This is a genomic window from Bacillus bingmayongensis (genome assembly GCF_000299035.1).
Classification (GTDB): Bacteria; Bacillota; Bacilli; order Bacillales; family Bacillaceae_G; genus Bacillus_A; species Bacillus_A bingmayongensis.
Genome location: NZ_JH921521.1, coordinates 5,001 through 62,671, shown reverse-complemented (window position 1 = coordinate 62,671; position 57,671 = coordinate 5,001). Strand labels below are relative to the sequence as shown.

The following is a 57,671-nucleotide window of genomic DNA, read 5'->3' as shown; positions in this document are numbered from 1 at the left end:
GCGATTTCAAACGATGGAGATACAAACTGGTTTGAAGGAGGAACATTATTAGCTGCCTATTTCATTATGGGGATTGGCTTTTACTTATTATAAAAAAATGGGATAACAATATCACAGGGAGAAAATAATAGAGAGAGTACAATAGCTGTTTAATCATTTATACATCCTCATATAGGAAGGAGTCAGACAGGTGAAACGAGTATATAGCATATGTCTTTCAACTATGGTCTCGTTTATTTTATTATTTCCTTGCAGCGGTTTTGCAAAGACAACAGTAAATATAAAGGTGCCTTCATCTGTTTTGAATATTTCAAAAGGAAATACGTATCCAAATACGGCACAAGATTTGCCGCATTTGCAGCCAAGTAAACTTGCAAAAGAATTACTGAAAACATCCGATATTCGTATTGAAAATCCACATTTAATTCGAATGTTTAATGAAACCTCGATTTCAAACGCCCCTCTTGCAGTGGGGTATAGGGCGAAAATTTATTTGGGACAATGGCCTTTAAGTTACGAGTCAACAGATACGACAATGAATTGGGAATATAAGCAAGTGAATCGTAACGTATATGACAATCGTGGTGTAGAGAAGTTGTACCCACTTCGATACAAGCAAGAATCACAAAAAACTATAGAAGGTGGTTTAACAGGATACATTAAAGATGCGGAAGATGTGAAAAAGATGATACTTTTAAAGGCAATGGAAAAAGTACAACTACCTCTTTCTTTTAAAACAACCATTGGCTATGGTACGGGGAATGAACGTGTATACAATGTTAGTCCAAAGCAACTTGGGTATTTATATGCGTATGCACCAGCGGTAAACGAAAAAGGAAAAGTTACATTTGGAGAAGTGTATCTTGTGTTAAAAGGAAATCAAAAGAGGATTGTAATTAAAAATATTACGTCACAAGGAATTGGGGCTGCTATTCCAATTCAAGATCATTTGTCTTTTAAATTTATTTCTTCAACTCATCCACAATAATGGGATAAGAACAAAAACGTCAGCGTAATTTGCTGACGTTTTTGTATTAAAGTGTAATATTTGTTTCTTTTGTTAAAAAGTCTTCAGTTGGATAATAGCTGTTTTTCACAAGAATATTTGGTCCAAGACATTTTACAGCGGGGCAGTGGCAGCTTAATGATTTTGCTGTTTTTGAGTTGCACCATTTGTCATATGCTTCTTGTAATGTGTTTGTTTGAACGTTACCAAGCAGTGGAATATCACCAAAGTCTGTTACGATAATGTTGCCATCAAAAATATTTACATTTAAGCGAGAACGTCCGTCTGGATCGTTACGAACTGTTACGTTTTTGCTCTCATGTAATTTTCTTAATGTCGCTAAATCACGTTCATCATTACTACATGCGTAGAAAGGTAGTGTGCCAAATAACATCCATACATTTTCATTACGAATATCTAATAAATGCTCGATTGCACTTCGAATTTCATCTTTTGTTAAAATCTCAAGGTTACTAGCAAAATCACTTGGGTACATAGGGTGTACTTCATGGCGCTTACAGCCCATTTCTTCGACGATTTGACGGTGAATGTGTTCAATATGTGGCAGGGTACGTTTATTTAACATTGTTTCTGCCGACACCAGAACACCTGCATCGGATAAAGCTTTACTATTTGTAATCATTCGTTCAAATAGTTTAGCACGTTGTTCATAAGTAGGTTTGCGCTCCATCATTGCAAATCCACCTTCAACGAAATCATCAATTGTTCCCCAGTTATGTGAAATATGCAACACATCTAAATAAGGAATAATTTGTTCGTAACGGGCTAAATCTATAGTTAAGTTTGAATTGATTTGAGTGCGAACGCCTCGTTCATGGGCATATTTTAAGAGTGGTGTTACATAGTTGTCGACGGATTTTTTTGAGAGCATTGGCTCTCCGCCTGTAATACTTAAAGAACGTAAATGAGGAATCTCATCTAATCGTTTTAATAAAAGTTCCATTGGAAGCGGATTTGGATCTTTTGGCTGTAATGTATAACCAACAGCACAATGCTCACAGCGCATATTGCATAACGTTGTCGTTGTAAACTCAACGTTTGTTAATAGTAATTTGCCGTACTCTTCAAGGTCCATATACGCTTCCCATGGATCGTAAGAAGGAGTAATCGGCTTCATTGTTTGTGATATACTCATCTGAAATATACTCCTTTGACTATTGAAATAACAATTTGTCCATCCTCTATAATAGAAGAATATAGGCTTTTTATAAAGTGAAACTTTTTGTAACAAGGATTTCCCTATCTATAGAATGTCATAGAGAATGTAGTAGGAAGCATTGATTGATTCAGCATAAAGGATGTTAAAAAATTGCTGAAAATTCATGTTCGTGATGATCATTTTTGCGGTATAATAAAAGCAACTCGAATAAAAAGGAGAGTGCCTTCGTGGGAAAAGCAATTCAAGATAAAGATTCACAATTAGTATATTTGAAAGAACGTTTAAATATGTTCATCGAAGTAATCGATACAATTGAACCAGAAGAAGTGGAATTAGAAGATGTAGATCGTCTTCTTGCAATGTTAGATGAATTAGAACTGAAATGTGAGCAATTTAAAAAAGATGAATAATATATTTTTAAAGCGGCTGCCAATCATGTCTTGGTAGCCGCTTTTTATATGGCGAAGCTGTCCCAAAAAGGCGTTAAAAACGACCTTTTGGGACAACCTCCAAGAAAATCTGTTTTAGTTTTCTATTTTACAGTATAAATAGGCAGAAAATATAGTTTATAATATGAAGGTAGAGAGGAGGAATTATATGGAATATCATTTGGTGAAACCTGTATTACAAGGAAAACAAGCAAGAGAAACAAAAACGTACAACATTTATAATTTTTTTATTATCGGACTTATTTTTGGAATTATTCCAGTTATGATTTTGGGAACTTGCAATGCGATTTGGTTAAAAGAATCTAAGAAGAAAATATACGGGCTCTTTATATTAGGAATAATGACTTTATTAGCAATGTTCATCTGTGCTGCCTTAATTGGTAATACAGATGTGCTGAAAATTGTTTCTCGGATAGCTGCTGCAGTCGTAGCAGGTGCATATATATATGCAATGCGAGAGCGATTTCGAATTCATAGTTTAGTAAATGAGAGAGTAAAGTCATTACGATGGATCGGACTTATTATTGGAATAGTTGGTATCATGGTCCAAACGGCGTTGTTAGTAGGAGGGGAGATGCTGTATGTCAACTTCACAGAGTGAAACGATGTTGTTACAAGAGGCACTACATTATTACGGGATTGGTCATATTGAAACAGCACAGCAGAAATTAGAAACACTGCTTTCTTATAATCCACAGCATGCGGAAGCATTGTACAATTTAGGATGCTGCTATGCAGATTCAGAACAATATGATGAAGCAAAAGAGCTTTGCATATCAGCGTTGCAGCATGGTTATAAGCCAGAAGAAGTGTATTATACACTTGGACATATATATACATACACGAATGAACTTGAAAAAGCGGAGCAAAGCTTTTTAAATGTTCTGTATTCAAACCCTTCCCATGCGCAAGCAATGGCAAAATATGCATTTGTTTTCTTAAAAACAGGCCATATTGAAAAAGCTAAACAATTTATACAAAAAGCAGTAGAAATTGACCCGAATCATCCTACCGTTCTTCATTATCAATTTATTTTATTACTTGCAAGTGGAACGAAACAAGAAATAGAGGAATCCTTAAAAGATAATTATTATGCATCAAATAACGAAGTTCATTTTTTATTGAAGTTAGGAACCCATGCAGCAACAAGGAAGAGGTATAGGGAAGCGTACAAATATTACCGACAAGCGTTTTTGTTGACGCCTAATGATAAAGAATTACTTGAAATCTTAGAAGAAGCGGAAGAGCTGATTCATCCGATTTTCTTTCCGAATGTTCTCGTGAATAAAGTGGGTGGTCCGCTTATCTTTTGGGCAATATGTTTTGGAACATTAGGTTTATTCATTATATTAAATTGGGAAATTATGATAAGAATCGGAATTCTATTTTATATCATCATTTGTATATGGAGCTGGTTATCTACACCGATGTACAAATTGTATAAAAAAATAAAAAAATCATGATGGGGGAGAAAACGGTGAATAAAATAGATGTGTTAAAGCAAGTGTTAGCACAAGATGAAGAAAATGGATCGATTTGGTATTTAATTGGAGTCGAGTATAAAGAACAGGGTGATATAGCAAATGCGCTGCAAGCTTTATCGAAAGCCCTTCAGTATGGTGATCAAGAATGGAAGGATAAAGTTGCCGCCGAATTGGGAGCTTTATCACAGGTGCTTACAAGTCCGAAAGAAACAATAGCTGTAACAGAAGAGGGGAGCCATTTTGAAAAAAACGAGTATCACGCAATAGAGCAAGCTCCGGAAAAGGAAAAACAGTTACATACAGCTTATGTAAACGAAAATGTGGAAGAAAATGTGATTCCGATGAACGGGCTTCAAGGTGGAAGAAGCAAGCAAAAACGTGAGCAAGACCAGATTACATTTGAGGATGTCGGCGGTTTGCATGATGTGAAAAAAGCGATTCAAATGAAAATTATTAAACCGTTTACTTCACCAGGATTATTTGAACGTTTTAAGAAAAAAGTTGGCGGCGGCATTTTATTATACGGCCCTCCTGGTTGCGGCAAAACATATATTGCAAAAGCAACTGCAGGGGAGTGCAGAGCACATTTTGCGACGATGAGCATTACCGATATTCTTGATCCGTATATTGGCGTGAGTGAACAAAATGTACGGGAAATTTTTCGATATGCTCGTTCCAAAAAGCCATGTATTTTATTTTTAGATGAAATGGATGCGCTTGGATTTAACCGAAGCAAAGCGTCGGGAAATCCGACACTAAGAACAGTTATAGATCAATTGTTAACGGAGATTGAAGGTATTGATACGAATACAGACAAACTATTACTAATTGGTGCGACCAATATGCCGTGGGACATTGATCCTGCGTTTAAAAGACCAGGGCGCTTTGATAAAATGATTTTCGTTTCCCCACCTGATTTAGAAGCGCGGAGCAGTATTTTTCAAATTAAGCTGGCAGGAAAACCGATTTCAACAATAGATTACGATATGTTAGCTAAAGAAACAGAACTGTATTCCGGTGCTGACATTGAAAATGTAGTAGAGCTGGCCGTAGAAAATGTTTTAGGAGAAATTATGACAACAGGTGTGGAGCGAGCGATTACAATGAGGGACTTAACCGATGCTATAGTAGAAACGAAGCCGTCTACGTTGGAGTGGTTCCGCACGATTAAAAATTATATTAAATATGCAAATGAGAGCGGTGCATACGATGATGTACAAGCGTATTTAAAAAGATATAAAAAAATATAATCCCTTTCAGACGCTGTTGAAATAGAAGGAATAGAAAAAAAAGAGTATAATCAAATTGTGAAAAATTTCATTTGATCTTAAGAGTCATGAAATAAAAAAAGAAAAGAAAAGACTCTAGAGAATTAAGAGTGGAAATTTCATTTCGTAACGTTTTGGTAGCGTTCACAATTGAGGGGGAAGTAACAATGGAAAAGCTTCAAGAAAGTATGTATCAACTGATTGTTGAAACATCGACGAATTTACCGAAAGATGTTCGTCGTGCAATTCAACGAGCAAAAGAACGAGAAAATGCAGGGACTCGTTCAGCAATGGCACTTGGCACGATTACAAATAATATTAAAATGGCAGATGACAACATCTCGCCGATTTGCCAAGATACAGGGATGCCAACGTTTAAAATCTATACACCGGTTGGTGTGAATCAATTGAAAATGAAAGAGGCCATCTATAGTGCGCTTGAGCGGGCGACAAAGGATGGAAAACTTCGTCCAAACTCTGTTGATTCTCTTTTCGGAGACAATAGTGGTAACAACTTAGGACCAGGTACGCCTGTAATTAAGTTTGAGCAGTGGGAGAAAGATTATATTGATGCTCGTTTAATTTTAAAAGGAGGCGGCTGTGAAAATAAAAATATCCAGTACAGCTTACCTTGTGAATTAGAAGGTCTTGGACGAGCAGGCCGTGATTTAGAAGGGATTCGTAAATGCCTTCTTCATGCAGTATATCAAGCGCAAGGGCAAGGGTGTAGCGCAGGTGTAATCGGTGTTGGTATCGGGGGAGACCGCACGTCAGGTTATGAGTTAGCAAAAAATCAACTATTCCGTACATTAGATGATATGAACCCAATTCCTGAATTACAAAAGCTTGAAGAATACGTATTAGAGAATGCGAACAAGCTTGGTATTGGTACGATGGGATTTGGCGGCGAAACAACTTTACTAGGTTGTAAAATTGGTGTGTACAATCGTCTGCCAGCTAGTTTCTATGTGTCTGTTGCATATAATTGCTGGGCATATCGTCGCCTTGGTGTAACAATTCATCCTGAAACAGGTGAGATTATCGATTGGTTATATCAAGAAGGTGAAAATACACTTCAGCAAGAAGCTAGCCAAGAAAAAAGTGAACAGCGTGAAATTGTACTACAGGCACCAATTACAGAGGAGCAAATTCGTGAACTTCGCGTTGGTGATGTCGTTACTATTAACGGGATGATGTACACAGGTCGTGACGCAATTCATAAGCATTTAATGGATAACGATTGCCCGGTAGACTTAAACGGACAAATCATTTATCACTGCGGTCCAGTTGTTGTGAAAGATGAAAATGACAATTGGAAAATTAAAGCGGCAGGTCCAACAACAAGTATTCGTGAAGAGCCATACCAAGGCGATATTATGAAGAAGTTTGGCATTCGTGCTGTCATCGGTAAAGGCGGCATGGGAGCAAAAACATTGGCGGCACTAGCAGAACATGGTGGTGTATATTTAAATGCAATCGGTGGTGCTGCGCAGTATTATGCAGAATGTATTAAAGAAGTGAAAGATGTCGACTTCTTACAATTTGGTATTCCAGAAGCAATGTGGCACTTACGTATTGATGGATTTAAAGCTGTTGTAACAATGGACTCTCATGGTAATAGCCTACATGCAGATGTAGATAAAACATCACTTGAAAAATTAGCAACTTTTAAAGAACCGGTATTTAAATAAGTAAAAAAATGCATCTCGAATGATTCGAGGTGCATTTTTTGTTGGTATATATGGAAAAACATGCTCAGCATGAAAGGAATATTGAAAACAGAAACTACAGGTACGATGATATATGGAAAGGAGACTATTTATGAAGCATAAATGGTTATATATAGGTCTCATTTTTTCAATTATGATGGCACTTGTTCCAGTTTCAACACTTGCTTATACAAATACACCAAATCACTGGGGGATTCCACGAGCGAAAAATGAGACGCCACCAGATGCTGGAAAAAAATTTACTGATTTAGTCCACAATAATGGTGGTTTTTATCTGGGAGATACAAAGAAAAAGGATATATATTTAACATTCGATAACGGATATGAAAATGGATATACTGCAAAAATCTTAGATGTATTAAAAGAAAAGAAAGTACCGGCAACATTTTTTGTAACAGGTCATTATATAAAAGGGCAAAAGGATTTATTGAAACGAATGGTAAATGAAGGGCATATTGTTGGTAATCACTCACAGACTCATCCTGATTTTACAACAGTGAATGATGAAAAACTTCGTGAAGAATTGCAAAGTGTAACAGATGAAATTAAGAATGTTACTGGGCAAAAGGAAGTAAAATATTTACGGCCACCGCGCGGGATTTTTAGTGAACGCACATTAGCGCTTGCGAAGGATATGGGTTATTATAATGTATTTTGGTCACTTGCTTTTCTTGATTGGAAAGTAGATCAACAACGAGGTTGGCAATATGCTCATAATAATGTTATGAATATGATTCATCCGGGAGCGATTATTTTACTACATGCAGTGTCAAAGGATAACACAGAAGCATTAGCGAAAATCATTGATGATTTACGCGAGAAAGGGTATCATTTTAAAAGCCTAGATGATTTAGTAAAAAGCAATCAACCGTAAGCATGTATGCTTGCGGTTTTCTCATGCTATAATGATGTGTAAAAAGGATGGGGAAACGTATGTGGAGCGAACATGTTACGTTAAAGGATCCGTACCATTTTGAAGAGGTACTCAGGCGTTTGTCTTTTGACCCACTAAATGTTGTTCAATTAGAAGAGAAAATCATTTATGTCCCACTTCTCATAGATGAAGAACAAATTGTTGTCCGCGTACAAGGAATTGGTACGTTTCAAAATCCGCAATTTTGGATTTCAAGTCAAACAGGTGAACAAAAGAGAGTCATGAAACGCATCTATTCCATTTTTCAGTGGAATGAATCTTTTCAAGATATACAAAGCCATTTTTTAAACACATCATTACGGCCACTTTTTGAAACATATGCCTATACACCGCTTATTTTAGAGTTTGATTATTTTGCTTGTCTTCTTCGTTGTATTATTCATCAACAAATACATTTGAAATTTGCGACTACACTTACAGAACAATTTGTAAAACAGTATGGAACAGAAAAGAATGGTGTTTTCTTTTTCCCAACCCCAGAAAGAGTAGCAAATATTTCAATAGAAGAGCTCAGAAATCAGAAATTTAGTCAACGAAAAGCTGAATATATGATAGGACTAGCGAAACATATTGTGGAAGGTAAGCTAGATTTAGCAGCACTAGAGAAACAAACAGAAGAAGAAGTGTCAGCACAATTGTTACCAGTGCGAGGTATTGGTGCATGGACGGTGCAAAACTTTTTATTATTTGGACTCGGGCGGAAAAATATGTTTCCGAAAGCAGATATCGGGATTCAGCGTGCGCTTCAAGGTGTATTTCAATTAGAGAATAAACCAGATGATGCACTTTTAGAAGAGGTAAAACAAGAGTGTGATCCATACTGCAGCTATGCAGCGTTATATTTATGGAAAAGTATAGAGTAGAGGTGTAACAATGACACAAAAGCAACACGAGAGTAAGTTGGAAGTTGGTCAAACGTTTCCTGTGACAATTAAGCGTCTTGGGATTAACGGAGAGGGCGTTGGTTATTTTAAAAGACAAGTTGTTTTTATTCCAGGGGCATTACCAGGAGAAGAAGTCGTTGCGGAAACAACGAAAATTCAGCGTGGCTTTGCTGAAGCAAAAGTGAAAAAAGTTCGTAAAGCTTCACCGCACCGTGTGAAAGCACCGTGCCCAGTATACGATAAATGCGGTGGCTGTCAGCTTCAACATTTGGATTATCAAGAACAATTAAATCAAAAACGTGATATCGTTGTACAAGCATTCCAAAAATATATGAACAACAGTCAGGAAGAGAAAATTCGTCCAACGCTTGGTATGGAAGATCCATGGCATTATCGCAATAAAAGCCAATTACAAGTAGGGCGAAAAGATGAAAAGGTTATTACAGGATTATACGAACAAAACTCACATCGCTTAATTGATATTGCTCATTGTATGATTCAGCATAAGGCAACAAATGAAGCGACAAAAGTTGTAAAACGTATTTTAGAGAAATTAAATATTTCTATTTATAATGAGCGTAAAGGAAAAGGTCTTGTACGTACAATTGTAACGCGCGTAGCAGTGCAAACGGGAGAAGTGCAAGTTACATTAATTACAGCAAAAGACGAATTCCCAAATAAAGAGCAATTTATTACAGAGATACAAAAGCAAATGCCATCAGTAAAATCGATTATGCAAAACGTAAATGGACGTAAAACGTCTGTTATCTTTGGGGACAAAACGTTCCGATTAGCTGGAAAAGAAGTTATTCAAGAAACGCTTGGTGATTTATCATTTGAATTATCAGCACGTGCATTCTTCCAGTTGAATCCAGAACAAACTGTTGTCCTTTACAACGAAGCGAAAAAAGCTGCTGCTTTAACAGGTACAGAAAAAATTGTGGATGCCTACTGTGGTGTTGGTACGATTGGATTGTGGCTTGCAAATGATGCAGCAGAAGTGCGCGGTATGGATGTCATTCCAGAAGCGATTGAAGATGCGAGAAAAAATGCGAAGCGTCAAGGGTTTACAAATACAAAGTACGAAGCTGGAAAAGCAGAACAATGGCTACCAAAATGGGTGAAAGAAGGCTGGCGTCCAGATGTAATCGTAGTTGACCCTCCTCGTACAGGTTGTGACGATAAGTTGCTGGAAACAATTTTAAAAGTAAAACCAAAAACAATTGCATATGTCTCTTGTAATCCTTCATCATTAGCACGTGATGTAAAAGCATTAATGAAGAATTACGAAGTGGAATATGTGCAACCAGTGGATATGTTCCCGCATACGGCGCATGTTGAGAATGTAGTGAAGCTTGTTAGAAAATAAACTACAATGTGAAATGTAAGTAATAAAAAATATGATATTTTTTAGCATAAGGATATGTTCCCTCATACAGCAGTAATCTGTGTGAGGGATTGTGTTTTATTCAGTCAATGAAAGTAAGGAGCATACAATGAACAACTATAAATTGACAATTCAATATGATGGTGCACGCTATAAGGGATGGCAACGTCTTGGGAATAACGATAATACCATTCAAGGAAAAATCGAAAGTGTGTTATCAGAAATGGTTGGACAAGAAATAGAAATTATCGGATGCAGCAGAACAGATGCTGGTGTACATGCTCTTAATCAGGTAGCTAATTTCAAGGTTGAAGAAAAATTATCAGAACAGAAAGTGAAAAAGTATTTAAATCAATACTTACCAAATGATATTAGTATTACTGATGTAGAGTTAGTTCCAGAACGCTTCCATGCCCGCTATAACTCAAAAGCGAAAACGTATTTATATAAAATTTGGAATGAGGAACATACCAATCCATTTATGCGTAAATACAGTATGCACGTTCCGAAAAAGTTAAATATTGAAAGCATGAAAAAGGCAGCTCAATATTTAATCGGTTCACATGATTTCACTGCTTTCTCAAATGCAAAATCTAAGAAGAAATCTATGGTTCGAGAAGTATATATGCTCGATATCGTAGAAAGTGAAGGTTTCATCCAAATTAGAGTGAGCGGAAATGGATTTCTTCACAATATGGTGAGAAAAATCGTTGGAGCGTTAGTAGAAGTTGGCTTAGGTCAGTTAGATGCTGATGCGATCCCGCAAATTTTAGAGGCGAAACAACGAAATCAAATTAATTGTCTTGCGGATGCGAGTGGGTTGTATTTGGAGAAAGTTGATTTTTAGATAATTGGTATAGATATAGATCAAAAAAAGGAAGGGGTATTAACCCTTCCTTTTTTGATTGTCCTTATTGAAATTGCAAAGAAACCAAGGTTATAGGTTTTCTTAGCTATTTAAATTGTATTTTTTTAGTCGATATTGTAGATTTTGCCTACTTACCCCTAAAAATTTTGCAGTTTGTGAGATATTCCCCTTATTTTCTTTAAGAATTTGATTAATGTATTCCTTTTCCATTTCTTTTATTGTATGTTTTAAAGTTTTAGGGGTATCATTGGTATTTTGAGGGGGTTGAACATTCAATTTGTTTTTTGTTAGTTCATAAAAGCGTGTTGGTATATGGAACGTTGTAATGATGTCTTCATTTTCTATTAAGTTCATAGAGCCTTCAATCATGTGCTCTAATTCTCTTACATTACCAGGCCAATCGTAGTCATAAAAAAAGTCTCTTACGTTAGAATCTACCCCTTTTACTTTTAAGCCAAATTGGATATTATACTTTTCAATAAAATGATGAAGAAGAATTGATATATCTTCTTTTCTCTCTCTTAAAGGTGGAAGAAATAAAGTAACAACACTTAATCGATAATATAGGTCTTTCCTTAACCGATTGTGTGTTATGGCTTCAATGGGATCTTCATTAATAGTTGCTATGATTCGGACATCTACTTCTTTTTCTTGTGCGCCTCCGACTCTTCGTATTGTTTTATCTTGTATCGCACGCAATAGTTTAGCTTGAAGAGCTGGACTTAATGAGTTAATTTCATCTAATAATAAAGTTCCTCCATTAGCTTCTTCAAATAAACCTGGTTTATCTATTGCACCTGTAAAAGCGCCTTTGTTCGTTCCAAATAATAGGCTTTCCATTAGGGTTTCTGGTATAGCAGCACAGTTTTGTGAGATAAAAGGCTTTGCTGAACGGTGACTTTCATTATGAATGCTTTGTGCAAATAATTCCTTCCCAGTTCCCGTTTCTCCTACGATAAGTATGGAGGATGATGTACGTGTTACTTTTTTTGCTTCTGTAATGATAGATTGAGTTGCTCTAGAATTACCTATTATATGATTAAAGGTAAACTTCGTATTTTGTTTTCGAGGAAGACTTGTCTTAATCGTTTGCTTTAATTGGGTAATGTCTTTTGAAATCTCAATAGCACCTTTGATTTTTCCATTTTCTATTATGGGGAAGGTATCATTAATTGTTGTAATCTCTTTTCCTTTATTATTAAAATAAGTTTGTTTTATGTTTCTTCTTGTTTTTCCGAGTCTTAGTGCCTCTATGAGTGTACTACTTTGGTTTTCTTCAAATGCAAATACTTCTAAAGGATTTTTATGTAATACATCTTTAGGATCCATCGCTTCAATTTCCATCATTTTCCGATTGTAGATTATTGTTTTGCTTTCCTCATTAATAATGTGAATTCCAATATCAAGCTCGTTCAGCAAAGTTTCATATAGCATATTCATTTCAATTAATTTTTTGTAATTGATTTCTTCTGTAAGCATGTATCATCTTCTCCTTGTTATGCCCTATGAAGACTGATTTTTTATAATTTTATTAAAATTTCTACAAAAGAGCAAAGTTTTTTTGCGCTTTTCCTATTAAAACTTTTGAAGTGATAGAAAAAAATTTGCGTTTATTAAGGTTATTTTGCATGAATCCTTAATTTTATAGGGGAATTCAGGTTGGTATGCATTTTGCATTAATAGTAAGCGAAGTTTCTAAATTTAAAGACTAGGGGTGAGTTGAAAGTTTTATAGGGGGTATAACCTTTCAGCAGCACTTAATAAGAAAGAGGAGGTTTCAAAATGAAGGCAGTTATAGAAAACGTGTACAGTCCTTGTTATGGGAAAGTAGAAAAATTATTTATTACTGAAAGCTCCTATGTATATGAATGGGAGACATTAGCATTAATTGAAACGATAGATAAACAGAAAGTAGAAATTAAAGTGGGAATTAGTGGCTATATTGAATTGCTAGAAGTGGAGGAGGGACAAGCTATCACCAATAAAACACGATTAATAACAGTAAGGGATGACCTGTTAATAACAGGTAGTGATTAATATAAACTGTATGGATTATGAGCCGTTTTCTAGTGCGCTTTTAAATAATTGTTTTCATTTATGCTAATGTCAATTAAGTCATAAGAAGGGTTAAGAATTGATTATCGTGTTAGGGGTTATTTTCTTGGAGAGGGAGATTTCCTTTCAAAAAATCTCCCTCCTGTTGTGAGTCTTTAGTAAAAAATGCAAGCTATTATCTTTTTTATAGTTTAACTTTTTTTAAGATTTTTTTAAAGCGTTTACAATCATGAGAATTTGCAAACAAAAAGGGGGATTTATATGACAAATCAAAAACAGGAATTAAAACGGGAGTTGAAAAGTCGACATTTATTTATGATTGCACTTGGAGGAGTTATTGGTACCGGACTTTTCTTGGGATCCGGTTATACAATCCATGAAGCTGGACCTGGAGGAGCAATTGTAGCTTATCTTGTTGGAGGGTTTGTTATGTATTTAACGATGCTCTGTCTTGGAGAATTGGCAGTCGCTATGCCTGATGCAGGGTCTTATCAAACATATGCTACAAAGCATATTTCACCTGCAGTAGGTTACGTAGTGGGATGGATGTCATGGTTAAACTGGTCTGCTACGATAGGAATTGAACTGATTGCAGTTAGTATTTTAATGAAACGTTGGTTTCCGGATGTATCATCATGGATTTGGTGCGTAGTTTTTGCTGTTTTACTTTTTGCAATTAATGCATTATCCTCAAGAAGTTTTGCAGAGGTTGAGTTTTGGTTTGCAAGTATTAAAGTAATTACGATTATCGCATTTATTATTTTAGGTGGAGCAGCTATGTTTGGTTTCCTAGATATGAAAGGAAATGAATCAGCACCAATGCTTTCTAGCTTTACTGATTACGGGGGATTGTTTCCCAATGGGCTAACAGCTATTTTAATTACAATGATTGCAGTTAACTTTTCCTTTCAAGGCACAGAATTAGTTGGTATCGCGGCTGGAGAAAGCGAAAATCCAGAGAAAACAATTCCAAAAGCTATTAATAATACAGTTTGGCGCATACTAGTTTTCTTTGTACTATCCATTTTTATACTTGCTGGTTTATTCCCTTGGCAACAAGCAGGAGTGATAGAAAGTCCATTCGTAGTTGTATTTGACAAAATTGGTATTCCTTATGCAGCAGATATTATAAATTTCGTTATTATTACGGCAGTACTATCAGTGGCGAATTCTGGATTATATGCAACTTCCCGTATGTTATGGTCTATGTCTAATCAGGGAATGATTAGTCCAATTTTTGGTAAGTTATCGAAAAAGGGTGTTCCAATTTATGCATTGATTGTAAGTACCATTGTAGGGTGTCTCTCTTTATTATCAGGTATTTATGCAGAGGATACAGTTTATCTATGGCTTCTTTCTATTGCGGGATTCGGTGCAATATTGGTCTGGGCATCTATTGCTTTATCTAACCTTTTGGCTAGAAGAACATACTTAAAGCAAGGAGGAGATATTAAGGATTTGAAATTTAAAACCCCATTGTATCCGTTTGTCCCGATTCTTGCTTTGGTATTAAATTTAACGGTAATTGTTGGTATGGCGTTTATTCCAGAACAACGAATGGCACTATATTGTGGTATTCCATTTATGATTGTTTGTTTATTGTTTTACCGTGTTACAAAAAATAAGAAAAGTAAAATAGAACGTATTGAAAAGACGAATACAACAGAAGTGCAAAGTTTATGATGAAAATTTAGGCGTGATTTTTATCTCGTATTAACTGACAGTAACACTCCCACCTCAAAATTCAGTGAAAGCAAAGAAGTTAAGAGGAAGATGAACTGTCAGTAAAAGTCCGATTGGTGTGGGCTAATAATCAGTGGGGGAGGAAGAACCTCTCCTCTCCCACTGATTAAAGCTTTAACTTAGGTGATGGATTATTAGAGACTGCAAAATTGTAAACAGTCTCTTTTTTGTGAAAATAGAGCTGGAAACATACTATGTATGCAAAGGAGGGATTTGTAATGAATCAGGCAATTTCACAGCTACTAGAACAAATCGATTCACGAAAAGAAGAACTATTAGAACTTACAAAGACATTAATACGCTTTGAAACACCAGCACCACCAGCGAGAAATACAAATGAAGCGCAGCAATTTGTAGCAGATTTTTTGAAAAAACGTGATTTTACAATTGATAAATGGGATGTATATCCGAATGATCCGAATGTTGTTGGAGTGAAGAAGGGGACGGCAGGAAATTCTCATAAAAGCCTAATTATTAATGGACATATGGATGTGGCTGAAGTATCAGTAGATGAGGATTGGGAAACTGGAGCATTTGAGCCATTTATAAAAGGTGGATGGTTAGTTGGACGTGGTGCAGCTGATATGAAAGGTGGATTAGCTGGGGCCTTGTTTGCGATTCAGCTTTTACAAGAAGCTGGAATTGAATTGCCTGGAGATTTAATTTTTCAGTCCGTAATTGGAGAAGAAGTGGGAGAAGCAGGAACACTTCAATGTTGTAAACGTGGATATGATGCTGACTTTGCAGTTGTTGTGGATACAAGTGATTTACATATGCAAGGTCAAGGCGGCGTCATTACAGGATGGATTACAGTAAAAAGTCCGCAAACATTTCATGATGCAACGCGCAGACAGATGATTCATGCTGGTGGCCGTTTATTTGGGGCAAGTGCAATTGAAAAAATGATGAAAATTGTGCAAGGTTTGCAAGAGTTAGAGCGACACTGGGCAGTAATGAAAACATATGAAGGGTATCCATCAGGAACAACAACGATTAATCCAGCTGTTATTGAAGGTGGGCGTCATGCAGCATTTGTTGCAGATGAATGTAGGCTCTGGATTACAGTACACTTCTATCCGAATGAAACACATGATCAGGTCGCAAAGGAAATTGAAGAGTATATTGGCAGGGTGGCTGCGGCTGATCCATGGCTTTGTAAAAATCCACCACAGTTTGAATGGGGCGGGGAATCGATGATTGTTGATCGTGGTGAAATATTCCCTTCGCTAGAAGTAGACAGCAACCATCCTGCGGTACAACAACTTGCAGCTGTACATGAATCTACATTACACCGCAGTGCAACTCTAGATATGTCAGCAACAGTAACAGATGGTGGGTGGTTTAGTGATTTCAACATTCCAGCTGTTATTTATGGGCCTGGAACATTAGAAGAGGCACACTCTGTAAACGAGAAAGTTGAGATTAGCCAGCTAGTTGAATTTACGAAAGTTATTGCTACTTTTATATACGAATGGTGTCATACACAAAAATAAGAAAAATTTAAGGTTTTTCTAATAAAAAGGTAAGGTACATCGTGTAAGATAAAAAGTACCTGTCGTGGAATCGTACAAACTTTTATGTTTGTACGATTTTTTTGCGAGAACTATTTCAAACGCTAGTCAAACTAGAATTTTGAAATAGTTCTTTTTGTCTTCAATGAAGCCCTCTAAGTTTCTTTCTTTATTTCAGCTAACTTCTCCTTTGCTAATCCCAATGCAATTGCATCATCCAAATAGCCAATTGGAAATATATAATCTGGAATAATGTCTGTCGATAAAACAAAATACAGTAGAGCACTTCCTATAATAGCACGCTCTTTGAGCGGAGTGGACTCTTTGCAAAATTGATGATACATATCTGTTAATTGCTCAATGAAAGGACCTGTACTATCAATTTGCTCGAGTTTTGTTGAGAAACTCTCATGAATGCGTCTTTGGCCTTCAGCTGTTTGTGCGTATCGTTCATAATTTTCAAGTTCTTGTTTCACACGAGTTGTTGTGTACTCATAATCAAATAAGTTAGAGGATTGTAATGTATGTTGAATTGCGTCAAGTGATGTGTACATATCTGTTTTTTCTTTTTTGGTTTGAGAGGCATCTGGATACATTGCATCATATAACACTTGCGGTGGAACTTGCAGACACTCTGCAAACTTTTGCAGGTGTTTTTGTTTTGCTTGTTGTTTGCCAGTTATAATTCTTGAAATTGTTGAAGGATCGATGTTTGTAAGTACTCCTAATTGGCGCATAGATAAGGCACGTTCTTTTAACAATTTTTTTAATAATGCACCGAGTTTATCGTTTGGATTTTGAGTGGACATAGTTTGGGCACTCCTTTTTGTTTCTAAAGTGTTGAAAAAATGTTGAGCGTTTTATTTAAAGTATATGAAGCTGACAGGCACAGTTGCTCAACATTTGCATAATATGCAATGAAAAGTGAACAGAAGGAGTGACTGTTGATGAGTGCGGCAGGATTATTTTCGATTTTTTTAATAGGAATTGCTTCTAATTTAGATAATGCGGGTGTAGGGATTGCGTATGGAATTCGTAAGATTCGTATCTCTTGGTTTAACAATTTTATCATTGCCTTTTTTGGTTGCCTTTTTACTTTATTAGCTGGATTCTTTGGAAGCTGGATTTCACTATTTATTTCAGATTTTATGGCAAATCTCATTGGAGCAATTGTACTTAGTGTAATTGGGGTATTCATTTTATGCCAGCCATTACTAAGTAAGCAAGATGATACACATAAGAAGAGTGGAAATATGTTTATGGGGATATTACGTAATCCAGAAAGTGCTGATTTTGATAAGTCTAAAACAATTAGCTCTTCGGAAGCACTAGTACTAGGAATTTCATTATCAATTAATAATATAGCCGGAGGATTTGATGCGGGTGTAACAAATTTAAATCTTTGGTGGACTGCAATTGTTTCTGGAGTTTTTAGTTTCATTTGTATTAGTGGTTTTTCATATGTCGGGAAGAAATTTTTAGCGGAATACTTAGGGAAATGGGCAACAATTATTGCTGGCATTTTACTGATTCTTATAGGAATCGATCAATTGATGTAAGTTTAGAAAACAATATTCGAATATTTCCTTGGAAATACAACAAAGTGCTGCATATATCGACGTGTTTTTCTTCATACTAATATTGATTTCTTTTAAAGAAAGGGGAATGGATATGGGACGTGGTAAAGCTTTTGACCATAAGAAAAAAGGGCATGATCATCAGCCGCCTAAAGGAGCCTTCATTCATAAAGATGTGAATGAGCATACGTTAGAAGAGGAAGAATTACCTGTTAATATTGAAACGTATAAAAATAGTTTGAAGAAACATTAAAGCACCTATTACAGGTGCTTTTTAACAGTACTCCAACAGAAGTTCACTTCCTCAAGCACGTGCAGGGCATAGCCCAGGTGGTAGGGAGGGATCATTCACCGGATATCCTCAATTAATTGTTGTGTCTCTTCATACATCCCATATTCACCAAGAACTTGAATACAGCGCCATTTTAATTCCTCAATACTGGGTTCAAGTTCCTCGGGGAGGACGTGATGAATATCTTCAAGCCCCATGCCAAAATGAATGAGTTCTAGTACTTGATCATCAATATTTCGGTCCATTAATAATTCCAATACTTCTAAATTAAATATGTATCGATAAGCCTCATCAAGTGAAACAACTTTTAGTTTTAAGCTTTCTACAATACTGAGTATAAAAAGAAGGATGGTTTTTTCTAGGACGGGCTGTTCCTCCATTTGAAAAATAAGTTTCATTTCTTTTACACCTCCACCATATAGCGTTAGGTTGTACTATATTATTCGAGGAGGTGGAGCAAATATGCATAATAAAAAAATTCCCCTGTTTTATTTGAACAGGAGAACTTTTTTATTTGTTTGAATTGGAAATTCGTATTTTGTGCATTGCAACTGCAATCCATATAGAGAGTAGAGAGATAAGTAATGCAAATGTAGCTTGTTATATGTGAGATAACCAAATAAGATGAGTAGCATTCCAATAACGGTTAGATAAAAGAATGTATACAAATTATATAATTCCTCTCATTATATATGCTTAAAAAATACTCCAGCCTTCTTGAGCAGAGAGAAGTTCAAGAATTTTAAAACCGGCAATACTATTCCCGTTTGCATCTAGAGCTGGTCCGAAAATTCCAATTCCCATTTCTCCTTTTACGCAGCCGAAAATCCCACCAGCGACACCGCTTTTTGCGGGGATGCCAACACGAATCGCAAATTCTCCAGATTCATTGTACATGCCGCAAGTTACCATAAACGTTTTACAAATTTTTGTGATATGTTTTGGGATGATTTGTTTTTTCTTATATGGATCATAGCCATCCATTGCAAAAATTAAACCAATGCGTGCTAAATCAATGCAATTTACTTCAATTGCACATTGACGTGTGTATAAATCCATTAGTTTTTCAATATCACTATCAATGATGCCGTTTTGCTTCATATAGTAACAAAGTGAACGATTTAAGTAAGCAGTTTCTAGTTCAGAGATGGCTACTTTTGAAGAGTAATTAATTGTAGGATTGTCTGTAATATCACGTACAAAGTGGAGAATTCGTTCCATCTTTTCTTCGTTACTATCTCCTGTAAGCATGCTTGTAATAGCTAACGCACCTGCGTTAATCATTGGATTAAGAGGTTTAGAAGGGCTAGTTGTTTCTAGTTTAATAATAGAATTAAATGGGTCGCCAGTGGGCTCCATTCCAACTTTAGAGAATACATATTCTTCACCACGATCTAAAAGTGCAAGAGCAAGTGTAATTACTTTTGAAATGCTTTGAAGGGTGAAGAGTGTTTGTGAGTTACCAGCATGGACATATTCTGTCTCTTTATGGTAGATAGCAATCCCTAAATCGTCTGGATTTGCATTTCCTAGTTCGGGGATATAAGTAGCAAGCTTACCTTTTTTTGTATATGGTTTTACTTCTTCTAGCAACTGTTGTAAGTTGTTTGTTTCGATGCACTGCATGATACCAACGCTCCTGTTCTTTTTTCACTAAGTTTACGATTCCCTATAAACTTGGAAATAAATAATAACATGAAAAAGTGGAATGATAAAATGAAACTTTTATTTAAATAATAAAGCCTTTTTTGAGGTAGGAGAGAGGATCCGACCATACATAAAAGCGATCAGAGCATCTTCCTGCCTCATGCCAAGTGAAAACAAAGAGAGCAAACGAGTGAAGGTCACCTTTTGTTCTTCATAGCCGCGACTTATGTGTTGGAAGATGAAACTGGATGTATATATGTCTCGTTACCTTATTTTTAATTTTAGTTGCTAATAAAAGGAGAATCTTCCTTTTATATAACAGTTTGAAAATAGAAAAGATATCCATAAAAAGTTCAAAAATAAAAACTACACATCTATACAACTATATGTTATTATTGTTATGTAATGGAAAGCGTTTTCTAAAGCATACTTATAATGGTAACGATTTCATAAATTAAATAGGGGGGAATTACAATGTTGCAGTTTTTACAACGTATTGGTAAAGCGTTAATGCTTCCAATCGCAGTGCTACCAGCAGCAGGACTATTGCTTCGTTTAGGACAACCAGACGTGTTTGATATTCCTGTTATGGCACAGGCCGGTGCAGCGATTTTTGATAACTTAGCACTTATTTTTGCAATCGGTATTGCAATCGGTTTATCGGTTGATAGTAGCGGTGCAGCAGGTCTTGCTGGTGCGATTGGTTACCTTGTTATGAAAAATAGTATTGATGCACTTAGTAAGGGCTATTCTACTGTAGAATTACAAGATAAATTAGGGAAAGTTCAAGATTTAATTGGCACAAGTGCTAATTTGGATCCATCTAAACTTGCAGATACAATGACACAAGTATCGAAGGCTGCCGAGTTATCGACAAAAGTTGATATGAAAGTATTAGGCGGTATTATTGTAGGTATTATTGCGGGATTACTATATAATAAATTCCATAAAATTAAACTTCCAGAATGGTTAGGGTTCTTTGCTGGAAAACGTTTCGTTCCAATTATTACATCTGTTGTGATGTTAATATTAGGAATTGTATTTGCGCAAATTTGGCCAACAATTCAAAATGGTATCGATGCATTGGCTCATGGAATTGTTAACTTAGGAGCAACTGGTGCAGGTCTATTTGGATTCTTAAACCGTTTATTAATTCCAATTGGATTACATCACGTAATGAACACATATTTCTGGTTCGTATTTGGAGACTTTACAAATGCAGCAGGAAATGTGGTAAATGGAGATATCGCTCGTTTCCTTGCAGGTGATAAATCAGCGGGTATGTTTATGACTGGTTTCTTCCCAGTTATGATGTTTGGTTTACCAGCAGCATGTTTTGCAATGATTGCAGCTGCTAAACCAGAAAAACGTAAAATGGTTACAGGTATGTTAGGTGGGCTTGCATTAACTTCATTCTTAACTGGTATTACAGAACCAATTGAATTCTCATTCATGTTCTTATCACCAGTATTATATGGTATTCATGCAGTATTAACAGGTATTTCTTTATTTGTTACAACAACACTTGGCATTCATGATGGTTTCACATTTAGTGCCGGTGCAATTGATTACTTTTTAAACTTTGGTATTGCAACAAAACCGATATTACTAGCGGGTATTGGTTTAGTTTACGCAGCAGTGTACTTCTTTGTATTCTATTTCTTAATTAAGAAATTTAATTTAAAAACTCCAGGTCGTGAAGATGATGACGAGTTAGTGGAAGAAGGGGATGCACCAGTTGCAGGTTCTATTGGTGAAACTTATGTGACAGCATTAGGTGGAAAAGACAATTTAACAGTTATTGATAACTGTGCGACTCGTCTACGCCTACAAGTAAAAGATGCTGGCTTAGTAAATGAGCCAGCTTTAAAACGTGCTGGTGCAAAAGGTGTTATGAAATTAAGTAACACAAGTGTACAAGTTATCGTAGGTACAAACGTTGAGTCTGTAGCTGATGATATGAAAAAACACGTATAAATAGTTGTGAAAGAGGATGTTCAAAAAGATCGATAAAATTGATCTTTTAGAGGACATCCTTTTTTTTATAAAAATCTTATTGGGAATCTTACTTTTGAAAATTTTCTTTTTCTTTTTTTGTACATATTGGTTGGTAATATGTTTGCCACATGATAAAGTAAGGATGATATAAAATGAAATTTCCATTAGTTAGGAAAAAATAGAGGGCATATTTTTTATGAAGTGATTAAATTATTGGTGAATAAGGGGAAAAAAAGAATCATGAATGAAGAAAAGGATAGTGTCAGTATGAAAGCTCGTCGACCGATTACATATATAAAAAGAGCGGTCATTCTCATTGTATTATTTTCGCTTGTATATTTTGTGTATACAAAAATTACTTCACATAATAAGAAAGAAAACACGTTAAAAGCAACGACAGAAGCAAAGAAAGAAACGGTACAAAAACAAGTAGAACAGAAACAATCAGAACAGCCTCCAGCGAAGTCTCCAGCAGAGCCACAGCAAGCTAAGGTAACAGAACAAGTTGCCGAAGGACAACCACAAGAAGTTAATGAAAATGCTGAGTTAGACGAGTATTTAAAGAGCAAAAGTTTTAGTGGGACAGCAGTTGTCGTGAAAAACGGAAAAGTACTTTTAAATAAAGGATATGGGCTGGCAAATCGAGAAAAAAATATACCAAATAATTCTGAAACAACATTTTATATTGGCTCGATTTCAAAGGCCTTTGTAGCAACAGCAATTATGCAGCTAAAAGATCAAAATAAAATTCAAACAGAGGATACAATAGCGAAATATATTCCTGATTTTCCAAGAGGTAGTGAAGTTAAGTTAGTTCATCTATTGACACACACATCTGGAATTCCTGAATATGAGGCAGGTGCAAATGATATTTCTCATGAGGAATTGTTGAAGCGAATTGGACAACAAAAACATTTATTTAATCCAGGTGAAAAATGGAAGTATTCGGATTCGAATTACTCAATACTTGGTTACATCGTTGAGAAAGTTAGTGGACAACCGTTAGAAGAATATATTAAACAACATATTTTTGATGTTGTAGGCATGAAAAATTCAGGTTTTGGTACAGAATTAGAGAAAACAAAGTATCCTTCTACTGGTTATAAGATTGTAAATAATAATATGACAGTACCTGCTATTCCGAGCATGTCACAATTATATGGAAATGGTGATATATACACGAGTGCAAATGATTTATATTTATTTAATGAAGCGCTATTTTCTGGGAAGCTAATATCCAAAGAAAGCTACGATCAAATGTTTACAGCCTTTAAAAAAGATTATGGATTTGGTTGGTATGTAAATCCGGGAAGTTACTCTAATCACGGTGTAATGCCGGGATGGAATTGTTTAAATGGATTTAGTAGAAGTGGTAATGTGTATGTTATTTTATTATCTAATATTCAAAATAACATTAAATCATTTGGTACGGTTAATAATGATATTTATACGATGTTGCAGCATATTGAAGTGTAAGAGACTATCTTTATTGTTTCAAATTATGTATTGATCTAATCAGGGGATATATTTAGTTTATTATGAAAAGAAGTGTACCAAACAGGTACACTTCTTTCTATTCTGTTTTAAAAAAACTATAACAGAATAGGGGATAAGGGTATTACAGTTTAAAATGGGTATGACTCTTTATACTACAGAATAGGATTCGTTTATAAGGGTACCAAAAAAATACAATTAAGGAAAGAGTTAATTTAAAAGAGTTTTAATTGAAGTTAACACTATGTGTATAGTAGTTTGCTCAATATTTCACAAACATGTCACAACTATCTCGTTCGCTTTTTCAAAAAAGTAGTATTCTAAATGTGTAAGCTGTTATATAAAAAATCTTAGTCCTGTACTAATCAAAAATGGAGGAGATTAGGATGACTCAAGTATTAGAAAATGTAAAAAACGCATGGGCAAACTTTAAAGGTGAAAAATGGAAAGCAGAAATTGATGTTCGCGATTTCATTTTAAATAATGTAAACGTTTACGAAGGGGACGAATCTTTCTTAGCGGGAGCAACAGAAGCAACGAAACAACTTTGGGATCAAGTAATGGATTTAACAAAACAAGAACGTGACAATGGCGGCGTCCTTGATATGGATACAAAAATTGTTTCTTCTATTACATCGCATGGTCCAGGATACTTAAATAAAGATATTGAAAAAGTAGTTGGTTTCCAAACTGACAAACCATTTAAACGTTCTTTACAACCATTTGGTGGTATTCGTATGGCGGAACAAGCTTGTGAAGCATATGGATTTAAAATGGATGAAGAGTTAAGTCATATTTTTAGAGACTGGCGTAAAACTCATAACCAAGGTGTATTCGATGCTTATACACCAGAAATGAAAGCAGCACGTAAATCAGGTGTTATTACTGGTCTTCCAGATGCATATGGCCGTGGTCGTATTATCGGTGACTATCGTCGTGTAGCATTATACGGTGTAGATCACTTAATTGAAGCGAAAAAAACAGATTTAAATTTAACTGGAAGCATCATGAGTGAAGAAGTAATGCGTTTACGTGAAGAAATCTCTGAACAAATTCGCGCACTTCAAGAATTAAAACAAATGGCAGCTTCTCATGGCTTTGATATTTCTAAACCAGCAACAAATGCACAAGAAGCATTCCAATGGTTATACTTTGCTTATCTTGCAGCAATCAAAGAGCAAAACGGCGCAGCAATGAGTCTTGGCCGTACGTCTACATTCTTAGACATCTTCATTGAAAGAGATTTAGAGAACGGTACATTAACAGAAGAAGCAGCACAAGAGATTGTCGACCACTTTATTATGAAATTACGTCTTGTGAAATTCGCAAGAACACCTGATTATAATGAATTATTCTCTGGTGATCCAACTTGGGTAACTGAATCTATCGGTGGTATTGCACTTGATGGTCGTCCATTAGTAACGAAAAACTCATTCCGCTTCTTGCATACATTAGATAACTTAGGAGCAGCACCAGAGCCAAACTTAACAGTTCTTTGGTCTAAACAATTACCACAGAAATTTAAAAATTACTGTGCGAAAATGTCTATCAATACATCTGCAATTCAATATGAAAACGATGATATTATGCGCCCAGAGTATGGCGATGACTACGGTATTGCATGTTGTGTATCCGCAATGAGAATTGGTAAACAAATGCAATTCTTTGGAGCTCGTGCAAACTTAGCGAAAGCACTATTATATGCAATTAACGGTGGTAAAGACGAGAAAACAAAAGCGCAAGTTGGACCTGAATATGCACCAATTACTGCTGAAGTATTAGATTATGAAGAAGTAATGCATAAATTTGATATGACAATGGAATGGTTAGCAGATTTATACTTAAATACATTAAATGTAATTCACTATATGCACGACAAATATAGCTATGAACGCATTGAAATGGCACTTCATGATACAGAGGTTCTTCGTACAATGGCAACAGGTATTGCCGGTCTATCTGTAGTAGCTGATTCTTTAAGTGCGATTAAATATGCGAAAGTAAAACCAATTCGTGATGAAAATGGCATTGCAGTTGATTTTGAAATTGAAGGTGATTTCCCTAAATACGGTAACAACGATGACCGTGTAGATGAAATTGCAGTAAACCTTGTGAAAACATTTATGAACAAGCTTCGTAAACATAAAACATACCGTGACTCTATTCATACAATGTCAATCTTAACAATTACATCTAACGTTGTATACGGTAAGAAAACAGGTAACACTCCAGATGGTCGCCGGACTGGTGAGCCATTTGCACCAGGTGCAAACCCAATGCATGGACGCGATACAAAAGGTGCACTAGCATCACTATTATCTGTTGCGAAATTACCATATGAGGATGCACAAGATGGTATTTCCAATACATTCTCAATCATTCCAAAAGCACTTGGTAAAGAAGATGATGTACAAGTTAGAAACTTAGTATCTATGCTTGATGGATATGCAGTCAAAGAAGGACATCACTTAAACATTAACGTATTTAACCGTGAAACATTAATGGATGCAATGGAACATCCTGAAAAATATCCACAATTAACAATTCGTGTATCTGGTTACGCTGTTAACTTTATTAAATTAACTCGTGAGCAACAAATTGATGTAATTAACCGTACAATGCATGAAAGTATGTAAGTAAAAAGTTTCCCTCTGCTTTCATAAAAACAGAGGGGGACTGTTTCAATAGAGGAGGAAGTTAACATGGTAAAAGGAAGAATTCATTCTGTAGAGTCTTGTGGTACTGTTGATGGCCCAGGAATTCGTTATGTCATATTTACACAAGGGTGCTTATTACGCTGCCAATATTGTCATAATGCTGATACGTGGGAAATTGGTAAAGGAAAAGAAATAACAGTTGAAGAAGTGATGCAGGATGTTACATGTTACCTTCCCTTTATTGAAGCTTCCGGTGGTGGCATTACAGTGAGCGGTGGAGAGCCATTACTGCAGTTAGACTTTTTGATTGAGTTATTTAAGAAATGTAAAGAAATCGGAATTCATACGACAATCGATTCTTCCGGAGGGTGCTATTCTGAAGAGCCAGAGTTCCAAAGAAAATTAGATATTTTAATGGACTATACAGATTTGGTATTATTGGATTTAAAACATATCGATTCTAAAAAGCATCGTAAATTAACCGGTAAACCGAATGAACACATTTTACAATTTGCCCGTTATTTATCTGATAAAGAGAAACCAATTTGGGTAAGACACGTATTAGTTCCAGGTGTTACAGATAGTGAAGAAGATTTACAGAGACTATCTAGCTTTATACAAAGTCTTTCTAACGTAAAGAAAGTAGAAGTCTTACCGTATCACAAGCTGGGTGTATATAAATGGGAAGCACTTGGACATAAGTATCCTCTTGAAGGTGTAGAACCTCCAACAGAAAAAAATGTTCAAAATGCAAAAAATATTTTACAAGCAGTCTAATCCAAATCAGGGATTAGACTTTTTGTTTTCTTTTAATAAAATCTAGAGTATATCTGAAGAAAAGAGTATACTGAGAGTAGAATATCCATATTTTTGTAAAGAAATAAAAGGATAAATTCACATAATTGTAAAGGGAAAACCAAATAGTAACAAGAATTAAGAAGTAGCAGGGCGAGTATCATGAAGTATGATCATTTGTAAGTTATTGCGAAAGCTCTTATAGGAAAGTATAATATAAAGATATGAGCACAGATAGGATTAAGGGGTCAATCTTATATGCTTTGCATATCCACGACAGGTACATAGCTAACATGAAAGTGTTGGAATCCAAACATGTAATTTTTTTTAGGAAAATGTTTTTCCTATTGTCGTATATGCAATATGGGAAAGCGAAAAAGCTAGGAGTGGATTTGTTTGATAAAAAACCCCAAGGTTTTAATATTAACTGCACATTACGGTAATGGTCATGTGCAAGTAGCAAAAACATTAGAACAAACATTTCGTCAAAAAGGGATTGAAGATGTGATTGTTTGTGATTTATTTGGAGAATCACATCCGGTCATAACAGATATCACAAAATATTTATACTTAAAAAGCTATACAATAGGTAAAGAGCTATATCGCTTATTTTATTACGGTGTAGAAAAAATTTATGATAAGAAAATTGCGTCGTGGTATGCAAATTTTGGGAGAAAACGTTTAAAAGCACTATTACATGCAGAAAAACCAGACATTGTTATTAATACATTTCCAATTATTGCAGTACCAGAATTAAAAAAACAAACAGGTTTTACAATTCCTGTTTATAATGTGTTAACGGATTTTTGTTTACACAAAATATGGATTCATCGTGAAGTAGATCGTTATTTTGTAGCGACAGATTATGTGAAAAAAGTAATGGTTGAAATTGGTGTACCTCCCGAGCGAATTGTAGAAACCGGGATTCCAATACGTAAAAACTTCGAGTTAACTATTAATCCAGAAATCCTGTATAGTAAATATCACTTATCTCGTGAGAAAAAGATTTTACTTATTGTAGCAGGTGCTCATGGTGTATTAGGAAATGTAAAGGGATTATGTCAATCATTTATGACAGTTCCTAATCTTCAAATAGCTGTTGTCTGTGGGAAAAATGAAACCTTAAAACAAGAGTTATTAGGACTCGAGGAACAAAATTCTGAAGCATTAAAAGTATTTGGTTATGTAGAGAATATCGATGAGTTATTCCGTATTACCTCTTGTATGATTACAAAACCAGGAGGCATTACATTAAGTGAAGCGGCAGCTTTACAAGTACCTGTCATTTTATATAAACCAGTACCAGGGCAAGAAAATGAAAATGCAATGTATTTTGAAAAAAAAGGAGCTGCACTTGTAATTCGCGAAGATGAGGATGTTTTTGCGAAAACTAAGGCACTATTAGAAGATGATATGAAGCTTCTGCAAATGAAAGAAGCGATGAAAAGTATTTATCGTCCAGAACCAGCTTGTCACATTGTAGATACAATTTTAGAAGAAAACCATGTGCAGCCTAATCATATGCCAATTAAGTCACCAGCTCTTGCTCAATCTTTTACGTAATATGAAACCCTCTTTTTATTTTGGAAGAGGGTTTTTTGTTTTGTATAAATTCAGTATAGGAAATAGAGTTAGTAAGAAGGTATATATGCATTGACAGTTAATAAAGTTGGAGGCTTTTATCCCGCATTAACAGGCAGTAAGACCTCAACCTCAAAATTCAGCAAAAGTAAAGAAGTTAGGTGGGGGATCAACTGCCCGTAAAAGCCCGATTGGTGAAGGCTAATAATCGGTGGGATGAAGAAAACCCCCACTGATTAAAGTTTCACTTTATATTTCCGTTGTATGTTATCCACAAGAGAATGCGATTTCAATAGACGGTAAAGTCGGAATATTAACAATGATATCCACATTATCCACAATTTTCAGAAAAAATACCCACAAATTAAACACAGTACATGTGATTAATTTTATAATAATCCAAAAGAATCGCTGAATTTATACACAATTCTTTTAATTCTGTGGATAAAGTTTTCCACAAAAAATCCCCCTTATAATATAAGGAGTAAATCTTTACTTTATCACCCAAAAAGTAAATTGGATGAATTAGTAGGAGAGGATAAAAAATCCTCTCAAGTATCACCTTATCCCACATTAACGGGCGGTAAAAGCCCGTTAATGTGGGATAAGATCCGCCGATTACAATTGCACTTTATAATTACACACCTTTAGGACGATATCCTGCTGCACGATCTGCTCTTCGAAATTCTCGCTGATAAAGAACCTCTTGTGTACTATTTAATGTATTTCTTGCTTTTTCACGTTTCTTTCTATCCATTACAGATCACCTCGTGTCATAAAGTTATTATCTATCGTTTCCAATGACACAAAGAGATATACACGATAAACAGGTATGTTCATTTTATAATTAGTTATATTACGCTTCTTTTAAATGATGTGTATCTTGGAATGTAGTGTCACGCATTGTAGCAAGTGTATATTGATCTTTAACAATCTCATATAAATTATATACTTCCTCATTTGCGTTAATTTGATCATAAACAGCTTTTCTAGTTTCATTTGCTAGGTTTACATATGACAATTTTTCCGCTGCTTTCATCGAACGAATATTTACTTTGCGAATGCGCATAAAGATTGTTTCAATATCTAACTCATAGAAAAGCTCGCTGAAAAAAGCATCTTTTGCTAATTTATTATACCCCTGGCCATGATAAGGTTTTCCAAGCCATGTGCCAAGAAACCCAGCTTTTTCTTGCACATCAAATAAAGTAATCGTGCCGATAGGGTTTCCCCATTCATCTAGAATTGTGCGTGAAATTAATTCACCACGCTCTTCAGCTTCTATTGTTTGTTTTGTTAAAAACAAAAACTCTTCATATGAATAAGCCTTTTGACGCACAAAAGGGAAGACAGCAGGATCCACCATTAAATCGTATAGAACGTGGCTGTCGTGTAAGTCGCGTTTTTTTAACATACTAACTCCTCCTCACATGAGGGTAGCATGACGAAAAAACACCCCACCCTCGAAATTTTTATATCAATCTTTAAAAAATTTCGGGGTGGGAATCGAACCCACTAGAACCAGTCTATAACGCTGGTGGCGCACCATTTGCCTTCCCCATTCATCAATTTGAAATGAATAATCACGACACAAATTGATTATGGTTTCATTCAGTTTATAATCGTATAATACTTTATCTAGTCAAAAAAATAAACTAGTTTTTTTTATTTTTTTTGTAAATTATTTTTCCGTCAATCATAGTTAGTACGGGCTTGGCTAAATAATGAAATGGATGATGTGTCCATAATACAAGATCGGCATCTTTTCCGACTTCAATACTTCCAATTCTTTTCTCTAAACGTAAGTTTCGAGCAGGGAGGATTGTAATTCCTTCTAATGCAATTTTTTCATCTAATCCTTCCCTGACAGCGATGGCTGCACAAACATTTAAATATTGAATTGGAGTATAGGGGTGGTCTGTTGTGATAGAGACTTCTATCCCATGCTTTGATAAAGTATGGTACGTATCCCATGATTTATTTTTTAGTTCAATTTTTGATCGGCGTGTTAATGTCGGGCCAACAGATATTTTTAAGTGTTGATTGGCAAGCTCGTTTACAATAAAGTGTCCTTCTGTGCAGTGTTCAATACGTAAATCAAGATTGAATTCTTTTGCAAAGCGAAGAGCGGAAAGAATATCATCTGCCCGATGAGCGTGGATACGTACTGGGATTTCCCGGCGCAGTGCTTTTAGAATAGGGAGCATTCGAAAATCTGCTTCATTTCCATAATGTTGTGCTTCGTAAAAAGATTCACGAAGCAATCCCATAATTCCCATACGAGTAATTGATTCCTTTGTACCATTACTATGAACTCGTTTTGGATTTTCTCCAAATGCAATTTTTAATCCTGCAGGTTCCTGAATAATCATGTGATCGATACAGGTTCCAGCGGTTTTAATCACACATGTTGTCCCGCCGATAATATTTTGACTTCCGGGCATAACATGTGCAGTTGTAATCCCACTTTGAACCGCATCTTGAAAAGCAATATCAAAAGGATGGATACCATCTAAAGAACGGATATGTGGTGTCAATACTTCAGATGTTTCATTAGCGTCATTTCCAGCCCAACCAGTACCTTCATCATATAGGCCAAGATGAGTATGCACATCGATAAATCCTGGTAAAAGGTGAAGGGCTTTTGCATCAATAACAGTCATATCTTGAGTTGACTCAATATGTGGTTTTATCGCAGCGATTTGATTGTGCTTAACCAATACATCTCCTTGAAATTTGGAAGAAGTAATGGGATATACAATGGCTTGCTTAAATAGCGTTTTCATAAATACCTCATTTCCATTGGCTAATAACCTTTGAATTAGTAAATAGAGCAATATTAATGGGTGTATTTTAGAAGTACTACAGTGTATGCAATATAATATTTTGTAATGCATGCTTTAATGTGGGAAAAGAATATTGGTATCCATGCTGCATTGCTTTGTTAGGCAATACATGTTGTCCTTGTAGTACAAGCATACTCATTTCTCCCAGTAAAGCATGTAGTGCAAGGGCTGGAACGGGAAGCCAATGTGGGCGGCGCATGATAATTGAAAGTGTCTTTCCAAACTCTTTCATTGTTGTAGGATTTGGCGCTGTAATGTTAAGAGGTCCTTCTATTTCTTTTGTGTCTATTGCAAAATCAATCATGCGGATGACATCATCTAGATGAATCCAAGATAGCCATTGATTGCCTGAGCCGATTGTACCACCAATAAATAATTGATAGGGGTGCAACATTTTAGGAAGGGCACCACCCTCTTTTCCTAAAACAATTCCAAAGCGTGTATAGACAGTTCGAATTCCGAGAGAAGTTGCATGAGCGGCCGCTTCTTCCCATAGTTTTACTGTGGTTGCCAAAAAGTCACTGCCATTTTCTTTGTTCTGTTCGGTAAAGATTTTTGTTTCAGATGTACCGTAATAGCCAATTGCGCTAGCGTTTATAAAAGTATGGGGTTTCTTTTGTAATGTTTGTAATTGTTTAATGAGACTATTTGTTGTATGAAGACGACTCACTATAATTCTTTCTTTTTGCTTTTTTGTCCATCGACCATTGTTAATAGATTCTCCGGCTAGATTAATAACAACATCAATAGAAGTGAGAGGGAAGTTAGGAGAGTGCGTATCCCATTGGACGTATTGAATGTTAGAATTGAGAGGATTCTCTCTTTCTTTCCGGGTAAGAATGTAAATTGTGCCCCCTTTTAGGCTTAAAAAATTTGCTAATGCATTACCGATAAAACCAGTTCCCCCAGAAATTGCAATTTTCAACTGAATTTCCTCCTCATTATATATATTCATGAAAAGCAAAATTGTTCCGTAACTATGTTAAAATAGTAGCGAGGTGAAGAATATGGCTGTCATTACAAAAATAGAAGTACAAAAACGAACGAAAGAACGGTTTAATATTTATATTGATAAAGGACAAGGTGAAGAATACGGATTTAGTGTGAATCAAGTAACCTTAATCAAACACGGTTTGCAAAAGGGATTAGAGATTAATGAAGTAGAGTTAGCAAATATTTTGTACAATGAAGAAGTGCAGAAAGCATATTTGCAAGCAATTTCTTATTTATCCTATCAAATGCGGACGAAACAGGAAGTAGAAGAGTACTTACGAAAAAAGGAAGTTGGACAAGCCATCATCTCTGAAGTTATTTCGAAATTATTACAGGATCGCTATATTAATGATAAAGAGTATGCCATTTCGTATGTGCGAACGCATAGTAACGTGAATCAAAAAGGACCAACTATTATTAGACGGGAACTTCTTGGTAAAGGTGTCCAAGATATAATTATTACTCATAGTTTACAAGAATACCCGAAAGAGAAGCAAATTGAAAATGCCTTTGAGCTTGTAGAAAAAAAGAAAAAGTCTTATCAAAAGCATTCTTTTTTACAAATGAAACAAAAGTTAGAAGAAATGTTAGTCCGTAAAGGATATAATCGTGATGTGATTCAAATTTGCCTAGAAGAATTAAAAGAGGAAAAGGATGAAACGCAGCAACAAGAGGCGTTGTTATATCATGGGAATAAGTATCATGAGAAGCATAAAAAGCATGATGGATGGACATATGAAAATAAGATGAAACAAGCATTATATCGAAAAGGATTTTCCATTGATGAGATAGAGACATTTTTACAAATGAAACGTGAAGAGGGATGAGAGAATATGATGAATATGCCAAAACGTTATAGTGAGATGACACCACATGAGCTAAGAGAGGAAATTGGCATTTTAAAAGAACAGGCTGTGAAGGCAGAACAGCTTGGTATAGTAAATGAGTTTGATGTGTTAATGAGAAAAATGGCAATGGCTCGTGCTTATATGACAGATATAAACGCATTTCAGATTGGTGAAACGTATGAACTGATAGAAGAACCGGGCATATTATTTACGATTACGTACTTCAATGGAGTGTTTGCTTGGGGACGTAAACAAAATGAGACAGAGGAAATTGGTATTCCTATTTCGCTATTACAAGAGAAATAAAAAACCAGAGAGCCTTGGCTGCTCTGGTTTTCATTTTTCGTAGTTATTAAAGGGGGTAGACAGTTAAATTTGACGTTTTCTCATCTCGTTCGCCAAGATAATGAGAGATTGATTTTGTTGCGTTTGTCCATTTACTTGCGCTTTTGCATGTTTCGGACGTGCCCAGGTAGGGTTGAATAATTCAGAACGACGATCTAAATGATTACGGTAGCTCATCTTTATCACCTCATGTAGGAAGTTAATTGTAAATAACCCTTTATAACTGACTATTTGTTTTACTCTTCCTGATGATTTGCGGCACGCATACGTTCCTGTGGGTGTGTATTAATCGTGCCGTTAGGTCTTTTTGAAGCAAAACGATCTTTTGCTTTCGGTTGACCGTCGATATTGTTATTATTTCTAGCTTCAGACCAAATTTCAGATTGTTTACCCAAGAAGAACGCCCCCTCGTTATAAAATGATACTTGTTAGGAAGTATCAATTATAGAGTGTGCAAAATAAAAGAAAATATCCTTTAGAAATCAAGGGAAGAAATGAATAAAAGGAGAGAATACAACATGAAAGATATTTATGAAACATTAACAAAAGTATTACTTGAAAAAAACAGCTTTCTTTCTTATGCTCAGGCACGCGCATGGATTGAGTTATTATGGGAGGACTTCCAAGTAACGTATGCAAAGTCTGGTCGTTATCAAGGTGAAGAAATGACAGAACAAATTGTAAGAGCATGGATTAATAACCATGGTGAACGTCTTCATGAAATCCGTACGAATAATCCGAAATATAGTCATTTAATTAATCAAGACGATCATTTAAAGCATTAAGAAAAGCGACCGAAGTTGGTCGCTCTTTTTAATGTGGAATCAATTCTAATTTTTTACGGAGTTTTTCTTCACTAAAAATCCATCCAGTATAGGAACTAATAATATTTAAATTTTGATCCAGTTGGACGATTGCAACGAATGGGTAATAGTCTTTACTACGGTAGCGTAAATCGATAAAGCGCACTTCATAATAGTTGTCGTAATCAAAAATATCCCATCGATATACAGGTGAAAAAGATAAAAAAGCAGAAATGTTTTCATCTTTTTGTGCAGCCCACATAATTTTATTATCTGGAAGTGGAATACGATCAAATGTATCATGCACCATAATCTGGCCGCGGTGCCAACGAGCAACATAGTATTTGTCTTTTGTAGTAATTGCCAAATGATAATGATAAAAGCGGTAGGAAGGAGAAATGATGACTTCCTCGACATTTTCAAATCGTTTGTAAACTACACTTTTGACATTTTGTCTCATTACAATCCGGCCAATATAGTAGACAAACATTAAAATATATGCAGCTAAAGCAGTGTATCCTTTATGGGAGCCGACGAGCATGCAAGCGATAGCAAGTATGTGAATAAAGAAGATTATGGCATCGAATGTATTAATTACACCTAGCGCAACCCACTTTTTTGTAAATGGCCGTAATGCTTGCGTACCATAAGCGTTAAAAATATCAACAAACACGTGAAGAAAGACGGCAATAAATGACCAAAGTAGTAGATGAAGATAGGACGATTCTGTAAAGAAGGCAAAAGAAATACCACTTATAAGGAAAGACCAAAGAATAACAGCAGGAATGGAATGAGTAATTCCGCGATGGTTTCGTATATATTTCGCATTATTACGTAATTTTAAGACGGTATCAATATCAGGGATATTGGATCCGGCAATTGTTGCAAGCATAACTGCCTGTGGTCCGAAATCACTCTGACTAATGGCTGGATCTAATGTTGCTAAACCACCTAATGTGACGCCCATAACAAGGTGAGTGGCTGTGTCCATGAAAACACACCTCCGTTTTTTATTAATGTAACTCTTTTTATTCGATATCTCAAGGCATTTGCCTTCTATTTCCTATATCATCTTACTTAAATTTTTTCCTAAAATCTTTATAATAGTACGTATATGCAAAAAATGAGGAGGATCAAGTTTGGCACTTGAAATATTAGACGATTTTAACATAGAGAAGTTTCAACATGATTTAATTAGTTGGTTTGAAAAAGAACAGCGTGACTTACCGTGGCGCAAAAATAAAGATCCGTATCGTGTTTGGGTTTCTGAGATTATGTTGCAGCAAACACGAGTAGAAGCTGTAAAACCATATTACGCAAATTTTATGGGAAAGTTCCCAACGTTAGAAGCATTGGCATCGGCAGAGGATGAAGAGGTATTAAAAGCATGGGAAGGCCTCGGTTACTATTCTAGAGCACGAAATTTACATGCAGCAGTGAAAGAAGTAAAAGAAGTATATGGCGGGAAAGTACCAAATGATGTGAAAAAAATTGAAAAATTAAAAGGTGTTGGTCCGTATACAAAAGGTGCGATTTTAAGTATTGCATATGGAATACCAGAGCCAGCTGTAGATGGAAATGTCATGCGTGTTTTATCCCGTATATTATCGGTTTGGGATGATATTGCGAAACCTAAGACGCGAAAAGTATTTGAAGAGATTGTACGTGAAATCATTTCAAAGGAAAATCCGTCCTATTTTAATCAAGGCTTAATGGAGCTAGGTGCGCTCATTTGTATTCCGAAAAATCCAGCTTGTTTACTTTGTCCAGTTCGAGAACACTGCCGTGGTTATGCAGAAGGTGTACAGAAAGAGTTGCCGGTCAAAAGTAAGGCGAAAGCTCCTAAAATGGTGCCGCTTGTCGCGGGTGTGCTACAAACAGAGGATGGAAATTATGTAATTAATAAAAGACCAAGTACAGGTTTACTTGCGAATATGTGGGAGTTTCCAAATGTTGAGATTAGCGAAGGAATTCGTAATCATAAACAACAGCTTTCTGACTATATGAAAGAGAATTTTTCTCTTTCTGTTTCAATTGATGAATATGTAATGAATGTTGAGCATACGTTCACACACCGCACATGGGATATATTTGTATTTTATGGAAAAGTAACAAGGGCTATTAAAGAAACGGATACATTAAAAGTTGTATCTAGAGAAGAATTTGAGAGATTACCTTTTTCTAAATCACATCGTACAATTTATGAAGAATGTGTCAAAAAACTGCAGCCTTAATGGTTGGAGTTTTTTCGACATAAATATAATAATTCCTTACAAATATTTCATATTTCCTTAACAAACGAAAAATACAATGAAAGTTGTAATAAAAAATTTACAGGGGGATAGGAAATGTTTAAAAAAGCAATCCGTTCAGCAGTTGTAGCGACCTTCTTGCTTCAAACATTAGCGGGGCCAGCCCACGTCACTTTTGCAGAAGAGAAGGAACAAGATCAGCAAGTTCTCATTTCAGAAGTTCATTATACGGATGATCTACGCTATATCGAATTGTATAACTCATCATCAAAAGTTATGAATATGAGAAATGTTCAACTGAAGGTCAATGGAAAAGTGCTACAACTTAAGAATGAAGATGAAAAGCAATCTGTACAACCAAAAGAAACGAAGTTAATCTTATTTGGAGATAAAACAGTTAATGAGATTAATGAGCGCTATAAGACGGGAATAAAAGAAAGTCATGTATTATTTGCTACTGAGGATTTAAGTGGTGAACAAATTAAGATTGAAGTAATGAATGAGAAAAATAAAACGGTAGATGTTATTGAAACACAAAAAGAGAATAAAGATGTATCAATTCATTCTTTTTGGAATGAAACAAAGAAAGAGATAAAAAATGAAATACCATCGCCTGGGACTTACACTACATTCCAATTGCAGGAAAAAGAAAAAGCACCTACAGAAGCCACACAAAAAGAGGCAGTCCACTCAGACTCCAAACAACTAGAGCATGAACCACCAAAAGCTTCACAACCAGAACCTATACAACCTGACTCCAAAGAAACGATAGAAAAGCAGCCGGCACAAAAAGATAATAATCAAAAAGAAAAACCATTACAAGAAACAGCTCATGTACCTAAAATGAAAATTAATGCACATGAAGATTTACCGATTGAAATTCAGTTAGCGAGTGTATACGATGAGGCAAAAGTAAACGTTGTGTACCGTAGTGCTTCCGGCCTGTTAATGAAAAAACTGGAAATGAACAAAGGTGAGAATAATTTGTATTCTGCTGTTGTTCCAAAGTTAGATATTTGGTTTGATACGTTTACATATTGGTTTGAAATTGAACAGAGTGGAAAGGTTATTACATTTCCAGAAAAAGAACAATTTAAAAGTGCTATCGAGCATCAAACCGAAGATTATACAAAGAATAGGGCAGTTATGATTACGGAACTAATGCCAGATACGATAAATGTGAACGGGAAAGATAGATATGAATTTATAGAGATATACAATAATTCAAGTGAAGCAATACAATTGAAAGATTATAAGCTTATTTATAAGTATTCAGAAACTGAAAGTGAAGATTGGAATTTTACAGAAAATGCGACAATCTCATCAAAGGGAACGAAAGTGTTTTGGATTAAAAATGAAGGGAATGCAGCGTTATCAAAACAAAATTTTATTCAAGCATACGGTGGGAATATAAATGAAGAACAAGTGCTTCAAATTGAAGCAGATGGAATGTCTAATAGCGCTGGAAGAACCATTCAATTTGCTGATCAGTACGGAACTGTTTTATCATCTGCAACATATGGAAAAGAGGATGTAAAGGTTGGCCAGAGTGTCGCGTATGCATACAAAACTGAAAGTGTTGAAATGCAAAAAGTAGGTTTGTTTGAAAAAGGAACACCTGGTGTGCAAATACCATTTCAAGTGCCGTTAGAACCAGTAAAACAATCAGAACAAGTTGGCGTTAAGATTGAGCATACAGCATCCCCTACTCATACAGCAACAGAAGATTTAACTATTGCTGCAACGATTAAAGGCGGAGAGAATGTAGCTGTTTTGTATACCCAAGATGGCAAGTTAACACATAAAAAATTGCAGATGAATAAAGAAGGAAATGGCGATATTTATAAGGTGACAATTCCTCAGGAAGAGCTATGGGGAAACTCGTTATTCTATAAAATTGTCGTACAAGGTAATCAAAAAACAATTGAAAAATCTTATGAAACAAAAGTAGAGCATAAAAAAGTAGACCCGCAAAGTATACCGCCATTTTTGATTACTGAAGTGACCCCAGACACGACAAATGTCGGGAATGCAGATGGATATGAATTTATTGAAGTATATAACAATAGCAAGCAAGATATTAATTTTAAGGATTATACAATTCGGTATCGTTATCCATCCGAAGGACCAGAAGGGGATCTTATTTGGGGATCCACTCCAGATGATGTTGTAATTCCATCAGGGAAATCTCTCGTATTTTGGATTATAAATGGTGAAAACAATGAGAAAACTGTCGCTGACTTTAATAAACAATTTGGCGCGAACTTAGTAGAAAATAAAAATATTGTTAGAATATACTCAAATGGAATGGCGAATGGAAGTGCACGAGGTATTGTCGTTGCAACAAAGACGGGGAAAGAAATTACTGCTGCTTATTATAATGATCAAGCAAACCAAGCAGATGTGAAAGCCGATAAGGGAATTTTATATCGCTATCCTGAAGATGGCTCGCAAATTATGCAAAAGATTAGTATCGCAGAACATAATGCATCCCCTGGAACTATATTAGAAGGGCAAGTACCAGCTGAACGAGTTGCCTTGAAAGAAGATACGATTGCGCCGACGATTTCACATAAAGCGGCAGAAGGACTAATTTCTGAATTTCAAGATCATAAACTGAGTTTTTCAGTTCTTGATAACGAACAATTGAAAAGTGTGAAATTATATTACAAAACGAATCCAAATGCAGAATATAAAGTTGAAAATTTAGTAGAGGACCGTGCAGATAAACAATATCATTATACGATTTACTCACCTGAATTAATTGGGAAAGAGAAAATAACATATTACTTGGAAGCTTCTGATGGTTTAAATGTAGTAAAAAGTGATATGTATTCAGTACAAATAGCTGGAGAGAAAGATAAGGGGCCTCTTCGCCTTAATGTACAGGATGAAGAAGTGGTCGCAAATCAAGTTTTATTAAAAGGAACCTCTTCGTCGGTGGGGGCTGAACAACTTTCGCTTTTAGTGGACGGAAAGAAAGTAGAGACGAACACATATCGTGCTTTAGAGAAGCCTGCTTATTTCGCTTTCGATGTGAAGCAAACTGATTTGTATTTTAAAAATGCAGTTACCATTGGGAATGAAGTATTGCGTGTATTTGATGATACGTATAGTGATTATGTCACATTAACTGTAAAAATTGATCAATCAAAAATTAAATATAATGAGCCGTTCAAAATTGATATTCGATCTGGCACAAAAACATCACCATTTGACGATCGAGTTGAAGAGAACAAAGATGATTTTTATTTGAAAAACGTCCGCCTCGTATTAGCAGATGGAACGACATTATATGATCCGAATTTTGCAAATCCAAATCAGGAATTATCAATTGGTGATGGAGATACATCAACACCGGTATTTACATTCGGATTCCAAGTTCCAGAAGACAAGTTTATTTTGAATGCGTATTTATGGGATACAAAACAAGTGAAGGATGGAAAACATCGAATTGCAGTGCAAGATGGTGTGAATCAAGAAGTTGTTGCGAATGTACAAGTTGACAATACTTCACCACAGATTTCTACTACAGTGCAGAACAAGAAAAAATATAAAGGGAAAATTCCAATTGATGTAACAGTTACAGATGATATAGCAGGAGTGAAAAGTAAAAAAGTTATATTGGATGGTAAAGAGATTATAACTCCATATGAAACATCATCTGCACAATTAGAAGCAGGAAAGCATGAGTTACATGTAGAAGCTGAGGACCAAGTAGGAAATCGGCAGGAAAAGACAATTCTATTTGAAACTTGGGCAGAGGACCCAACAGATCCTACTCCAATTACCCCTAAAGATGGAGAGGAAAATGTGGGCACGAATCCGACGCTTGAAGCAAAAGTAATCGATCCGACAAATGATGCAATGAAAGCAACATTTTATAAAGGATATACTTATAAGCCGAATCAAACGGATCGTATAAAAATTACCGAAAATGCGATAGAACAAGAACCACCACAAGCTTTTGCTGTGAATGGTGAGAAAAGTTTTGACCAAGACCAGCTAAGTAAGGTTAGTAAAAAAGATGGGAAATATTATACAACGGAATCAACAGAGAAATTTCCATATCATCGTTTTGATGTAACAGTTGCTGCTGATGTGAAAGACGAAGATACAGTAGAAGTAAAATGGTATGGACATTCTCTAGAAGGAAGAAAAGTTACGATGTATGCTTGGAATCATGCGACAAATAAATGGACAGAACTTACATCGAAAATTGCTGGGGATAAGGACTTTGAATTAAAAGGTGCTGTATTAGCGAAAGAATATGTAAAAGATCACAAAGTAAGTGTAATCGTGCAAGACCAAATTCCAAGTTCACCAAATAAGTTTGATTACACATTTGTATGGATGTCGGATACACAGTATTACTCTGAAAGTTATCCACATATTTACAAAAGTCAAGTTGACTGGATTGCTGCGCAAAAAGATCCATTAAATATTAAATATGTATTCCATACAGGAGATCTTGTTGATAAATCATATCAAGAATTTCAATGGCAACGCGCAGACGAATATATGAAAGTACTTGAAAATGCGAAAGTACCGTATGGTGTATTGGCTGGGAATCACGATGTAAATCATAAAGATGAAGACTATACAGCATACTCGAAATATTTTGGGGATTGGCGTTTTAAAGATAAGCCATTTTACGGTGAAAGTTATAAGGATAACCGTGGACACTATGATTTGATTTCAGCAAAAGGAAACGACTTTATTATGCTGTATATGGGATGGGGCGTTACAGATGAAGATATTCAATGGATGAAGGAAGTATTGCAGAAATATCCAAATCGAAAGGCAATTTTATCATTACATGAATATTTACTTGTATCAGGTAACCGCAGCCCAATTGGTGACAAACTTTTTAATGAAGTAGTTAAACCGAATAAAAATGTGTTAGCTGTGTTAAGTGGACATTATCATGATAGTGAGAAATTAGTTGATGAAATTGATGATAATGGAGACGGAATCGCAGATCGTAAAGTATATCAAATGCTAGCGGATTATCAAGGTGGTCCAGAAGGTGGACAAGGTTATATGCGTCTCTTACAATTTGATGCAACTGCGAACAAAATGTATGTTAAAACGTACTCCCCATATTTAAATGAATACAATTTTTATAAACCAGAAGAGTATCCAGGAAAAGATGAATTTGAATTAGACGTTGATTTGAAACCTGCGATAAAACAAGTTGCAACAGACTATGTAGAAGTAAACGTGTACATGAATGAAGTAATTGGTAAAGATAACTTTGTGGCAAATTGGCGCAACGCAAAAGTGAAATGGGAGAACTTAAAGGAAAATACGATGTATCATTGGTATATAAAAGTTGAAGATCGATATGGCGGTCGAGTAACTTCACCAGTTTGGTCCTTTACAACAGGTAAAAAAGGTTGAAGATGGAACGTGTTCCCGAATTAGGGAACACGTTTTTTTAATCATAAGAAACTTTTGTACCGTGCGTCCAATCCGCTTCGCTTCTTTGAAGACCACCTCGAGATTCAATCTCTTTTATAATTTCTTTGTAAATCGTTTGGCCTTCTACGTTTAAATAAGGCATGATTTGCTGTAAGGAATGGTGAAAATAAGCTAATTCATCTTGTTTCCATTCTTCTTTCGAAATCATAGATAGTTCTGTCATATCGCGTCCAACGTACATGCTGTACACCTCCATCATCTGTAGTTTGAATGAGCCTAGAGAGATATATGCGTCAATTAAAAAATAATTTTCCGGATATCTTTTAGGATGGTTGGTTACATTATTAATTGTGGAGGTGAGAAAGATGAGTAAAAAACAACAAGGATATAATAAAGCAACTTCTGGCGCTAGCATTCAAAGTACAAATGCTAACTATGGTACAGAGTTTGCAACTGAGACAAACGTACAAGCAGTAAAACAACAAAATGCACAATCAGAAGCAAAAAAAGCACAGGCTTCTAGCGCTGGTGTTCAAAGTGCAAATGCTAGCTACGGTACAGAGTTTGCAACTGACACTGATGTGCAAGCAGTAAAACAACAAAACGCAAAATCAGCAGCGAAAAAATCACAATCTTCTAGCACGAATCAATAACAAAGAAAAACACTTCTCGATTCAAGAGAAGTGTTTTCTTTGTTTGCAATGAATGATCTTTTACTAGTGAAAGTCTAATGGTATTCAACTCGATTGTTTTGAGAATTTTGTGGAGAGAGCCGACATAACTTCTAATAAGTCAACAAATGTAGTCAAAGGAGAAGGAGGTAGGAGATTAGAAAATAGTTAGTAGCGATGTATCCTGTATGAATAGATGATGAGAATTTATTGGAAACAGGGGGTAAATGATGAATTCATTTGATAAGTTGGTAGGAGAGCAGTTGCAAACAATGGATGAGTTACTGAAGTTACAAGCACATCTAGAGAAGTACCAACAGATCGAAACAAGTGAACAAGGAAAGTGCGATAAAAAAGATTTGCATTTTATTCGTCAAGAAATATACAAAACAGAACAAGCTTTGAAGCTTTTGCATGAAAAATTTGAGCAACAAACAAATGAAGTGATTCATTCTTTTGAAACTGAAAAAATAATTTCTAACTAAAGAAGTGACATATTTTGATACTTTAGTTGGAAAAGCCCTTTCTAAATTTATGCAGAAGGGCTTTTTGTTGCATCATGATTTGTCAATGGGGAGTAATTCATTCATGTTTATGAAAGCTGGATTGTATCGGTTTAGTTTTAAAATTTTGACAAAAAAGTTATAATAGAAAAAAAGTGAATTCGGCTCAATACGTTTTTTAAAGGAACGATACTAGTTAGGGCAACTTTAGAAGAGCGTTCACAGTGAAAGAAGGGAGCACGTATGGGATTTCCCAAAGAAGGAGAAAAAGTACAAATACATAGTTATAAACATAATGGCTTCATTCATAGAATGTGGGAAGAGACTACAATTTTAAAAGGGACACAAAGTCTCGTAATTGGTGCAAATGATCGGACTGTAGTAACTGAATCAGATGGTCGGACATGGATTACGCGTGAGCCTGCAATTTGTTATTTTCATTCAAATTATTGGTTTAATGTAATCGGTATGTTAAGAGAAGAGGGAGTATACTATTATTGTAATTTAAGTTCTCCATTTGCGTATGATTCGGAAGCATTAAAGTATATTGATTATGATTTAGATATTAAAGTATATCCAGATATGACATATACACTTTTAGATGAAGACGAGTATGAGAAGCATAGTCAGATGATGAATTATCCTCCTGTGATTGATACGATACTAAAAAGAAATGTAGAGTATTTAACACAGTGGATTCATCAAAGAAAAGGGCCGTTTGCGCCAGACTTTGTTGATATGTGGTATGAACGGTATTTAATGTATAGAGATTAGAGCAAACCTGCAGGGATTTTCCCGGCAGGTTTGTCCTATTAAGGGGGAATTACATGCAAGGAATAAAAAGATATTTACAATTTGTAAAACCATATCGGTGGCTTATTACAATTACAATTATTATTGGACTCATTAAGTTTGGTATTCCGCTTATTATGCCATGGTTATTAAAGTATATTATTGATGATGTTATTCAAGGCAGTGGATCACTTCAGGAAAAAACCTCACAATTGATAACGGCAATCGGTATTGCCTTTTTTATTTTTGGTGTACTGAGACCGCCTGTTGAATATTATCGTCAATATTTTGCACAGCGTATTGGTAATACGGTACTTTATGACTTGCGAAAACATATTTTTGGGCATCTACAAAAGTTGAGCTTACGCTACTATTCAAATACAAAAACGGGTGAAATTATTTCGCGCGTAATTCATGATGTAGAGCAGACGAAGGATTTTGTTATTACAGGGCTTATGAATGTTTGGCTCGATACAGCTACGATTTTTATTGCAATTGTAGTTATGTTTTCTATGAATATAAAATTAACGCTCGTTGCATTGTTAATTTTGCCAATTTATGCAATTGCAGTGAAATATTTTTTCGGGCGTCTTCGTAAATTAACGAGAGCGCGTTCACAAGCATTAGCAACGATGCAAGGTTACTTACATGAGCGTATCCAGGGGATGCAAGTGACACGTAGTTTTGCATTAGAAGAGTATGAAAAGGGGCAGTTTGAAAAGAAAAATAATGAGTTTTTAACAAAAGCATTAACACATACAAGTTGGACAGCGCGAACATTTTCTACAGTGAATACGTTAACGGATTTAGGACCGTTACTTGTTATTGCGTTTGCGGCATATGAAGTGATTCAAGGTTCTTTAACACTTGGAACGATGGTTGCTTTTGTTGGCTATATGGATAGTTTATATAGTCCGTTGCGCCGCCTTGTTAATTCTTCTACAACACTTACGCAATCATTTGCATCAATGGATCGAGTGTTTGAGCTGTTAGATGAAAAGTATGATATTGTAAATATTCCAAACGCAATTGAAGCAAAAAAGCTTTCTGGTGAAATTGTATTTGATCAAGTTTCTTTTCGGTATAATGCTGATGAAAAAGATGTACTACATCACCTTTCTTTCTCAATTCGCCCTGGAGAAAAAGTTGCCCTCGTTGGAGCGAGTGGAGGAGGGAAATCATCCCTAGCTAATTTAATTCCAAGATTTTACGATGTTTCTAGTGGTGCGATTTATGTAGATGGTGTGAATGTGAGAGATTATAATGTAAGAAATTTACGTAGTCATATCGGTATTGTCTTGCAAGATAATCTATTATTTAGTGATACGATTCAATCTAATATTTTATATGGAAAGCCGGAAGCGACGAAAGAGGAAGTCATTGCGGCTGCAAAAGCAGCGCAGATTCACAATTTCATTATGAATCTACCAGATGGCTACGATACAGTTGTTGGAGAAAGAGGCGTAAAGTTGTCTGGTGGACAAAGACAGCGTGTAGCGATTGCACGTGTGTTTTTGAAAAATCCTTCTTTACTTATATTAGACGAAGCAACATCGGCTTTGGACTTAGAGAACGAAAGACATATTCAAGAGGCTCTTCAAACATTAGCTGCGGATCGTACAACAATAATCATTGCTCATAGATTGGCAACCATTACACATGTGGATACAATTATATATATCGAAGATGGTGAAATAAAAGAAAAGGGTTCTCATGAACAATTAATGCAAAAACGAGGATTTTATTATAATTTATATCAAATTCAACATATAGAAGAAACAGCCCATTTGGCATAAAGGGGCTGTTTCTTTATTCGTCTTCCTTTTTTTCATCAATTTGTAGTTCGTCTTCTGGTTTGTGATACGTATAAAAACTATCTACAAGTAAATCTAAATGTTCAACTTCTTCACTGTAATTAATAATTGAAGAAATAAGAGGGAAGAGGTGTAACCATATTTCATAGGATTCTTCATCATCTTTATTTTGATAGTCCATAAATATATCGATTAATTCTTGCTTACCTGTTTCTACTTCATCAAGCATCTCAACAGACTGTTGTTTTTTCGCTTTGCCAATAAATTTTAATAAAACTTGTTCATGATAGTGTGTTAATGAATCTAATTCATTTTGAATGGATTCTTGAAATGGTTCAGGCATATATCGTAATTCATTTTCAGTGCGATGTAACGCCTTTAATGTACTTAATGCACGACTAGTTGTTGCTAACATTTGTCTAAATAAGACGAGCTTACGAATTTTTGCGAATTGTACTTTTTTCGTATAGCTTCTTTCTTCTTTGTAAAGTAAGTAGTAATGATTTAATTTAATCATTTTTTCTTTCATACGATCAATATCTGTTTTCAGTGTTGTAAAATCAGAAGCTTGCCTGCTGTTCATACGAATCCATTTCACAATTTCTTCAGTGTTATCAACGATACGATGATATAGTTTTGTTTCGTATTTTGGCGGCATAAACATTAAATTTACAAGTGAGGCTGCGATAATTCCGGTCATAATCGTTGCAAAGCGAAGTAGAGCGAAGTCAAAGAAGTTTGCTCCTTGATACTCCATAATTGCAATAACCGTTACTAAAGCGATTGATATTGTATTTTCTAAACGTAATTGTAATGTAAGAGCAATAACTAATATACAAGTTAATCCAATAATAAAAGGATTATTTCCAAAAGCAAAAGCAAATGCGATAGCGAATACTGCACCAATTACGTTTGCTTGAATTTGTTCGAGTGCAGTCAAATACGAGCGGTATACAGATGGCTGTACAGCAAAAATTGCTGAAATTCCCGCGAATACGGGACTCGGTAGTTGTAGCAAAGTACAAGCAAATAAAGCTAATGTAATGGCAATACCGGTTTTTAAAATGCGAGCACCTAGTTTCATACCCTTTTTAATATCCTTTCTCTCTTGTCATAATGAATGTACAACATGATACTATACATTCATTACAATATGTTAGCAAGTGATATTTTAGTAATATTCAAAAAGTCCGGTAAAGATAGCTACCCGATTTCTTCGCCAGCCTCGCTAGTCCGGTACTCATGTAGTATAAGCTACACTCCGTATCCTCCTGGCAGCTGCGCCTCGAACTGCTCGGCTCTCTTTATCCTCCTTTTTGAACGCTTATGTTTACTGAAAAAACCTGCTGAAATTCAGCAGGTTTTCAAATTTGTTATTATAGATTACTATGTGATGCTCACTTCGTCAATTTTAAGTGAATAAAATTGGATTGTATCATTCTGTTGAAATAGATGGGTCTGCCTGTTCTTTTTTCGGAATGACTTCATAAAAGTGAAGATGAATGTCCTCTAATAACGGTGTTAAGAGAGCGACTTCTTCATATTGTTCATGCTCGTTTAATACGCGAATATAGTCTAATAATAATTCGGTAACGTCTGATTTCCCGTTTTTGCTAAGCGGACGTAATGTTACATTCGCTCCTTTTGCAATTCTTCTTCGCAGGGCAGATTCTGTTAAACCAAGTTCAGGTTGATGGCGTAAATAAACGACACCACCAGTCATACCTGCACAAATCCATGGGCCAGGATCACCAAGAACGAGAGCCCGACCGTTTGTCATATATTCAAAAGCGAAGCCTTTAATATTTGCATGAACACCGAGATTCCCATGTTCTTTTTCTCGAAGTGGTTTTGTGATTCTTCCCCCGATGATCATATCTGCTCCAGACAAGCGAATGCCAGCACGTGCATCAGCGTTACCTTGCACATATAAAATTCCTTTTTGTGCACCGTATCCAAACCCTTTTCCAACAGAACCGTTATAATATGTTCCATCTTTTCCTTTTGCTTTTGTGATATAAATGCCACCGCCGAATGAGGTTTTTCCGATGCCATCTTGTGCACCGCCATTTACGTGAATAAATAAGTTTTCGCTATTGTAGGCACCTAATCCATTTCCGGGAACGGAACCATTTGTATACTTTAAGGTAATTGGTTCAAGCGTATTGTTGTCATATAATTTACTGCGGACTCGGTAGCATGATTCAAGACCACCCATTACGCGTTGATCTACACCAACACCAACTAGCTCTTTTGATTGGAAAGAAGCGGTTGGTGTCTCCTGTTGTTGCTGCGCTGCTTCTGTTATCGTGTAGGAAGCACTCTCTAATGTGTATAATAAATTTTGTAAATCTAATAGTTCTGTGCCGCGCGTTTGTTCTAGCAGATCAGAACGACCAACAATTTCTTGTAAGTTCGCATAACCGAGCCCGCCTGTTAAACGTTTAAGCTCTGTTCCGAAAGTGGTAAATAGGTGCAATAAACCTTCTACAGCATTCTCAAATTGGCGTGGAACAAAACGGCGTAGTCCATGTTCTTTTGCCTGTGCTTCTGATTCAATTTGTGTTGCAATACCAACATGACACGTATCTAAGTGACAGCCCCGGCACGTTGTACAGCCGATTGCAATCATGGATAAAGTACCAAATCCAATGCGGTTTGCACCAAGAAGCATAATTTTTAGCGCATCATTTACACTACGAATACCACCATCAGCCCAAATCTCTACATTGTGTCTCATATTTGCTTCTAATAGAGCGTTATGAGCAGCTTTTACTCCGATTTCAACCGGGAGGCCTACATGTTGCAGGGCATGAATACGTGCAGCACCTGTTCCACCATCAAAGCCGCTAATATTAATAAAATCAGCACCAGCTTTTGCAATTCCTACAGCAATTGTTCCGATGTTAGGGACAACTGGGACTTTGACAGCGACTTTTGCATGTTGATTGGCTGTTTTAATTTCGGTAATAATTTGTGCTAAATCTTCAATCGAGTAAATATCATGGTTATTGGAAGGAGAAATCAAGTCCGAACCAATTGTTGCATTACGTGCTTCTGCGATTTTAGAAGTTACCTTTGATCCAGGTAAATGTCCGCCTTCACCAGGTTTTGCCCCTTGCCCAATCTTGATTTCAATTAAATTTGATGAGTTTAACAGTTCGGCATTCACTCCAAAACGCCCTGATGCAATTTGTTGGCCACGTGTATGTGGGTATTTACCAATCATATCTTTAATTTCTCCGCCTTCACCGTTTAAACTAATCATATTGAGGCGATCAGCTGCTTCTGCATAAGCTCGGAATGCAATTTCATTTTGTGAGCCAAATGACATCGAACTAATAATAAATGGTAAGTCATGATTTTTTACTCTAATTGAAACGTGTTCAGTCGGAACTGGTTGCTCTGCTTCTTTCATTTGGACAAGGTGACGAATTGCAATGGGATTCTTATCTTCTACTTCAGCTAATTTCTCGCGATAATTATCGTAAGCATTTCCTTTTGCCACATCACCAATTGCTTTCCAAATGCGAGGGAATATATGAAACGTTTTTCTCATTCTAACTTTTGGATTGCTATAATCAAGTGCTCGAGCTTTTGCATCTTTTGCTAAAGATTCAAGTGAAAATGCTACAGTGTGTGATCCTAAAAAGTTTGTAATTTGTAGTATGTTTGCGATTTCTTCGTGTAAACCAATTGAAGAGAAGAGGCGGCCGTAACCACGCAGTTCATGGATGCCAATAGTCGAAATGACTTTTTCAAGCCCTTTGTTTAGTGCCTTATATAAATTTGAAAGTGGTATTGTTGTCCCATCATTTACGGTTGCAAACATTAAATATGGATTAATAACATCTGCACCTAGTCCATACAGTGTAACAATATCGTGTAAAGAACGGAGAGCGCCGGATCTTATCACAATGGAGCATTTTCGGCGTAATTTGTGTTCGGTTAGTTCTTGGTGTACTTTAGCTGTAATCAAATGGGGATCAATCCATAAGTGTTCATTTTGATGAGCTTTTGCATCATCAAGTAATAACAGAGAAGCCCCTTTTTTAATAGCTGTTACAGCTTCGGCGCTAATTCGATTTAATGCATCATGTAAAGTTTCTGATGGTAGAAATGTAACAGATAACTTGTAAACTGTGCTATGAATTGCAAATAAATTTATAAGTTGTTCATATGAGAGGGTTTCTAAATCTTCTGAAAGCGATTGTGCTAAATTACCTTCTAATATAATTGGTGACAAAAGTTCGGTAACAAAAGTTTGCTGCTGATCGCTAAATAAGCTAGGACGTTCCCCTAGTACTGTACGTGTAGAGAAATGCTCAACTTCTCGGTCTCGGTCGATTGCTGGGTTTGTAACAACGGCAACACTTTCTTTTATAAAATCGGCAATGTTTCGTCTATCTGTATCAAGTGCAGCGAGAGGGGCGTCATGGCCGAGTGAACGAATTGGTTCAACACCTTTTGTTGCCATTTGCTCAAGAAGTTGGATATGCTCACGATCCCAGCCGAAAGCTACATACTGCTCTGTTTCAACTTGAGAGAGGCAAAATAATCCTTCAATCTTTTCCACAGCTGGAGTAGATAAGTTGAAATGATAATCTGAAAAATGAATGCGTTGTTTCATTCGGTTATATACTTCTTCTTGATATGTTTCATATTCGTAGAGAACGAGGTTACCTTGTGTATTCCACTTTAAACCTACTTTTTCTCCAGGGGCAAGTGATTTTGGTTCTGCTACGTATTCAGATGGTGATACTACACCTGGTTCAGAAGAAAAGATATAGGAACTTTCTGTTTCTACTTTCCAAACTGGCCGCAAACCAAGTGAATCTACACTAAAAACAGCTTCATCTTTATAACGTGAAATAATACCGGCCGGTCCCTGGGCGAAGTGTCCCCATGCTTCACGCATATACGTATATAAATCTTGCATATGTGGTTCGTATAATTTAATCTCATTAATAATTGGTGGAAATAGTACATCCATTGCTTCAAATAGACTGTATTTGTAGTGAACAAGAAGTGTTTCTAGGGTGCGGTTTAAATCTTGAGAATCACTGCCTCCAGCAGTAAGTGGTACATCGATCATTTCGGCTTGATCGCGTAATTTGGAAATGGTATTAATTTCACCATTATGTCCAAGGACGCTAAATGGTTGCACGCGAAAAAAATTAGATAATGTATTTGTAGAATAGCGATTATGTCCAAGTGTCATTGTTGACGCAATAAGTGGGTGCTGTAAATCGTCGTAGTAGGCAACAAGTGTATCGCCAGCACCAAGAACTTTGTATACAACATGGTCGTGACTTAATGAAGCAACATGGATTGCTGTATTTTCTTCAATTTCAATTGTTAAAGAAAATAGTACTTGATCGATGTGTTCGTTTGTCGTTTCTGAAAGAATGGCAATTTGCCAAAATAAAGGCTCTTCTTGTTTACCAAGAGGACCAAGGGCGTCAGAATTTATAACATCATCACTTTCGAAAATAACAGTGAGGTTTTTATTGTTTAATTTATTACGAATACTGTTTTTTAAAAGATTAGGATTTTCTTTTTTGTTTAGAAAAAAATGTCCAACGATAAAGTGGGGATGATCCACAATCGCTGGATTATATCCGCTATTTTTTAATTTTTCTTTCCAAAGGGCTTTCGGTAAGTCGATATGAACGCCAATACCATCGCCTTCGCCATTAATAAAGCCAGCACGATGGTTCATTTTTACAAGTGATTGTATACAAAGATCGATGTTTTCTTTTGTTGGCACATTCTGTTTTTCCATAACGGAAACGATTCCACACGCATCGTGTTCTGCATTTGCGTAATTTCGAAATAAAGACGGTGTCCATTTATTTGTATTGTTAGGCATCCGTCAATCCCCCCTCTGTTATAAAGTTAAGAATAATCTAATTATTAAAGGCGTATATTGCCTTATAGATAACAGAACAATTAATATGAATTTCAATATAAGACAGATAATTATGAATAATTATACTATTAATGTGCGATTTATGAAATAGAAAAAAGAAAAAAATAGAGGATGGCCTCTATTTTTTCTTTTGAGTACGTATTTTCTTATGCGTTTGCTAAGGCAGCGAATGCTCTGCCCACAGCTTCGATTGTATATTCGATATCTTCTTTTGTATGTTCTGTTGTTAAGAACCAAGCTTCATATTTAGATGGAGCTAAGTTAATGCCTTCATTGAGCATAAGCTTGAAGAATTTACCGAACATTTCCCCATCTGTATTTTGAGCAGCGTCATAATCTTCAATTGTATCTGTTGTGAAATATACAGTTAAAGCACCTTTTAGACGGTTTACTGTAATATCGATACTATGTTTTGCAGCTTGTTCTAAAATACCTTTTTCAAGCATTGCTCCAAGCTCATCTAGTTTTTCGTATACCCCTTCTTGTTGTAGCACTTCTAAGCAAGCAATACCAGCTGCCATAGAAGCTGGATTTCCAGCCATTGTACCAGCTTGATAAGCAGGGCCGAGCGGTGCAACTTGTTCCATAATTTCCTTCTTACCACCATATGCACCGATTGGAAGACCGCCGCCAATTACTTTACCAAGTGCTGTTAAATCTGGTGTTACACCAAGTAAATCTTGAGCACCGCCGTACATAAAGCGGAAAGCTGTGATTACTTCATCATAAATAACTAGTGCGCCAGCTTCGTGAACAAGCTCATTCACTTTTTCTAGGAAGCCAGGTTTCGGTTCTACAATTCCGAAGTTCCCAACGATTGGCTCTACAAGAATAGCTGCTACTTCATGTCCCCATTTATCTAGTGCCTCTTTTAATGTTTCTACATTGTTAAATGGAACGGTAATAACTTCTTGTGCAATACTTTGCGGTACACCAGCAGAATCAGGAGTACCAAGAGTAGAAGGACCAGAACCAGCTGCTACAAGCACTAAGTCTGAATGACCATGGTAGCAACCAGCAAACTTCATGATTTTTGTGCGACCTGTATAAGCGCGAGCCACACGAATTGTTGTCATAACAGATTCCGTACCAGAGTTTACGAAACGAACTTTATCTAAAGCAGGCATTGCTTCTTTTAACATTTTTGCAAATTTTACTTCTAGTGCTGTTGGTGTTCCGTATAAAACACCATTTTCAGCTGCTGTTTTAATTGCTTCTGTTACGTGAGGGTGAGCGTGTCCTGTAATGATTGGACCATATGCGGCTAAATAATCGATATATTTGTTACCATCTACATCCCAAAAATAAGCACCCTTTCCGCGTTCCATTGCAACAGGTGAACCGCCGCCAACTGCTTTGAAAGAACGAGAAGGACTGTTAACACCACCAACGATATGTTCTAACGCTTCTTTATGTAATGCTTCTGATTTTGTGAAATTCACTACAATTCATCTCCTTACAAAAATCTATGTATTATTCTAACATGTTTTTCGAAAAGACGTATTGTTTGTGATAGGAATGGCAGTTGGGTAAACTATTCGTTGTGGTATCGAGGAAGGGGGTCCGATTATGAAATCGGTAATTGAAGTACAAGGATTACGTAAAGAATTTACAGCATATTCAAGCCGCTCTGGTTTAAAAGGTGCATTTCGCGATTTATTAAATCGTAATTATAAAATAGTACCAGCAGTGAATGATGTTTCGTTTACTGTAAAACAAGGTGAAATGGTTGGCTATATTGGTGAAAATGGTGCGGGTAAATCAACGACAATTAAAATGTTAACTGGAATTTTAACACCGACGTCTGGTCAAATTACAGTAAATGGTATGAATCCGCATAAACAACGAGAAGAATTTGTGAAAACAATTGGTGTTGTATTTGGTCAACGCTCACAGCTTTGGTGGGATATTGCGGTACAAGAATCATTTCGCTTATTAAAGAAAGTTTATGGTGTATCGGACGCGGAGTACAAGGAACATATGGAGCATGTTATTGAAACGCTAGATATTGGGCCTTTGTTAGATAAGCCAGTACGAAAGTTATCGCTTGGTCAACGAATGCGTTGTGAATTAGCGGCAGCGTTAATTCATAATCCACCGCTTTTATTTTTGGATGAGCCAACAATTGGATTAGATGTTCTTGTGAAATTAAAAATCCGTGAGTTTTTAAAAGAAATGAATGAACGTTATAAAACAACAATTTTATTAACAACGCATGATATTACCGATATTGAAGCGTTATGTGAACGCGTCATTATGCTGGATGAAGGAAACATTATGTACGATGGATCATTAGAAAAACTTCGTTCGCAGTGGGGAGCAGAAAAAGAAATACATTTTCAATTTACTGCACCAGTTTCATACCAACAATTATCAATGTTAATGCCAGATAATCATGTAGCTTGGTCGCAAGGGAAAGAAGAATATACATGGATTGCGAAAATACCAAATGAAGAAGTAATAATTTCTATGCTCATTTCCAAAGTAGTTCAAGCTTTTCAAATTAAAGATTTAAAAATTAATGAAGTTTCGACAGAAGAAATTATTCGTAATATTTATGAAGAAGGTATCATTCATGGGTAAGTATATAGAAATGATTCGTGTTCGTTTTTTAATGATGCTTGCTTATCGAACAAACTACTATAGTGGGATTTTAATTTATACAATTAACATCGGAGCATATTATTTTTTATGGCAAGCTATTTACAGTGGGAAAGAGAATATTGAAAGTTTATCGATTTCTCAAATGACAACCTACATTGCCATCGCATGGATGGCTCGCGCTTTTTATTTTAATAATATTGACAGAGAAATTGCGATGGAAATTCAAGAGGGACGTGTAGCTGTTGAATTAATTCGTCCATATAACTATTTAGGAATGAAAGTTATGCAAGGTCTTGGAGAGGGAATTTTCCGTTTTGCATTCTTTTCTATTCCAGGTATGGTTATTGTTACACTTTTATTCTCATTACAAATTACAACAAATTTTCAAACGTGGTTGTGGTTTTTCCTATCGTTAATATTCAGCTTTATTATTAATACACAAATTAACTTAATGACAGGCATGCTTACTTTTTTCTTATTTAATAACAGTGGGATTATGTATGCAAAACGTGTGGTTATTGATTTATTTTCAGGTTTATTACTACCCATTAGTTTTTATCCTCTATGGGCACAAAAAGCAATGGTATTTTTACCATTTCAAGCAATCAGCTATATTCCGAGTATGATTTTTTCTGAGGGAATACAGGGAAGTAAGTTGTATCAAGCTTTATTATTTCAAATGATTTGGGCAGTCGTACTTATTGTTCCAATTGTGCTGATGTGGAAAACGGCGAGAAAGCGCCTAATTGTACAAGGGGGATGATGAGATGCTGTATATAAAACTGTTTTTGCAATATGCAAGCCAATATATCAAAACGAAGCTCGAGTATCGTGGTGATTTTATTGTCGGGTTATTATCTGATTTACTATTACAAGCTGTTAATTTAATTTTTATACTTGTTGTTTTTGGACATACGCAGGCATTAAAAGGATGGAGTCGTGAAGAGGTTATTTTTATTTATGGCTTTTTCTTAGTTCCGTTTGCTATCTTTTCTTCTTTCTTTAATATATGGGACTTTAATGACAGGTACATTATTAAAGGAGAAATGGATCGCGTTTTAACAAGACCAATTCATAGTTTATTCCAAATTATATTAGAGCGAATGGAACTGGAGTCTTTAATTGGTGCAGTTACTGGGATTATTGTAATGGGGTATGCGGCAGTGCAACTTGAATTATCCTTTTATTGGTACGATTTCTTTCTTTTCTTGTTCATGGTAGCAGGAGGGGCGCTTGTGTATGGCGGGATATTTGTAACGCTCGCGAGTATTGGTTTTTGGTCAGATGCGAAAAGTTCAATTATGCCACTGATGTATAACATAGGAAATTATGGACGCTATCCGGTAAATATTTATAACCGTGTGATTCGCTTTGTTTTAACGTTTGTATTACCATTTGCGTTTGTTGGCGTATATCCAGCTGCATATTTTCTTAGAAAGACGGAATGGAATAGTTATGCGTTTGCGACACCGATTGTTGGTGTGATTTGTTTTACAATTGCAATCACGCTTTGGAATTTTGGAGTGAAGAAATACCGTGGTGCGGGAAACTAACGGTGGGTATACAAGTTTCATCTACTGTGGGATAAATTGTTCTTTGCCTTCATACATATAGGATGAGGTGGAGGACATGTTATGGGGGCTTATTTTGTTAATTGCAGCGATTGCTGTGTTAAGAAGTATTCAAATATTATGGAGCTCATACTCAGATTCGAAGCGTTTCTTTTCCTTGTATAATCTAACTTCATTATTTCTAATTTATACAACAGTGCTTATCGCATTTGGATTAAGTTATGTTGTATTAGAAGAAAGTGGATTTGCAGCCTTAAGAGAAGATGGAGAAAGTTTAAATGTTCATTCTTTCCAGCTAGTAGAAGTGTGCTTATATTTTAGCGCGGTTACTTTATTATCAGTTGGATATGGTGATATAACTCCTGTTGGAATTGGGCGCTGGATTGCAATTATTGAAGCGCTAATAGGATATACTTTGCCGTTTGCATTTGTAGTTCGGACCGTGATAGACAATGAAAAATAAGATAACATTTGTTATAGTAGAAGGAAAGATAAGGAGTGGTAAAGATGGTCGTAGTAGGAGAAATGGCACCGGATTTTACACTAGAAGGAAGTAACGGAGAGCAGATTAAACTATCGGATTTTCACGGAAAAAATGTAGTGCTATATTTTTATCCGAAAGATATGACACCAGGATGTACAACAGAAGCGTGTGATTTCCGTGACGCATATGGGTTATTCCAAGAAAAAGATACGGTTATACTTGGTGTAAGTCCAGATCCAGCGAATAGGCATTTGAAATTTATTGAAAAGCATGATTTGCCATTCGTACTTTTAGTAGATGAAGATCATAAAGTGGCAGAACTATATGATGTATGGAAGTTGAAAAAGAATTTTGGAAAAGAGTACATGGGAATTGAAAGATCTACGTTTCTTATTAATAAAGATGGTGAACTGGAAAAAGAATGGCGAAAAGTAAAGGTAAAAGGACATATTGAAGACGTCCTTTCACATTTGAATTAAGGTTCTGCATGAGCAAGAATTAAAGAAATTCATTATGATGTAAGTACTATGAGGCATATGCCTATACCCTTTTGCTGATGTTTCATACATTAAAAGGGTAGGGCATACCTCCTCAGATGATAGTATTCCAAGTGCGATTATTTCGCACTTTTTTCTATGTAAATGTATAAAGATAGGACAAACATACATAAGAATAAGGTTAGGTGAAAAATAAACTACATAGTTATAGTAGAAATATTGACGATTGACAAGAAAAGGAGTACACTCTTTATAAGAATTATAAAATAATAATCCGTATAGAATCGGGGTGCATGACGGTGGTCAAAGAAGAATTAAAAGAAGCGCTAGAAATGCTGAAAAATACGGGTGTACGCATTACTCCACAGCGTCATGCTATTTTAGAGTACCTTGTGGAATCTATGACGCACCCAACAGCGGATGAAATTTATAAAGCGTTAGAAGGTAAGTTTCCAAATATGAGCGTTGCAACTGTCTATAATAACTTACGTGTATTTAAAGAGGTTGGTCTTGTTAAGGAACTAACTTATGGAGACGCTTCAAGTAGATTTGATTATGTTACAAGTCAGCATTACCATGTGATTTGTGAAAACTGTGGTAAGATTGTTGATTTTCCTTATGAAGGTTTGGAAAAACTTGAAGATGAAGCTGCAAAAACAACGGGCTTCGTTATTAATAGTCATCGTTTAGAAATTTATGGCGTATGTCCAGAGTGTCATAAGGCGTAATATATAATAAAGAAAGAGGTCGAC

General features: G+C 35.8%; 52 protein-coding genes (1 of these 52 only partly in view). 36 read left to right on the top strand and 16 right to left on the bottom strand.

Features of this window, described 5'->3' with window-relative positions; translation table 11 throughout:
* Positions 1-93: the 3' portion of a calcium/proton exchanger gene (gene cax, locus Y7E_RS0125405; protein WP_017154018.1), read on the top strand. Its footprint begins 963 nt before the window's first position; the window shows 93 of its 1,056 coding nt (coding positions 964-1,056); its start codon lies off the left edge, out of view; the stop codon is at positions 91-93.
* Between the two features lie 97 nt (positions 94-190).
* Positions 191-988 carry a YfkD famly protein gene (locus Y7E_RS0125400; protein ID WP_081584780.1) on the top strand — a complete coding sequence of 266 codons (798 nt, stop codon included), beginning with the start codon at positions 191-193 and terminating at the stop codon, positions 986-988.
* Between the two features lie 46 nt (positions 989-1,034).
* Here Y7E_RS0125400 and yfkAB read toward each other — a convergent pair whose 3' ends face one another.
* Positions 1,035-2,162 carry a radical SAM/CxCxxxxC motif protein YfkAB gene (gene yfkAB, locus Y7E_RS0125395; RefSeq protein WP_017154016.1) on the bottom strand — a complete coding sequence of 376 codons (1,128 nt, stop codon included), beginning with the start codon at positions 2,160-2,162 and terminating at the stop codon, positions 1,035-1,037.
* A 251-nt stretch (positions 2,163-2,413) separates the two neighbouring features.
* Here yfkAB and Y7E_RS0125390 point away from each other — a divergent pair, with 251 nt between their 5' ends.
* The 9 genes from Y7E_RS0125390 (at position 2,414) to truA (ending at position 11,169) form a co-directional block, all read left to right on the top strand.
* Complete coding sequence (locus Y7E_RS0125390) at positions 2,414-2,596, top strand: SE1561 family protein (protein ID WP_002174720.1); 183 nt, start codon at positions 2,414-2,416, stop codon at positions 2,594-2,596.
* Between the two features lie 187 nt (positions 2,597-2,783).
* Positions 2,784-3,236, top strand: coding sequence for a hypothetical protein (locus tag Y7E_RS0125385; protein WP_017154015.1), 453 nt, complete (start codon positions 2,784-2,786; stop codon positions 3,234-3,236).
* Entirely contained in the window at positions 3,217-4,098 is an 882-nt protein-coding gene (locus Y7E_RS0125380) for a tetratricopeptide repeat protein (RefSeq protein ID WP_017154014.1), read from the top strand. Before Y7E_RS0125385 ends, Y7E_RS0125380 begins: the two co-directional genes overlap by 20 nt.
* A gap of 14 nt (positions 4,099-4,112) precedes the next feature.
* On the top strand, positions 4,113-5,369 hold the full coding sequence (locus Y7E_RS0125375) for an ATP-binding protein (RefSeq protein ID WP_017154013.1): 1,257 nt from the start codon (positions 4,113-4,115) through the stop codon (positions 5,367-5,369).
* Positions 5,370-5,554: 185 nt separating this feature from the next.
* Positions 5,555-7,078: a class I fumarate hydratase gene (fumA, locus tag Y7E_RS0125370; RefSeq protein WP_017154012.1), complete on the top strand. Its 1,524-nt coding sequence runs from the start codon at positions 5,555-5,557 to the stop codon at positions 7,076-7,078.
* 130 nt (positions 7,079-7,208) lie between these two features.
* A complete protein-coding gene (gene pdaA / locus Y7E_RS0125365) occupies positions 7,209-7,991 on the top strand; it encodes a delta-lactam-biosynthetic de-N-acetylase (RefSeq protein ID WP_017154011.1) in 783 nt (260 codons plus the stop codon).
* A 59-nt stretch (positions 7,992-8,050) separates the two neighbouring features.
* Positions 8,051-8,914: a DNA-3-methyladenine glycosylase family protein gene (locus Y7E_RS0125360; protein WP_017154010.1), complete on the top strand. Its 864-nt coding sequence runs from the start codon at positions 8,051-8,053 to the stop codon at positions 8,912-8,914.
* A gap of 10 nt (positions 8,915-8,924) precedes the next feature.
* Positions 8,925-10,304 (top strand): 23S rRNA (uracil(1939)-C(5))-methyltransferase RlmD, encoded by a 1,380-nt coding sequence (gene rlmD, locus Y7E_RS0125355; RefSeq protein ID WP_017154009.1) that lies wholly within the window; start codon positions 8,925-8,927, stop codon positions 10,302-10,304.
* A gap of 127 nt (positions 10,305-10,431) precedes the next feature.
* Complete coding sequence (gene truA / locus Y7E_RS0125350) at positions 10,432-11,169, top strand: tRNA pseudouridine(38-40) synthase TruA (protein ID WP_017154008.1); 738 nt, start codon at positions 10,432-10,434, stop codon at positions 11,167-11,169.
* Between the two features lie 102 nt (positions 11,170-11,271).
* Here truA and Y7E_RS0125345 read toward each other — a convergent pair whose 3' ends face one another.
* Entirely contained in the window at positions 11,272-12,669 is a 1,398-nt protein-coding gene (locus Y7E_RS0125345) for a sigma-54 interaction domain-containing protein (RefSeq protein ID WP_017154007.1), read from the bottom strand.
* A 303-nt stretch (positions 12,670-12,972) separates the two neighbouring features.
* Between Y7E_RS0125345 and Y7E_RS0125340 the strand changes: the two genes are divergently transcribed.
* From Y7E_RS0125340 to Y7E_RS0125330, 3 genes are all read left to right on the top strand, one after another.
* A complete protein-coding gene (locus Y7E_RS0125340) occupies positions 12,973-13,227 on the top strand; it encodes a biotin/lipoyl-containing protein (protein WP_017154006.1) in 255 nt (84 codons plus the stop codon).
* A 279-nt stretch (positions 13,228-13,506) separates the two neighbouring features.
* Positions 13,507-14,928 (top strand): amino acid permease, encoded by a 1,422-nt coding sequence (locus tag Y7E_RS0125335; protein ID WP_017154005.1) that lies wholly within the window; start codon positions 13,507-13,509, stop codon positions 14,926-14,928.
* 278 nt (positions 14,929-15,206) lie between these two features.
* Entirely contained in the window at positions 15,207-16,481 is a 1,275-nt protein-coding gene (locus Y7E_RS0125330) for an acetylornithine deacetylase (RefSeq protein ID WP_017154004.1), read from the top strand.
* Between the two features lie 173 nt (positions 16,482-16,654).
* Here the strand turns inward: Y7E_RS0125330 and Y7E_RS0125325 are convergent, their stop codons facing one another.
* Positions 16,655-17,308 (bottom strand): DUF1232 domain-containing protein, encoded by a 654-nt coding sequence (locus Y7E_RS0125325; RefSeq protein WP_017154003.1) that lies wholly within the window; start codon positions 17,306-17,308, stop codon positions 16,655-16,657.
* A gap of 138 nt (positions 17,309-17,446) precedes the next feature.
* Between Y7E_RS0125325 and ytaF the strand changes: the two genes are divergently transcribed.
* Together ytaF and Y7E_RS33780 are read left to right on the top strand one after the other, a co-directional pair.
* A complete protein-coding gene (gene ytaF / locus Y7E_RS0125320; protein WP_017154002.1) occupies positions 17,447-18,058 on the top strand; it encodes a sporulation membrane protein YtaF in 612 nt (203 codons plus the stop codon).
* Between the two features lie 112 nt (positions 18,059-18,170).
* Positions 18,171-18,329 (top strand): hypothetical protein, encoded by a 159-nt coding sequence (locus tag Y7E_RS33780; protein ID WP_000532411.1) that lies wholly within the window; start codon positions 18,171-18,173, stop codon positions 18,327-18,329.
* Between the two features lie 95 nt (positions 18,330-18,424).
* Here Y7E_RS33780 and Y7E_RS0125310 read toward each other — a convergent pair whose 3' ends face one another.
* On the bottom strand, positions 18,425-18,766 hold the full coding sequence (locus Y7E_RS0125310; protein ID WP_017154001.1) for a DUF3969 family protein: 342 nt from the start codon (positions 18,764-18,766) through the stop codon (positions 18,425-18,427).
* Positions 18,767-19,064: 298 nt separating this feature from the next.
* Positions 19,065-19,994: a glutaminase A gene (gene glsA, locus Y7E_RS0125305; RefSeq protein ID WP_017154000.1), complete on the bottom strand. Its 930-nt coding sequence runs from the start codon at positions 19,992-19,994 to the stop codon at positions 19,065-19,067.
* 495 nt (positions 19,995-20,489) lie between these two features.
* On the opposite strand from glsA, the gene nagE reads away from it, so the two are divergent.
* The 5 genes from nagE (at position 20,490) to Y7E_RS0125280 (ending at position 28,522) form a co-directional block, all read left to right on the top strand.
* Positions 20,490-21,992, top strand: a complete 1,503-nt coding sequence (gene nagE, locus Y7E_RS0125300) for an N-acetylglucosamine-specific PTS transporter subunit IIBC (protein ID WP_017153999.1) — start codon at positions 20,490-20,492, stop codon at positions 21,990-21,992.
* Between the two features lie 261 nt (positions 21,993-22,253).
* Positions 22,254-23,489 carry a serine hydrolase domain-containing protein gene (locus Y7E_RS0125295; RefSeq protein WP_017153998.1) on the top strand — a complete coding sequence of 412 codons (1,236 nt, stop codon included), beginning with the start codon at positions 22,254-22,256 and terminating at the stop codon, positions 23,487-23,489.
* 404 nt (positions 23,490-23,893) lie between these two features.
* Positions 23,894-26,143, top strand: coding sequence for a formate C-acetyltransferase (gene pflB / locus Y7E_RS0125290; protein WP_017153997.1), 2,250 nt, complete (start codon positions 23,894-23,896; stop codon positions 26,141-26,143).
* 66 nt (positions 26,144-26,209) lie between these two features.
* Positions 26,210-26,941 carry a pyruvate formate-lyase-activating protein gene (gene pflA / locus Y7E_RS0125285; RefSeq protein ID WP_017153996.1) on the top strand — a complete coding sequence of 244 codons (732 nt, stop codon included), beginning with the start codon at positions 26,210-26,212 and terminating at the stop codon, positions 26,939-26,941.
* Between the two features lie 414 nt (positions 26,942-27,355).
* Positions 27,356-28,522 (top strand): diglucosyl diacylglycerol synthase, encoded by a 1,167-nt coding sequence (locus Y7E_RS0125280; protein WP_017153995.1) that lies wholly within the window; start codon positions 27,356-27,358, stop codon positions 28,520-28,522.
* Positions 28,523-29,177: 655 nt separating this feature from the next.
* Here the strand turns inward: Y7E_RS0125280 and Y7E_RS31065 are convergent.
* The 4 genes from Y7E_RS31065 to Y7E_RS0125260 form a co-directional block, all read right to left on the bottom strand.
* Positions 29,178-29,297, bottom strand: coding sequence for a YfhE family protein (locus Y7E_RS31065; RefSeq protein WP_003194890.1), 120 nt, complete (start codon positions 29,295-29,297; stop codon positions 29,178-29,180).
* Between the two features lie 99 nt (positions 29,298-29,396).
* A complete protein-coding gene (locus Y7E_RS0125270) occupies positions 29,397-29,954 on the bottom strand; it encodes a GNAT family N-acetyltransferase (protein WP_000914731.1) in 558 nt (185 codons plus the stop codon).
* Between the two features lie 241 nt (positions 29,955-30,195).
* On the bottom strand, positions 30,196-31,326 hold the full coding sequence (locus Y7E_RS0125265; protein WP_017153994.1) for an amidohydrolase: 1,131 nt from the start codon (positions 31,324-31,326) through the stop codon (positions 30,196-30,198).
* A 76-nt stretch (positions 31,327-31,402) separates the two neighbouring features.
* Positions 31,403-32,311: a TIGR01777 family oxidoreductase gene (locus Y7E_RS0125260; RefSeq protein ID WP_017153993.1), complete on the bottom strand. Its 909-nt coding sequence runs from the start codon at positions 32,309-32,311 to the stop codon at positions 31,403-31,405.
* 82 nt (positions 32,312-32,393) lie between these two features.
* Between Y7E_RS0125260 and recX the strand changes: the two genes are divergently transcribed.
* Together recX and Y7E_RS0125250 are read left to right on the top strand one after the other, a co-directional pair.
* Positions 32,394-33,206, top strand: coding sequence for a recombination regulator RecX (gene recX / locus Y7E_RS0125255; RefSeq protein WP_017153992.1), 813 nt, complete (start codon positions 32,394-32,396; stop codon positions 33,204-33,206).
* Positions 33,207-33,215: 9 nt separating this feature from the next.
* Positions 33,216-33,533, top strand: coding sequence for a YfhH family protein (locus tag Y7E_RS0125250; RefSeq protein WP_026049348.1), 318 nt, complete (start codon positions 33,216-33,218; stop codon positions 33,531-33,533).
* Positions 33,534-33,596: 63 nt separating this feature from the next.
* On the opposite strand, the gene Y7E_RS31060 is transcribed toward Y7E_RS0125250, so the two are convergent.
* Positions 33,597-33,749 (bottom strand): YpzG family protein, encoded by a 153-nt coding sequence (locus tag Y7E_RS31060; protein ID WP_003194901.1) that lies wholly within the window; start codon positions 33,747-33,749, stop codon positions 33,597-33,599.
* A gap of 59 nt (positions 33,750-33,808) precedes the next feature.
* Positions 33,809-33,967 (bottom strand): small, acid-soluble spore protein K, encoded by a 159-nt coding sequence (locus tag Y7E_RS0125240; RefSeq protein WP_017153990.1) that lies wholly within the window; start codon positions 33,965-33,967, stop codon positions 33,809-33,811.
* Between the two features lie 123 nt (positions 33,968-34,090).
* Here Y7E_RS0125240 and Y7E_RS0125235 point away from each other — a divergent pair, with 123 nt between their 5' ends.
* Positions 34,091-34,357, top strand: coding sequence for a YfhJ family protein (locus Y7E_RS0125235; RefSeq protein ID WP_017153989.1), 267 nt, complete (start codon positions 34,091-34,093; stop codon positions 34,355-34,357).
* A gap of 28 nt (positions 34,358-34,385) precedes the next feature.
* Here Y7E_RS0125235 and Y7E_RS0125230 read toward each other — a convergent pair whose 3' ends face one another.
* Positions 34,386-35,366: a metal-dependent hydrolase gene (locus Y7E_RS0125230; RefSeq protein ID WP_017153988.1), complete on the bottom strand. Its 981-nt coding sequence runs from the start codon at positions 35,364-35,366 to the stop codon at positions 34,386-34,388.
* Positions 35,367-35,514: 148 nt separating this feature from the next.
* On the opposite strand from Y7E_RS0125230, the gene mutY reads away from it, so the two are divergent.
* Together mutY and Y7E_RS0125220 are read left to right on the top strand one after the other, a co-directional pair.
* Positions 35,515-36,609: an A/G-specific adenine glycosylase gene (mutY, locus tag Y7E_RS0125225; protein WP_017153987.1), complete on the top strand. Its 1,095-nt coding sequence runs from the start codon at positions 35,515-35,517 to the stop codon at positions 36,607-36,609.
* A 114-nt stretch (positions 36,610-36,723) separates the two neighbouring features.
* A complete protein-coding gene (locus Y7E_RS0125220; RefSeq protein WP_017153986.1) occupies positions 36,724-42,030 on the top strand; it encodes a lamin tail domain-containing metallophosphoesterase family protein in 5,307 nt (1,768 codons plus the stop codon).
* Positions 42,031-42,067: 37 nt separating this feature from the next.
* Here Y7E_RS0125220 and Y7E_RS0125215 read toward each other — a convergent pair whose 3' ends face one another.
* A complete protein-coding gene (locus tag Y7E_RS0125215; RefSeq protein WP_017153985.1) occupies positions 42,068-42,292 on the bottom strand; it encodes a hypothetical protein in 225 nt (74 codons plus the stop codon).
* A gap of 124 nt (positions 42,293-42,416) precedes the next feature.
* Here Y7E_RS0125215 and Y7E_RS0125210 point away from each other — a divergent pair, with 124 nt between their 5' ends.
* The 4 genes from Y7E_RS0125210 (at position 42,417) to Y7E_RS0125195 (ending at position 45,813) form a co-directional block, all read left to right on the top strand.
* Complete coding sequence (locus tag Y7E_RS0125210; RefSeq protein WP_017153984.1) at positions 42,417-42,704, top strand: gamma-type small acid-soluble spore protein; 288 nt, start codon at positions 42,417-42,419, stop codon at positions 42,702-42,704.
* Between the two features lie 248 nt (positions 42,705-42,952).
* On the top strand, positions 42,953-43,207 hold the full coding sequence (locus Y7E_RS0125205) for a YgaB family protein (protein ID WP_017153983.1): 255 nt from the start codon (positions 42,953-42,955) through the stop codon (positions 43,205-43,207).
* A 261-nt stretch (positions 43,208-43,468) separates the two neighbouring features.
* Positions 43,469-43,999, top strand: a complete 531-nt coding sequence (ntdP, locus tag Y7E_RS0125200; protein WP_017153982.1) for a nucleoside tri-diphosphate phosphatase — start codon at positions 43,469-43,471, stop codon at positions 43,997-43,999.
* Between the two features lie 53 nt (positions 44,000-44,052).
* Entirely contained in the window at positions 44,053-45,813 is a 1,761-nt protein-coding gene (locus tag Y7E_RS0125195; protein WP_017153981.1) for an ABC transporter ATP-binding protein, read from the top strand.
* A 13-nt stretch (positions 45,814-45,826) separates the two neighbouring features.
* Here the strand turns inward: Y7E_RS0125195 and Y7E_RS0125190 are convergent, their stop codons facing one another.
* The 3 genes from Y7E_RS0125190 to hemL form a co-directional block, all read right to left on the bottom strand.
* Positions 45,827-46,915 (bottom strand): aromatic acid exporter family protein, encoded by a 1,089-nt coding sequence (locus Y7E_RS0125190; protein ID WP_017153980.1) that lies wholly within the window; start codon positions 46,913-46,915, stop codon positions 45,827-45,829.
* Positions 46,916-47,266: 351 nt separating this feature from the next.
* Positions 47,267-51,703 (bottom strand): glutamate synthase-related protein, encoded by a 4,437-nt coding sequence (locus Y7E_RS0125185; RefSeq protein ID WP_017153979.1) that lies wholly within the window; start codon positions 51,701-51,703, stop codon positions 47,267-47,269.
* Positions 51,704-51,909: 206 nt separating this feature from the next.
* Positions 51,910-53,205 (bottom strand): glutamate-1-semialdehyde-2,1-aminomutase, encoded by a 1,296-nt coding sequence (gene hemL / locus Y7E_RS0125180; RefSeq protein ID WP_017153978.1) that lies wholly within the window; start codon positions 53,203-53,205, stop codon positions 51,910-51,912.
* Positions 53,206-53,332: 127 nt separating this feature from the next.
* Between hemL and Y7E_RS0125175 the strand changes: the two genes are divergently transcribed.
* The 6 genes from Y7E_RS0125175 (at position 53,333) to perR (ending at position 57,647) form a co-directional block, all read left to right on the top strand.
* Complete coding sequence (locus tag Y7E_RS0125175) at positions 53,333-54,346, top strand: ABC transporter ATP-binding protein (RefSeq protein WP_017153977.1); 1,014 nt, start codon at positions 53,333-53,335, stop codon at positions 54,344-54,346.
* Positions 54,339-55,130, top strand: a complete 792-nt coding sequence (locus tag Y7E_RS0125170) for an ABC transporter permease (RefSeq protein ID WP_017153976.1) — start codon at positions 54,339-54,341, stop codon at positions 55,128-55,130. The genes Y7E_RS0125175 and Y7E_RS0125170 overlap by 8 nt, the downstream gene beginning before the upstream one ends.
* 4 nt (positions 55,131-55,134) lie before the next feature.
* Positions 55,135-55,920: an ABC transporter permease gene (locus Y7E_RS0125165; RefSeq protein WP_017153975.1), complete on the top strand. Its 786-nt coding sequence runs from the start codon at positions 55,135-55,137 to the stop codon at positions 55,918-55,920.
* A gap of 76 nt (positions 55,921-55,996) precedes the next feature.
* Positions 55,997-56,401 (top strand): potassium channel family protein, encoded by a 405-nt coding sequence (locus Y7E_RS0125160; RefSeq protein ID WP_017153974.1) that lies wholly within the window; start codon positions 55,997-55,999, stop codon positions 56,399-56,401.
* Positions 56,402-56,445: 44 nt separating this feature from the next.
* Positions 56,446-56,901 carry a thioredoxin-dependent thiol peroxidase gene (bcp, locus tag Y7E_RS0125155; protein WP_017153973.1) on the top strand — a complete coding sequence of 152 codons (456 nt, stop codon included), beginning with the start codon at positions 56,446-56,448 and terminating at the stop codon, positions 56,899-56,901.
* Positions 56,902-57,218: 317 nt separating this feature from the next.
* Complete coding sequence (gene perR, locus Y7E_RS0125150) at positions 57,219-57,647, top strand: peroxide-responsive transcriptional repressor PerR (protein ID WP_017153972.1); 429 nt, start codon at positions 57,219-57,221, stop codon at positions 57,645-57,647.
* Positions 57,648-57,671: the final 24 nt, after the last annotated feature.

Bases quoted from the DNA above. Each gene is read 5' to 3' on its own strand.
- Y7E_RS0125160 (WP_017153974.1), top strand. From the start codon at position 55,997: ATGTTATGGGGGCTTATTTTGTTAATTGCAGCGATTGCTGTGTTAAGA.
- Y7E_RS0125325 (WP_017154003.1), bottom strand. From the start codon at position 17,308: ATGTCCACTCAAAATCCAAACGATAAACTCGGTGCATTATTAAAAAAA.
- nagE (WP_017153999.1), top strand. From the start codon at position 20,490: ATGTTGCAGTTTTTACAACGTATTGGTAAAGCGTTAATGCTTCCAATC.
- yfkAB (WP_017154016.1), bottom strand. From the start codon at position 2,162: ATGAGTATATCACAAACAATGAAGCCGATTACTCCTTCTTACGATCCA.
- Y7E_RS0125210 (WP_017153984.1), top strand. From the start codon at position 42,417: ATGAGTAAAAAACAACAAGGATATAATAAAGCAACTTCTGGCGCTAGC.
- Y7E_RS0125190 (WP_017153980.1), bottom strand. From the start codon at position 46,915: ATGAAACTAGGTGCTCGCATTTTAAAAACCGGTATTGCCATTACATTA.
- Y7E_RS0125250 (WP_026049348.1), top strand. From the start codon at position 33,216: ATGAATATGCCAAAACGTTATAGTGAGATGACACCACATGAGCTAAGA.
- Y7E_RS0125235 (WP_017153989.1), top strand. From the start codon at position 34,091: ATGAAAGATATTTATGAAACATTAACAAAAGTATTACTTGAAAAAAAC.
- Y7E_RS0125265 (WP_017153994.1), bottom strand. From the start codon at position 31,326: ATGAAAACGCTATTTAAGCAAGCCATTGTATATCCCATTACTTCTTCC.
- Y7E_RS0125205 (WP_017153983.1), top strand. From the start codon at position 42,953: ATGAATTCATTTGATAAGTTGGTAGGAGAGCAGTTGCAAACAATGGAT.
- Y7E_RS0125345 (WP_017154007.1), bottom strand. From the start codon at position 12,669: ATGCTTACAGAAGAAATCAATTACAAAAAATTAATTGAAATGAATATG.
- bcp (WP_017153973.1), top strand. From the start codon at position 56,446: ATGGTCGTAGTAGGAGAAATGGCACCGGATTTTACACTAGAAGGAAGT.
- Y7E_RS33780 (WP_000532411.1), top strand. From the start codon at position 18,171: ATGGGACGTGGTAAAGCTTTTGACCATAAGAAAAAAGGGCATGATCAT.
- Y7E_RS0125385 (WP_017154015.1), top strand. From the start codon at position 2,784: ATGGAATATCATTTGGTGAAACCTGTATTACAAGGAAAACAAGCAAGA.
- recX (WP_017153992.1), top strand. From the start codon at position 32,394: ATGGCTGTCATTACAAAAATAGAAGTACAAAAACGAACGAAAGAACGG.
- Y7E_RS0125175 (WP_017153977.1), top strand. From the start codon at position 53,333: ATGAAATCGGTAATTGAAGTACAAGGATTACGTAAAGAATTTACAGCA.
- Y7E_RS0125185 (WP_017153979.1), bottom strand. From the start codon at position 51,703: ATGCCTAACAATACAAATAAATGGACACCGTCTTTATTTCGAAATTAC.
- glsA (WP_017154000.1), bottom strand. From the start codon at position 19,994: ATGCAGTGCATCGAAACAAACAACTTACAACAGTTGCTAGAAGAAGTA.
- Y7E_RS0125195 (WP_017153981.1), top strand. From the start codon at position 44,053: ATGCAAGGAATAAAAAGATATTTACAATTTGTAAAACCATATCGGTGG.
- Y7E_RS0125340 (WP_017154006.1), top strand. From the start codon at position 12,973: ATGAAGGCAGTTATAGAAAACGTGTACAGTCCTTGTTATGGGAAAGTA.
- pdaA (WP_017154011.1), top strand. From the start codon at position 7,209: ATGAAGCATAAATGGTTATATATAGGTCTCATTTTTTCAATTATGATG.
- Y7E_RS0125220 (WP_017153986.1), top strand. From the start codon at position 36,724: ATGTTTAAAAAAGCAATCCGTTCAGCAGTTGTAGCGACCTTCTTGCTT.
- pflA (WP_017153996.1), top strand. From the start codon at position 26,210: ATGGTAAAAGGAAGAATTCATTCTGTAGAGTCTTGTGGTACTGTTGAT.
- Y7E_RS0125215 (WP_017153985.1), bottom strand. From the start codon at position 42,292: ATGTACGTTGGACGCGATATGACAGAACTATCTATGATTTCGAAAGAA.
- Y7E_RS0125310 (WP_017154001.1), bottom strand. From the start codon at position 18,766: ATGAAACTTATTTTTCAAATGGAGGAACAGCCCGTCCTAGAAAAAACC.
- Y7E_RS0125360 (WP_017154010.1), top strand. From the start codon at position 8,051: ATGTGGAGCGAACATGTTACGTTAAAGGATCCGTACCATTTTGAAGAG.
- rlmD (WP_017154009.1), top strand. From the start codon at position 8,925: ATGACACAAAAGCAACACGAGAGTAAGTTGGAAGTTGGTCAAACGTTT.
- Y7E_RS0125335 (WP_017154005.1), top strand. From the start codon at position 13,507: ATGACAAATCAAAAACAGGAATTAAAACGGGAGTTGAAAAGTCGACAT.
- Y7E_RS31060 (WP_003194901.1), bottom strand. From the start codon at position 33,749: ATGAGCTACCGTAATCATTTAGATCGTCGTTCTGAATTATTCAACCCT.
- Y7E_RS31065 (WP_003194890.1), bottom strand. From the start codon at position 29,297: ATGGATAGAAAGAAACGTGAAAAAGCAAGAAATACATTAAATAGTACA.
- Y7E_RS0125330 (WP_017154004.1), top strand. From the start codon at position 15,207: ATGAATCAGGCAATTTCACAGCTACTAGAACAAATCGATTCACGAAAA.
- Y7E_RS0125230 (WP_017153988.1), bottom strand. From the start codon at position 35,366: ATGGACACAGCCACTCACCTTGTTATGGGCGTCACATTAGGTGGTTTA.
- fumA (WP_017154012.1), top strand. From the start codon at position 5,555: ATGGAAAAGCTTCAAGAAAGTATGTATCAACTGATTGTTGAAACATCG.
- ytaF (WP_017154002.1), top strand. From the start codon at position 17,447: ATGAGTGCGGCAGGATTATTTTCGATTTTTTTAATAGGAATTGCTTCT.
- Y7E_RS0125295 (WP_017153998.1), top strand. From the start codon at position 22,254: ATGAATGAAGAAAAGGATAGTGTCAGTATGAAAGCTCGTCGACCGATT.
- truA (WP_017154008.1), top strand. From the start codon at position 10,432: ATGAACAACTATAAATTGACAATTCAATATGATGGTGCACGCTATAAG.
- ntdP (WP_017153982.1), top strand. From the start codon at position 43,469: ATGGGATTTCCCAAAGAAGGAGAAAAAGTACAAATACATAGTTATAAA.
- pflB (WP_017153997.1), top strand. From the start codon at position 23,894: ATGACTCAAGTATTAGAAAATGTAAAAAACGCATGGGCAAACTTTAAA.
- Y7E_RS0125165 (WP_017153975.1), top strand. From the start codon at position 55,135: ATGCTGTATATAAAACTGTTTTTGCAATATGCAAGCCAATATATCAAA.
- Y7E_RS0125170 (WP_017153976.1), top strand. From the start codon at position 54,339: ATGGGTAAGTATATAGAAATGATTCGTGTTCGTTTTTTAATGATGCTT.
- Y7E_RS0125380 (WP_017154014.1), top strand. From the start codon at position 3,217: ATGTCAACTTCACAGAGTGAAACGATGTTGTTACAAGAGGCACTACAT.
- Y7E_RS0125270 (WP_000914731.1), bottom strand. From the start codon at position 29,954: ATGTTAAAAAAACGCGACTTACACGACAGCCACGTTCTATACGATTTA.